This window comes from Variovorax gracilis, assembly GCF_030317115.1.
Classification (GTDB): domain Bacteria; phylum Pseudomonadota; class Gammaproteobacteria; order Burkholderiales; family Burkholderiaceae_C; genus Variovorax; species Variovorax gracilis.
In genome coordinates, this window is record NZ_JASZYF010000001.1 from 55,659 (window position 1) to 112,012 (window position 56,354).

Annotated in this window: 53 protein-coding genes, 1 other RNA gene and 1 pseudogene (2 of these 55 cut by a window edge); 28 read left to right on the plus strand and 27 right to left on the minus strand. The window is 65.3% G+C overall.

Features of this window, described 5'->3' with window-relative positions:
* Positions 1-1,176: the 3' portion of a 4-hydroxybenzoate 3-monooxygenase gene (gene pobA, locus QTH97_RS00285; RefSeq protein ID WP_286565968.1), read on the plus strand. It extends 6 nt beyond the left edge of the window; 1,176 of the gene's 1,182 nt are visible here — the last part of the coding sequence; its start codon lies off the left edge, out of view; the stop codon is at positions 1,174-1,176.
* An 11-nt stretch (positions 1,177-1,187) separates the two neighbouring features.
* Here the strand turns inward: pobA and QTH97_RS00290 are convergent, their stop codons facing one another.
* Entirely contained in the window at positions 1,188-3,518 is a 2,331-nt protein-coding gene (locus QTH97_RS00290; protein WP_286565969.1) for a xanthine dehydrogenase family protein molybdopterin-binding subunit, read from the minus strand.
* A gap of 116 nt (positions 3,519-3,634) precedes the next feature.
* On the opposite strand from QTH97_RS00290, the gene aat reads away from it, so the two are divergent.
* The 3 genes from aat to QTH97_RS00305 are packed head-to-tail and all read left to right on the plus strand — an operon-like array spanning position 3,635 to position 5,957.
* Positions 3,635-4,387, plus strand: coding sequence for a leucyl/phenylalanyl-tRNA--protein transferase (gene aat / locus QTH97_RS00295; RefSeq protein ID WP_286565970.1), 753 nt, complete (start codon positions 3,635-3,637; stop codon positions 4,385-4,387).
* Positions 4,384-5,133 carry an arginyltransferase gene (locus QTH97_RS00300; RefSeq protein ID WP_286565971.1) on the plus strand — a complete coding sequence of 250 codons (750 nt, stop codon included), beginning with the start codon at positions 4,384-4,386 and terminating at the stop codon, positions 5,131-5,133. The genes aat and QTH97_RS00300 overlap by 4 nt, the downstream gene beginning before the upstream one ends.
* Before the next feature lie 29 nt (positions 5,134-5,162).
* Positions 5,163-5,957 (plus strand): IclR family transcriptional regulator, encoded by a 795-nt coding sequence (locus tag QTH97_RS00305; RefSeq protein ID WP_286565972.1) that lies wholly within the window; start codon positions 5,163-5,165, stop codon positions 5,955-5,957.
* A gap of 51 nt (positions 5,958-6,008) precedes the next feature.
* Here the strand turns inward: QTH97_RS00305 and QTH97_RS00310 are convergent, their stop codons facing one another.
* The 7 genes from QTH97_RS00310 to QTH97_RS00340 form a co-directional block, all read right to left on the minus strand.
* Complete coding sequence (locus QTH97_RS00310) at positions 6,009-7,169, minus strand: serine hydrolase (RefSeq protein WP_286567056.1); 1,161 nt, start codon at positions 7,167-7,169, stop codon at positions 6,009-6,011.
* Positions 7,170-7,285: 116 nt separating this feature from the next.
* Positions 7,286-8,827: a 2-isopropylmalate synthase gene (locus tag QTH97_RS00315; protein WP_286565973.1), complete on the minus strand. Its 1,542-nt coding sequence runs from the start codon at positions 8,825-8,827 to the stop codon at positions 7,286-7,288.
* A 60-nt stretch (positions 8,828-8,887) separates the two neighbouring features.
* Positions 8,888-10,591: a 2-isopropylmalate synthase gene (gene leuA, locus QTH97_RS00320; protein WP_286565974.1), complete on the minus strand. Its 1,704-nt coding sequence runs from the start codon at positions 10,589-10,591 to the stop codon at positions 8,888-8,890.
* 179 nt (positions 10,592-10,770) lie between these two features.
* A complete protein-coding gene (gene pssA, locus QTH97_RS00325; protein ID WP_286565975.1) occupies positions 10,771-11,595 on the minus strand; it encodes a CDP-diacylglycerol--serine O-phosphatidyltransferase in 825 nt (274 codons plus the stop codon).
* A gap of 164 nt (positions 11,596-11,759) precedes the next feature.
* On the minus strand, positions 11,760-12,776 hold the full coding sequence (gene ilvC, locus QTH97_RS00330) for a ketol-acid reductoisomerase (protein ID WP_286565976.1): 1,017 nt from the start codon (positions 12,774-12,776) through the stop codon (positions 11,760-11,762).
* Between the two features lie 41 nt (positions 12,777-12,817).
* Positions 12,818-13,309: an acetolactate synthase small subunit gene (gene ilvN, locus QTH97_RS00335; protein WP_068683703.1), complete on the minus strand. Its 492-nt coding sequence runs from the start codon at positions 13,307-13,309 to the stop codon at positions 12,818-12,820.
* Positions 13,310-13,438: 129 nt separating this feature from the next.
* The gene (locus QTH97_RS00340) at positions 13,439-15,223 is read right to left on the minus strand and encodes an acetolactate synthase 3 catalytic subunit (protein ID WP_286565977.1); all 1,785 of its coding nucleotides are present in this window, start codon (positions 15,221-15,223) and stop codon (positions 13,439-13,441) included.
* A gap of 286 nt (positions 15,224-15,509) precedes the next feature.
* On the opposite strand from QTH97_RS00340, the gene QTH97_RS00345 reads away from it, so the two are divergent.
* From QTH97_RS00345 to QTH97_RS00370, 6 genes are read left to right on the plus strand one after another with little or no spacing between them, the layout of a single operon-like run.
* Positions 15,510-16,076: an RNA polymerase sigma factor gene (locus tag QTH97_RS00345; RefSeq protein ID WP_286567057.1), complete on the plus strand. Its 567-nt coding sequence runs from the start codon at positions 15,510-15,512 to the stop codon at positions 16,074-16,076.
* Positions 16,073-16,501 carry a DUF3619 family protein gene (locus QTH97_RS00350; protein WP_286565979.1) on the plus strand — a complete coding sequence of 143 codons (429 nt, stop codon included), beginning with the start codon at positions 16,073-16,075 and terminating at the stop codon, positions 16,499-16,501. The genes QTH97_RS00345 and QTH97_RS00350 overlap by 4 nt, the downstream gene beginning before the upstream one ends.
* 14 nt (positions 16,502-16,515) lie before the next feature.
* The gene (locus QTH97_RS00355; protein WP_286565980.1) at positions 16,516-17,337 is read left to right on the plus strand and encodes a DUF3106 domain-containing protein; all 822 of its coding nucleotides are present in this window, start codon (positions 16,516-16,518) and stop codon (positions 17,335-17,337) included.
* Positions 17,338-17,356: 19 nt separating this feature from the next.
* The gene (locus tag QTH97_RS00360; RefSeq protein ID WP_286565981.1) at positions 17,357-17,923 is read left to right on the plus strand and encodes an RDD family protein; all 567 of its coding nucleotides are present in this window, start codon (positions 17,357-17,359) and stop codon (positions 17,921-17,923) included.
* Positions 17,920-18,312, plus strand: a complete 393-nt coding sequence (locus QTH97_RS00365; RefSeq protein ID WP_286565982.1) for a diacylglycerol kinase — start codon at positions 17,920-17,922, stop codon at positions 18,310-18,312. Before QTH97_RS00360 ends, QTH97_RS00365 begins: the two co-directional genes overlap by 4 nt.
* Positions 18,313-18,342: 30 nt before the next feature.
* Complete coding sequence (locus tag QTH97_RS00370; protein ID WP_286565983.1) at positions 18,343-18,933, plus strand: LOG family protein; 591 nt, start codon at positions 18,343-18,345, stop codon at positions 18,931-18,933.
* Positions 18,934-19,058: 125 nt separating this feature from the next.
* On the opposite strand, the gene QTH97_RS00375 is transcribed toward QTH97_RS00370, so the two are convergent.
* Positions 19,059-19,397 (minus strand): P-II family nitrogen regulator, encoded by a 339-nt coding sequence (locus QTH97_RS00375; protein ID WP_286565984.1) that lies wholly within the window; start codon positions 19,395-19,397, stop codon positions 19,059-19,061.
* A complete protein-coding gene (locus tag QTH97_RS00380) occupies positions 19,354-21,087 on the minus strand; it encodes an NAD+ synthase (RefSeq protein WP_286565985.1) in 1,734 nt (577 codons plus the stop codon). Before QTH97_RS00380 ends, QTH97_RS00375 begins: the two co-directional genes overlap by 44 nt.
* A 105-nt stretch (positions 21,088-21,192) precedes the next feature.
* Between QTH97_RS00380 and QTH97_RS00385 the strand changes: the two genes are divergently transcribed.
* Both QTH97_RS00385 and QTH97_RS00390 read left to right on the plus strand, forming a co-directional pair.
* A complete protein-coding gene (locus QTH97_RS00385) occupies positions 21,193-22,131 on the plus strand; it encodes a DMT family transporter (protein WP_286565986.1) in 939 nt (312 codons plus the stop codon).
* Between the two features lie 10 nt (positions 22,132-22,141).
* Positions 22,142-23,317 carry a GNAT family N-acetyltransferase gene (locus tag QTH97_RS00390; RefSeq protein WP_286565987.1) on the plus strand — a complete coding sequence of 392 codons (1,176 nt, stop codon included), beginning with the start codon at positions 22,142-22,144 and terminating at the stop codon, positions 23,315-23,317.
* A gap of 67 nt (positions 23,318-23,384) precedes the next feature.
* Here the strand turns inward: QTH97_RS00390 and ppa are convergent, their stop codons facing one another.
* Complete coding sequence (gene ppa / locus QTH97_RS00395; RefSeq protein ID WP_286565988.1) at positions 23,385-23,912, minus strand: inorganic diphosphatase; 528 nt, start codon at positions 23,910-23,912, stop codon at positions 23,385-23,387.
* 259 nt (positions 23,913-24,171) lie between these two features.
* Here ppa and QTH97_RS00400 point away from each other — a divergent pair, with 259 nt between their 5' ends.
* The 5 genes and pseudogenes from QTH97_RS00400 (at position 24,172) to QTH97_RS00420 (ending at position 28,430) form a co-directional block, all read left to right on the plus strand.
* Positions 24,172-26,712, plus strand: coding sequence for a sodium-translocating pyrophosphatase (locus tag QTH97_RS00400; protein WP_286565989.1), 2,541 nt, complete (start codon positions 24,172-24,174; stop codon positions 26,710-26,712).
* A 3-nt stretch (positions 26,713-26,715) separates the two neighbouring features.
* The gene (locus QTH97_RS00405; RefSeq protein ID WP_286565990.1) at positions 26,716-27,084 is read left to right on the plus strand and encodes a nuclear transport factor 2 family protein; all 369 of its coding nucleotides are present in this window, start codon (positions 26,716-26,718) and stop codon (positions 27,082-27,084) included.
* Positions 27,085-27,170: 86 nt separating this feature from the next.
* Positions 27,171-27,263: pseudogene (locus tag QTH97_RS00410) on the plus strand (leucine zipper domain-containing protein); the annotation flags it as partial.
* Positions 27,264-27,292: 29 nt separating this feature from the next.
* Positions 27,293-27,571 (plus strand): hypothetical protein, encoded by a 279-nt coding sequence (locus tag QTH97_RS00415; protein ID WP_444813351.1) that lies wholly within the window; start codon positions 27,293-27,295, stop codon positions 27,569-27,571.
* A gap of 16 nt (positions 27,572-27,587) precedes the next feature.
* Complete coding sequence (locus QTH97_RS00420) at positions 27,588-28,430, plus strand: metal-dependent hydrolase (protein WP_286565991.1); 843 nt, start codon at positions 27,588-27,590, stop codon at positions 28,428-28,430.
* On the opposite strand, the gene QTH97_RS00425 is transcribed toward QTH97_RS00420, so the two are convergent.
* From QTH97_RS00425 to QTH97_RS00440, 4 genes are all read right to left on the minus strand, one after another.
* Complete coding sequence (locus QTH97_RS00425) at positions 28,423-28,989, minus strand: hypothetical protein (protein WP_286565992.1); 567 nt, start codon at positions 28,987-28,989, stop codon at positions 28,423-28,425. The two genes, QTH97_RS00420 and QTH97_RS00425, sit on opposite strands and share 8 nt — an antisense overlap.
* A gap of 232 nt (positions 28,990-29,221) precedes the next feature.
* Complete coding sequence (locus QTH97_RS00430; protein ID WP_286565993.1) at positions 29,222-29,464, minus strand: hypothetical protein; 243 nt, start codon at positions 29,462-29,464, stop codon at positions 29,222-29,224.
* Positions 29,457-29,804, minus strand: a complete 348-nt coding sequence (locus QTH97_RS00435; RefSeq protein ID WP_286567058.1) for a hypothetical protein — start codon at positions 29,802-29,804, stop codon at positions 29,457-29,459. Before QTH97_RS00435 ends, QTH97_RS00430 begins: the two co-directional genes overlap by 8 nt.
* Before the next feature lie 64 nt (positions 29,805-29,868).
* Positions 29,869-31,446 carry a phospholipase D family protein gene (locus QTH97_RS00440; RefSeq protein ID WP_286565994.1) on the minus strand — a complete coding sequence of 526 codons (1,578 nt, stop codon included), beginning with the start codon at positions 31,444-31,446 and terminating at the stop codon, positions 29,869-29,871.
* Positions 31,447-31,563: 117 nt separating this feature from the next.
* Between QTH97_RS00440 and QTH97_RS00445 the strand changes: the two genes are divergently transcribed.
* From QTH97_RS00445 to QTH97_RS00475, 7 genes are all read left to right on the plus strand, one after another.
* Positions 31,564-32,115 carry a peroxiredoxin gene (locus tag QTH97_RS00445; protein WP_444813376.1) on the plus strand — a complete coding sequence of 184 codons (552 nt, stop codon included), beginning with the start codon at positions 31,564-31,566 and terminating at the stop codon, positions 32,113-32,115.
* A gap of 48 nt (positions 32,116-32,163) precedes the next feature.
* The gene (locus QTH97_RS00450; RefSeq protein WP_286565997.1) at positions 32,164-33,597 is read left to right on the plus strand and encodes an aldehyde dehydrogenase family protein; all 1,434 of its coding nucleotides are present in this window, start codon (positions 32,164-32,166) and stop codon (positions 33,595-33,597) included.
* A 35-nt stretch (positions 33,598-33,632) separates the two neighbouring features.
* Positions 33,633-34,394 (plus strand): SDR family oxidoreductase, encoded by a 762-nt coding sequence (locus QTH97_RS00455; protein WP_286565998.1) that lies wholly within the window; start codon positions 33,633-33,635, stop codon positions 34,392-34,394.
* A 70-nt stretch (positions 34,395-34,464) separates the two neighbouring features.
* Positions 34,465-35,583, plus strand: coding sequence for a GTP 3',8-cyclase MoaA (moaA, locus tag QTH97_RS00460; RefSeq protein ID WP_286565999.1), 1,119 nt, complete (start codon positions 34,465-34,467; stop codon positions 35,581-35,583).
* Positions 35,580-36,230, plus strand: coding sequence for a molybdenum cofactor guanylyltransferase MobA (gene mobA / locus QTH97_RS00465; RefSeq protein ID WP_286566000.1), 651 nt, complete (start codon positions 35,580-35,582; stop codon positions 36,228-36,230). The genes moaA and mobA overlap by 4 nt, the downstream gene beginning before the upstream one ends.
* 15 nt (positions 36,231-36,245) lie before the next feature.
* Positions 36,246-37,562, plus strand: a complete 1,317-nt coding sequence (gene moeA / locus QTH97_RS00470; RefSeq protein ID WP_286566001.1) for a molybdopterin molybdotransferase MoeA — start codon at positions 36,246-36,248, stop codon at positions 37,560-37,562.
* A 30-nt stretch (positions 37,563-37,592) separates the two neighbouring features.
* Positions 37,593-38,075 carry a Crp/Fnr family transcriptional regulator gene (locus QTH97_RS00475; protein ID WP_286566002.1) on the plus strand — a complete coding sequence of 161 codons (483 nt, stop codon included), beginning with the start codon at positions 37,593-37,595 and terminating at the stop codon, positions 38,073-38,075.
* A 19-nt stretch (positions 38,076-38,094) separates the two neighbouring features.
* Here QTH97_RS00475 and rnhA read toward each other — a convergent pair whose 3' ends face one another.
* Together rnhA and QTH97_RS00485 are read right to left on the minus strand one after the other, a co-directional pair.
* Complete coding sequence (gene rnhA / locus QTH97_RS00480; protein ID WP_286566004.1) at positions 38,095-38,544, minus strand: ribonuclease HI; 450 nt, start codon at positions 38,542-38,544, stop codon at positions 38,095-38,097.
* On the minus strand, positions 38,541-39,329 hold the full coding sequence (locus QTH97_RS00485; protein WP_286566005.1) for a class I SAM-dependent methyltransferase: 789 nt from the start codon (positions 39,327-39,329) through the stop codon (positions 38,541-38,543). Before QTH97_RS00485 ends, rnhA begins: the two co-directional genes overlap by 4 nt.
* On the opposite strand from QTH97_RS00485, the gene gloB reads away from it, so the two are divergent.
* On the plus strand, positions 39,328-40,125 hold the full coding sequence (gene gloB, locus QTH97_RS00490; RefSeq protein WP_286566006.1) for a hydroxyacylglutathione hydrolase: 798 nt from the start codon (positions 39,328-39,330) through the stop codon (positions 40,123-40,125). The genes QTH97_RS00485 and gloB overlap by 2 nt on opposite strands.
* Positions 40,122-41,696, plus strand: coding sequence for a transglycosylase SLT domain-containing protein (locus QTH97_RS00495; RefSeq protein WP_286566007.1), 1,575 nt, complete (start codon positions 40,122-40,124; stop codon positions 41,694-41,696). Before gloB ends, QTH97_RS00495 begins: the two co-directional genes overlap by 4 nt.
* A gap of 33 nt (positions 41,697-41,729) precedes the next feature.
* Here the strand turns inward: QTH97_RS00495 and QTH97_RS00500 are convergent, their stop codons facing one another.
* The 7 genes from QTH97_RS00500 to dnaX all read right to left on the minus strand — a co-directional run bounded on the left by QTH97_RS00500 (position 41,730) and on the right by dnaX (position 47,798).
* Complete coding sequence (locus QTH97_RS00500; RefSeq protein ID WP_286566008.1) at positions 41,730-42,563, minus strand: ABC transporter permease; 834 nt, start codon at positions 42,561-42,563, stop codon at positions 41,730-41,732.
* Position 42,564: 1 nt separating this feature from the next.
* Positions 42,565-43,380 (minus strand): ABC transporter ATP-binding protein, encoded by an 816-nt coding sequence (locus tag QTH97_RS00505; protein WP_286566009.1) that lies wholly within the window; start codon positions 43,378-43,380, stop codon positions 42,565-42,567.
* 50 nt (positions 43,381-43,430) lie between these two features.
* Positions 43,431-44,465 (minus strand): ABC transporter substrate-binding protein, encoded by a 1,035-nt coding sequence (locus QTH97_RS00510; RefSeq protein WP_286566010.1) that lies wholly within the window; start codon positions 44,463-44,465, stop codon positions 43,431-43,433.
* Positions 44,466-44,577: 112 nt separating this feature from the next.
* A complete protein-coding gene (locus QTH97_RS00515; protein ID WP_444813377.1) occupies positions 44,578-44,970 on the minus strand; it encodes an MAPEG family protein in 393 nt (130 codons plus the stop codon).
* A gap of 22 nt (positions 44,971-44,992) precedes the next feature.
* Positions 44,993-45,583: a recombination mediator RecR gene (gene recR / locus QTH97_RS00520; RefSeq protein ID WP_286566012.1), complete on the minus strand. Its 591-nt coding sequence runs from the start codon at positions 45,581-45,583 to the stop codon at positions 44,993-44,995.
* Between the two features lie 17 nt (positions 45,584-45,600).
* A complete protein-coding gene (locus QTH97_RS00525) occupies positions 45,601-45,933 on the minus strand; it encodes a YbaB/EbfC family nucleoid-associated protein (protein ID WP_012747441.1) in 333 nt (110 codons plus the stop codon).
* A 44-nt stretch (positions 45,934-45,977) separates the two neighbouring features.
* Positions 45,978-47,798, minus strand: coding sequence for a DNA polymerase III subunit gamma/tau (gene dnaX / locus QTH97_RS00530; RefSeq protein WP_286566013.1), 1,821 nt, complete (start codon positions 47,796-47,798; stop codon positions 45,978-45,980).
* A gap of 111 nt (positions 47,799-47,909) precedes the next feature.
* Here dnaX and QTH97_RS00535 point away from each other — a divergent pair, with 111 nt between their 5' ends.
* Both QTH97_RS00535 and ffs read left to right on the plus strand, forming a co-directional pair.
* Positions 47,910-49,034 carry a M12 family metallopeptidase gene (locus QTH97_RS00535; RefSeq protein WP_286566014.1) on the plus strand — a complete coding sequence of 375 codons (1,125 nt, stop codon included), beginning with the start codon at positions 47,910-47,912 and terminating at the stop codon, positions 49,032-49,034.
* 25 nt (positions 49,035-49,059) lie between these two features.
* Positions 49,060-49,156: signal recognition particle sRNA small type (gene ffs, locus QTH97_RS00540), an RNA gene on the plus strand.
* 394 nt (positions 49,157-49,550) lie between these two features.
* On the opposite strand, the gene QTH97_RS00545 is transcribed toward ffs, so the two are convergent.
* The 3 genes in view from QTH97_RS00545 to QTH97_RS00555 are tightly spaced (each overlapping or abutting the next) and all read right to left on the minus strand, a layout consistent with a single transcriptional unit that may run on beyond the window.
* Entirely contained in the window at positions 49,551-50,789 is a 1,239-nt protein-coding gene (locus QTH97_RS00545; RefSeq protein WP_286566016.1) for a TIGR03862 family flavoprotein, read from the minus strand.
* Positions 50,786-54,067 carry a UvrD-helicase domain-containing protein gene (locus QTH97_RS00550; RefSeq protein ID WP_444813352.1) on the minus strand — a complete coding sequence of 1,094 codons (3,282 nt, stop codon included), beginning with the start codon at positions 54,065-54,067 and terminating at the stop codon, positions 50,786-50,788. The genes QTH97_RS00545 and QTH97_RS00550 overlap by 4 nt, the downstream gene beginning before the upstream one ends.
* On the minus strand, positions 54,064-56,354 hold the 3' portion of the coding sequence (locus QTH97_RS00555) for a PD-(D/E)XK nuclease family protein (RefSeq protein ID WP_286566018.1). 262 nt of this gene lie beyond the right edge of the window; the window shows 2,291 of its 2,553 coding nt (coding positions 263-2,553); the start codon falls outside the window, past its right edge; its stop codon occupies positions 54,064-54,066. The genes QTH97_RS00550 and QTH97_RS00555 overlap by 4 nt, the downstream gene beginning before the upstream one ends.

Genomic DNA, 56,354 nt, shown 5'->3' on the forward strand with positions numbered 1-56,354 from the left:
ACTCAGGTTGCCATCATCGGCGCAGGCCCGGCCGGGCTTTTGCTGGGCCAATTGCTGCACAAGGCCGGCATCGACAACGTCATCGTCGAGCGCCAGACCGGCGAATACGTGCTGGGCCGCATCCGTGCCGGCGTCCTGGAACAGGTCACGATGGACCTGCTCGCCCGAGCCGGCGTCGATGCGCGCGCCAAGGCGGAGGGCCTGCCGCACGAAGGCATCGAACTCTTGTTCAAGGGAGCCCGGCATCGCATCGACATGAACGGCCTGACGGATGGCAAGCAGGTCACCGTCTACGGCCAGACCGAGGTGACTCGCGACCTCATGGAGGCGCGAGAAGCCGAAGGCCTCACGACCATCTACAGCGCCTCCCAGGTGAGCCTGCACGACTTCGATACGAAGTCGCCGCGGGTGCGCTACGAGAAAGACGGCGCCACGCACGAGATCGAATGCGACTTCATCGCCGGCTGCGACGGGTACCACGGCGTCAGCCGCGCCAGCGTCCCGGCGAAGTCGCTTCATCTGTACGAAAAGATCTATCCCTTCGGTTGGCTCGGCGTGCTGGCCGATGTTCCGCCGGTGTCGCACGAGTTGATCTACGCCAACACCTCGCGCGGCTTCGCCCTGTGCAGCATGCGCAGCGCGACGCGCAGCCGCTACTACGTGCAAGTGCCCACCGAGGAGCGTGTCGAGAACTGGAGCGACGAGGCTTTCTGGAACGAACTGCGGCTTCGCCTCGACCCGGAAGCCCGCGAACGGCTCGTCACGGGCCCGTCGCTCGAAAAGAGCATTGCACCGCTGCGCAGCTTCGTGGCCGAGCCGATGCGCTTCGGCAGCCTTTTCCTGGCAGGCGACGCGGCTCACATCGTCCCGCCAACCGGCGCCAAGGGCCTGAACCTCGCGACGGCCGACGTCGGCTACCTGTCGCGTGCGTTCGAGATCTTCTACGGTGAGAAGTCAGCCTCGGCGCTCGACCGCTATTCCGACCTTTGCTTGCGCCGCGTCTGGAAGGCCGAGCGCTTCTCGTGGTGGTTCACCTCGCTGATGCACCGCTTTCCGGAGACCGGTGAGTTCGGACAGAAGATCCAGGAAGCGGAGCTCGACTACCTGGTTCATTCACGCGCCGCCTCGACCTCACTCGCCGAAAACTACGTCGGCCTGCCGCTCGAGGACTTCTGAGCGCCGGCGGCTCATGCCGCCGAAGCCATCAATTGCCAGACGCGAGCCGGCGTCAACGGCATATCCAAGCGCGGCGTGCGGTCGGCGAGGCCGTTGCGTGCAAGTGCATCCGCCACCGCGTTGACGATCGCGGGCGTGGCGCCGATGGTGCCGAGTTCGCCCACGCCCTTGACGCCCAGCGGGTTGTTCTTGCATGGGGTCGACTCGTCCATTTCCATGCGGAACATCGAGGCGACGATGTCCGAGCGCGGCGCGGCGTAGTCCATCAGGCTGCCGGTCAGCGGCTGGCCGGTTTCCGGGTCGTACACCACCCGCTCGTAAAGCGCCTGCCCGATGCCCTGCACGGCACCGCCTTCGAGTTGGCCGCGCACGATCATCGGGTTGACCACCCGGCCCACGTCATTGACCGAGGCGTAGCTGACCACGCTGATGTCGCCCGTCGGCGGGTCGACTTCGACCTCGGTGATATGGCAACCGTTCGGCCAGGTCGGGCCCGCCACGGTGCTCGTCGAATCCACGAAGATCTGGCGTTCGGGCTGGTGTCCGGCCAGGGTGAACAGGTCGAGTTGCAGATCGGTTCCCGCCACCTTGAACACGCCCGCCGAGTATTCGACGTCGGCGGCCGACACCTCGAGTTCCTTGGCGGCGAGTTCCTTCGCCTTGTCGATGGTCCGCTCGGCACCTATCCGCACGGCGGAACCGCCGGTGAAGAGCGAGCGGGAACCTGCGCTGCCGAAACCGTCGCCGCGATCGGTGTCGCCCATCACGATGCGCACTTTCTCGATCGGCACGCCAAAGGCGTCCACCACCAGTTGGGCGAGGGTGGTCGCGATGCCCTGCCCCATGCCGTTGACGGCGGAGAACACTTCGATGATTCCGTCAGCCTGGACGGAAACGGTTACCCGCTCTTCGAACACGTTTCCCCCGGTCCATTCGAGGAAGGTCGCGATGCCGAGGCCGCGCATCCGCCCGTGGCGTTTGGATTCAGCCGCGCGTTTGTCGAATCCCTGCCAATCGGCCAAGGTCAGCGCCTGGTTCATCACCGACTCGAACTGGCCGGTGTCGTAGGTCTGCTGCATCGGGTTGGTATAGGGCATCTGCTCCGGCTGGATGAAGTTGCGCCGGCGCAGCTCGATGCGGTCGATGCCGGTCTGGCGCGCGGCCTCGTCCATCAGTCGCTCGATCGTGTAGATCGCCTCGGGCCGGCCGGCGCCGCGGTAGGCGCCGGTGGGGGCCGTGTTGGTCAACACCGCCAGGAAGTGGAAGTCGATGGTCTGGATGTCGTAGACGCTGGTCTGCACCCAGGGGCCGATGAGAAGCTGGATCGCGACGCCGGTGCCGGTGGCATAGGCGCCGACGTTGGCGTGGGTCTTGATGCGCAGGCCCAGGATCTTGCCTTTGGCGTCGAGCGCCAGTTCGGCGCGGGCCTCGATGTCCCGGCCGTGGCAGGTCGCGAGAAACTCCTCGCTGCGATCGGCCACCCATTTCACTGGTCGCCGGAGCGAGCGCGCGGCAAAGGCGACTGCAATGTCTTCTGGATAGGCGCCGGTCTTCATCCCGAAGCCGCCGCCGACGTCGCCAACGACCACGCGCACCTTGTCCTTGGCCAGGCCGATTGCGTCGCAGATCGAGTCGCGAACGCCCGAAGGCATCTGCGTGCTCATGCGGATCGTGATCCGATCCGTAGCGGTGTCGAAATCCGCCAGCACCGTGCGAGGCTCGATGGTGAGCGCGACGACCCGTTGGTTGACCACGTCGAGTGCCACCACGTGGCTGGCCTTGGCAAACGCCGCCGCCGTCGCGTCGCTGCTCCCGTGCCGCATCTCGGCAGCGATGTTGCCGGTGGCTTCATCGCAGATCAGAGGCGCACCGTCGGCGATCGCGCCGGCGAGGTCGACCACCATCGGCAGCTCTTCATAGTCCACCATCACAGCTTCGGCCGCGTCGCGCGCCTGCCGCGCGGTTTCCGCAACCACCACCGCGACTGGTTCGCCAACGAAGCGCACGCGCTCGAGTGCCAGCGCCCGCCGAGGCGGCGTCGCGCAGTCCGCGCCATCCGCCCGCCTGAACCCCGCCGCGCCGGGCATCGCCTTGACGCCGGCCTTTGCCAGGTCCGCGCCTGTGAAGACGCCCAGCACGCCGGGCATGGCCGCAGCCGAGGCGGTGTCGACCGACACCAGCCGCGCATGGGGATAGGGGGAACGAACGAAGCTCAACCAGGCCTGCCCCGGCAGCGTGACGTCATCGGTGTAACGGCCGGTTCCGTTGAGGAGGTTCTCGTCTTCCAGCCGCCTGACGGCCTGGCCGCTTCCGAAGCGCATGGGATTCGTTTCTGTGGTCACCGTGGTCCTCTTTGTCTGGAGCAGTTGTTGCGGGCGCAAGAACAACTATATGGGCTTCGGGAACATTCGGCGTGCGACGCCATCGCAGAAGCCGAAGCCGTGTATACATCCAAATCATGCAACTACCCTGGCTTGATCCTGGCGACCCCCTGCCCGACGCTGCCATGGCATGGGGAGATTCGGACCCGGTACCCGGCCTCCTCGCCGCAGGCGGCGGACTCGACGTCGCCAGTCTTCTACAGGCCTACAGCAACTGCATCTTCCCCTGGTTCAGCGACGGCCAGCCGATTCTCTGGTGGAGTCCGGATCCACGGATGGTCCTCGACGTGAGCCGGTTCAAGTTGCATCGGTCGCTGCGCAAGACGCTGGCCCGCTTCAGTTCCACCCAGGATTGCGAGATTCGCATCGATCACGGTTTTGAAGCCGTGATCTCCGCTTGCTCCCAGGCGCCCCGTGTCGGCCAGACCGGCACCTGGATCCTGCCGGAGATGGTGCGCGCCTACTCGGCCCTGCACCGCGCGGGGTACGCGCACAGCGTCGAGACCTGGATCGACGGAGAACTCGCGGGCGGCCTCTACTGCGTGTCGATCGGGCATGCGGTGTTCGGCGAGTCGATGTTCGCGCGCCGGCCGGATGCGTCCAAGATCGCGCTGGCGGCGCTGGTCTGCTTCTGCCGGCGGCACGGCATCACCATGATCGATTGCCAACAGAACACCGCCCATCTCGCGAGCCTCGGCGCACGGGAAACCTCACGGAAACAGCTTGTGTCGCACGTCGCCCACGCACGTCTGAAGACGAGCCCTGATTGGCGCTTCGACCCCGTATACTGGAACGAACTCCTGCCTGCGCGACCCTCTTCGACGACGTGACGCACCTCAAGGATCTCCCGCTCCATACGCTGCAGTTCTATGCGACAGCACCCTATCCGTGCAGCTACCTGCCGGACCGGCAAGCGCGCTCGCAGGTCGCCACGCCCAGTCACCTGATCCACAACGACGCCTATTCGGACCTCGTGCTGAGCGGATTCCGGCGCAGCGGCATGTTCACCTACCGGCCGTATTGCGACGGTTGCAGCGCCTGTGTCCCGCTGCGGGTGCTCGCCAATGACTTCCGGCCGAATCGCAGTCAGCGCCGTGCGCTGTCACGCCACTCCAATCTGCAAGCGCGGGTCCTGAAGCTCTGTTTCGTGCCCGAGCACTATCAGTTGTACCTGCGCTACCAGAACGGCAGGCATGCCGGCGGCGGCATGGACCACGACAGCATCGACCAGTACACCCAGTTCCTGCTCCAGAGCCGGGTCAATTCCCGCCTCGTGGAGTTCCGCGAAACGCAGCCGGACGGCAGTGCCGGTGCCTTAAAGATGGTGTCGATCCTGGACGTGCTGAACGACGGCCTCTCGGCGGTCTACACCTTCTACGAGCCCGAGGTCGGCGCCGGCTACGGCAACTACAGCGTGTTGTGGCAGATAGAGCAGGCCCGCAAGCTCCAGTTGCCCCATGTCTACCTCGGCTACTGGATCGAGGGCAGCGCCAAGATGAACTACAAGGCCCGGTACACCCCCCACGAGGTGCTGATCGACGGCCAATGGCAACCACCAGGCCATTTCACCAAGTAAAATCGCGACCGGTCCAAACCGCGTTGCACATGAGAAAACCCCAATCCGACGTTCCAGCCACGCCCGTGATCCAGGTCATCGAGCGGATGTTTTCGCTGATCGACGTCCTTGCGTCACGTGAAGAAGCGATTTCCCTCAAGGAGATCAGCGAGAAGACGGGATTGCATCCGTCCACCACCCATCGGATCCTGAACGACCTCGCCGTCGGCCGTTTCGTCGATCGCCCCGAGGCAGGCAGCTACCGGCTCGGCATGCGCCTGCTGGAATTGGGCAACCTGGTCAAAGGCCGGCTCAATGTGCGCGACGCCGCGATGACGCCGATGCGCGAGCTGCACAAGCTCACGCAGCAACCGGTGAACCTCAGCATGCGCCAGGGCGATGAAATCGTGTACATCGAGCGCGCCTACAGCGAGCGCTCCGGCATGCAGGTGGTGCGCGCCATCGGCGGACGAGCCCCTTTGCATCTCACATCGACAGGCAAGCTGTTCCTCGCCGTGGACGAGCCTCAGCGCGTCCGCAGCTATGCCACGCGAACCGGCCTGGCGGGCCATACGCGCAACAGCATCACGCAACTGCCGGCGTTGGAGCGTGAACTCTCCAAGGCGCGCCAGTACGGCATCGCGCGCGACAACGAGGAACTTGAACTCGGCGTGCGCTGCATGGCAGCCGGGATCTACGACGACCAGGGCAAGCTCGTTGCCGGTTTGTCGATCTCTGCACCGGCGGATCGCCTGGACGACGGTTGGCTGCCCAAGCTGCAAGCCACTGCCAATGAGATCTCCAGCGCCTTGGGCTACAAGGCGAGCACGCCAGCGGCAGCCTGATTGGAGTCAGGCCGTCGTTGGCGGGAATGAAAGAAGGAGAAGCCGGCTTCTTCAGCCAGCGATGTGCGCAGCGACGTTCTGTTGTGCAGCCGGGATCAGCATGTGATTGGCTTCGACCCAGCGCCGTACGCGCTCGGCGTCGCCAATGCGGCTGAGCTTGCCCGCCGAATCGAGGAACACCATGATCAGCTTGCGCCCGGCAATCCTGGCCTGCATCACCAGGCATTGACCCGCTTCCGAGATGTAGCCGGTCTTCTGGACGCCGATATCCCAGTCCGGGCTCTTGACGAGCCGGTTCGTGGTATTGAACTGCAGAACCCGGTTGCCGACTTCGACCTGGTATTCCGGCGACGTGGAAAGCTGGCGCACGGTGGCGTCGGCGTAGGCTGCATTCACCAGCAGCGCGAGATCCTGGGCGCTCGATTGATTGCGGCTGGACAGGCCCGTGGGCTCCACATAGCGGGTGTCCTTCATGCCGAGCATCTTGGCCTTGGCATTCATGACGCTCACGAACGTGGCAAGGCCACCCGGATAGGTCCGGCCCAAGGCATGCGCCGCACGGTTCTCGCTCGACATGAGTGCCAGGTGCAGGAGTTCACCGCGCGGCAAGGTCGAACCCACGGTCAGCCGCGAACGGCTTCCCTTCTCGGTATCGACGTCGTCCTGCGTGATGGTGATCAGTTCGTCAGAGGGCAACTTGGCCTCGCTGATCAGCAGACCGGTCATGAGCTTGGTCAGGGAAGCGATCGGCAGGACGGCGTGGTCGTTCTTGCTGAAGAGCACCTCGTGGGTGTCCTGGTCGATCACGAGCGCCACGCTTGACTTCAGGTCCAGGGCATCTTCGGTGCTGTGCAGACCGGCCAGTTGGCCGAAAGACTGGCGGGCAGGCATTTCTGCAACACGCACCACCGATCGACGTTGTACAGCAACAACAGTCTTGCCGTTCTTCTGGCGGATGGAAGCCACTACATTGCGACCGCCGCTCACCATGCGTTCACTCTTGTCCGCGACCTGCTTGGACGTGGCGCGAGCGGGTACGGCGGCCGTCTTGCGCTTGCTGTCGGCGCTGGCTGCCGTCTTCTTGGCAGGCTCTTTCTTTGCCGCGAAGGCCGATGGCAACAAAAACGCCGTGGCGCAGAGCGCGACGGCGATGATACGAAATGCGGGAAGGAACCGCTGGCTGGAAACTCGGTTGAAACGGGCTTCGGGCATTAAGAATTCTCCAGCGGCGACGTAAGAAAGCCGCAAGTTTATCGAAATCAAAAAAGACACGCAATATCAGTTACTTGCATCCTTTTCTTCAATCGAAAGCAAGGATCCCGCGAAACCTAACCTTGTGCCGCTACTCTCTCAGCTTGGCTCTGTAACTTGTTGAGGGCACTCAAATAAGCCTTGGCCGATGCAACCACGATGTCGGGGTCCGCACCCACGCCGTTCACGACGCGCCCGGCATTCTGCAAACGCACAGTCACTTCCCCCTGGCTCTCGGTCGATCCGCTGATCGCGTTCACCGAATACAGCACCATTTCAGCGCCGCTTTTCACGTGAGACTCGATCGCCTTCAGCGACGCGTCGACCGGCCCATTCCCATCCGACTCACCGGTTACCTCTTTGCCCTGCACTGTAAACACGACGCGCGCCTGAGGCCGCTCACCTGTTTCACTATGTTGCGACAAGGATACAAATCCAAACTGCTCTCCAACGTGCGAGAGCTCCTCGTCGCTGACCAAAGCGAGGATATCTTCGTCAAATATTTCACTTTTTCGATCCGCGAGCTCCTTGAAGCGGGCAAACGCGGCGTTGATGTCGGACTCGCTCTCCATCGTCACGCCCAAGTCCTGCAGGCGCTGCTTGAAGGCGTTCCGCCCGCTCAACTTGCCAAGCACGATCTTGTTGGCGGTCCAGCCGACGTCCTCGGCACGCATGATTTCGTAGGTGTCGCGCGCCTTGAGAACGCCATCCTGGTGGATGCCTGATGCATGTGCGAAGGCGTTGGCCCCGACCACAGCCTTGTTCGGCTGGACCACGAAGCCCGTGGTCTGGCTGACCATGCGGCTGGCGGCCACGATGTGCCGCGTGTCGATGCCCAGTTCCAGGCCGAAGTAATCCTTTCGGGTCTTCACGGCCATGACGATTTCCTCCAGCGAGCAGTTGCCGGCGCGCTCTCCGAGGCCGTTGATGGTGCACTCGACCTGGCGCGCTCCGCCGATCTTCACGCCGGCCAGGGAGTTGGCCACCGCCATGCCGAGGTCGTTGTGGCAATGCACGGACCAGACGGCCTTGTCGCTGTTCGGGATGCGCTCGCGCAGCGTCCTGATGAAGTTGCCGTAGAGCTCGGGAATGGCGTAACCGACGGTGTCCGGCACGTTGATCGTGGTGGCCCCTTCGTTGATGACCGCTTCGAGCACCCTGCACAGATAGTCGGGATCGCTCCGGTAGCCGTCCTCCGGGCTGAACTCGACGTCGGCGACCAGATTGCGCGCAAAGCGGACCGCCAGCTTCGCCTGTTCGAACACCTCGTCCGGCGTCATCCGCAGCTTCTTCTCCATGTGCAGCGGAGAGGTCGCGATGAAGGTGTGGATGCGGCCGTTGGCCGCGCCCTTGAGCGCCTCGGCGGCGCGCGAGATGTCTCTGTCATTGGCGCGCGACAGGCCGCAAACGATTGAATCCTTGATCGCCTTGGCGATGGCCGACACGGCGTCGAAGTCGCCGTTCGAGCTGGCCGGGAAACCGGCTTCGATCACGTCTACCCGGAGGCGCTCAAGCTGTCGGGCGATGCGCAGCTTTTCGTCCTTGGTCATGGAAGCGCCAGGCGACTGTTCGCCGTCGCGCAAGGTCGTGTCGAAAATGATCAGTTTGTCGTCGGCCATCGTGGATCTCCTTGGATTCTGTTTGCCCCGCGCAGGCGGGGCAATGTGGGCGTCAGCGCGTCACGCTGGCTCAGCCACCGATTGTGCGCTGCGCGCGCCCTGCGCCCGCGCCCGAGTCAACCCTGAAACGATGGCCTTGAGCGACGCCGAAATGATGTTCGCATCCATGCCGACGCCGAACAGGGTCGTCGCGTCGTCCACGCGCAATTCGAGGTAGGCCACGGCTTGCGCATCGGCGCCGGCACCGATGGCATGCTGGTGGTAGTCGATCACGCGGATCGAATGACCCGTCGCACCGGCCAGGGCGTGGATGAAAGCGTCGATCGGCCCGTTGCCGCGGCCCTCGATAGCGCGAATTTCACCTTCCCACGGCAGGTCTGCACGCAGCACCACCGAGGCAGTGGCGCCCTCCCCCTGCTCTTCCAGCACACGGTGCTGCGGGCCGGTTTCGTCGCGAACGCGATACTCGCGCTCGAACAACGCCCACAGGTCGGCGGCAGTGAGCTCCTTGCCGGCGACATCCATGACGCGTTGCACGGTCTGGCTGAATTCCATCTGGAGACGACGCGGCAACTCGAGTCCGTATTCGCTTTCGAGCAGGTACGCGATGCCGCCCTTGCCGGACTGGCTGTTGACGCGAATCACGGCCTCGTAGCTGCGTCCCACGTCCTTCGGGTCGATCGGCAGGTACGGCATGTCCCAGATGTCGCCGTCCTTGCGCGCACCGAAGGCTTTCCTGATCGCGTCCTGGTGCGATCCAGAGAACGACGTGTAGACCAGGTCTCCGACGTACGGGTGGCGCGGATGAACCGGCAACTGGTTGCAGTGCTCGACCGTGGCGCGGATCTCGTCGATGTTCGAGAAGTCGAGCCCAGGCGAAACGCCCTGGGTGTACAGATTGAGCGCAACGTTCACGAGGTCGAGGTTGCCGGTCCGCTCGCCGTTTCCGAACAGGCAGCCTTCGATTCGATCGGCGCCCGCCATCAACGCAAACTCGCCCGCAGCCGTGCCAGTCCCGCGATCGTTGTGGGGATGCACGGACAGGACGATCGCATCGCGGCGCGCCAGGTTGCGATGCATCCACTCGATCATGTCGGCAAAGATGTTGGGCGTCGAATGCTCGACGGTCGACGGCAGATTGACGATGCACTTGTTCGTCGGCGTCGGCGCCCAGACTTCCGTCACGGCATCCACCACGCGCTTCGAGAATGCGAGGTCGGTGCCCGAGAACATCTCCGGCGAATACTGGAAGGTCCAGCGCGTGTTCGGCTGCTTCGCCGCGAGTTCGTTGAACATGCGTGCGTGCGTGGTCGCCAGTTCGACGATCTGATCCTCGTCCATGCCGAGGACCACGCGCCGCATGACGGGCGCGACGGCGTTGTACAGATGCACGATGGCGCGTGGCGCACCTTGCAGCGACTCGAAAGTGCGCTCGATCAGGTGGTCGCGCGCCTGGGTGAGCACCTGAATCGTCACGTCATCGGGAATGCGGTCTTCCTCGATCAGCTTGCGCACGAAATCGAACTCGACCTGCGAGGCAGAAGGAAACCCCACCTCGATTTCCTTGAATCCGATCGCCACCAGCGTTTCGAACATCCGCATCTTGCGAGTGATGTCCATCGGCTCCACCAACGCCTGGTTACCGTCGCGCAGGTCGGTCGACAGCCAGATCGGAGCCTGGGTCAGCACGGCATCGGGCCAGGTGCGGTCCTTGAGGCCGACCGGTGCGAAGGGACGGTACTTGAGGTTGGGTTGCTTCAACATCTGATATTTCTCGCTGTGGTTGGATCAACCAGCAACCCCAAAACAAAACGGCCCGTTGCTGGTGCGAACGGGCCGTGGTGCAGGATTTGCGCGCGCGCTACCGACTCCGCCCGTAGGGGATCAGTAGTAGGGCCAGCGAAATCTTGTTCATGAGAGCCGTGAATGTAGCACAGCCAGGATCAGTTGTGCAGCCCGCGCTCGTCAGGCTCGTCGGTCGAGATGCTGATCACGCTCACCTGCTGGCCCTTGGCCTTGCGCCAGGCATAGACCACATAGCCGCTGAGCCCGTAGGCGACGAACATGCCGAACAGTACCGTCGGCGGATGGATATTGACCACAGCGATGCCGAGCGCGATCAGCACGATCGCGGCGAAGGGCACGCTGCGCTTCATCTGGATGTCCTTGAAGCTGTAGAACGGCGCATTGGTCACCATCGACAGGCCCGCGTACAGCGTGAAGCCGAAGGTAATCCACGTGATCTGCTGCCATGAGAGATACAGCACCTCCCCGCCGCGCCGGCCCCACTCGGTCATGAGCCAGATGAAGCCCGCGACGAGCGCCGCAGCGGCTGGCGACGGCAAGCCCTGGAACCAGCGCTTGTCGACCACGCCCGTGTTGACGTTGAAGCGCGCGAGGCGCAGGGCCGCGCAGGCGCAATAGACAAACGCCGCGATCCATCCCCAACGCCCCAATCCCTTCAGGGACCATTCGTAGGCAATGAGCGCAGGCGCAGCGCCGAAGGACACCATGTCCGACAGCGAATCCATCTGTTCGCCGAAGGCACTCTGCGTGTTCGTCATGCGCGCCACGCGTCCGTCGAGGCTGTCGAGGATCATGGCGGCGAAGACGCCAAGGGCCGCGAGGTCGAAGCGCGCGTTCATCGCCATCACGATCGCGTAGAAGCCACCGAACAATGCCGCCAGCGTGAACAGGTTCGGCAGGATGTAGATGCCCTTGCGGCGCTTGCGCGCCGGGACGTCGTCGGGAATGGTGTCGTCATGCATTCGATCGACCTCCGGCGCTCGACTTCGCGGCGCATGGGGCTGTCAGATTCATGGCAAAAGAGGGTATCGAACGCATCGGCTCGCAGTGTAGTTCAGGCGCTCTCGCGCCCTGAAAGAAAAGGGCCACCGCAATGGGTGGCCCTTGTCATGTCGGACAGGTCCGATCAGTTGCGGGTCTGGTCGACCAGCTTGTTCTTCTTGATCCAGGGCATCATCGCGCGCAGCTTCTCGCCGACCACTTCGATCTGGTGCTCGGCATTCAGACGGCGGCGGCTGATCAGCGTGGGCGCGCCGCCCGCGTTTTCCAGCACGAAGCTCTTGGCGTATTCGCCGGTCTGGATGTCCTTCAGGACCTGCTTCATGACCTTCTTGGTCTCGTCGGTCACGATGCGCGGACCCGTGACGTACTCGCCGTACTCGGCGTTGTTCGAGATCGAGTAGTTCATGTTGGCGATGCCGCCTTCATAAATCAGGTCGACGATCAGCTTCAGTTCGTGCAGGCATTCGAAGTACGCCATCTCGGGCGCGTACCCAGCTTCCACCAGTGTCTCGAAGCCGGCCTTGATCAGTTCGACGGTACCGCCGCACAGCACGGCCTGTTCGCCGAAGAGGTCGGTCTCGGTTTCTTCGCGGAAGTTGGTCTCGATGATGCCGGCCTTGCCGCCACCATTGGCCGTGGCGTACGACAGCGCCAGGTCACGCGCCTTGCCGCTCTTGTCGGCGTGGACCGCGATCAGGTGCGGCACGCCGCCACCTTGCGTGTAGGTGTTGCGCACGGTGTGGCCGGGCGCCTTGGGAGCCACCATCCACACGTCGAGGTCGGCGCGCGGCTGCACGAAACCGTAGTGCACGTTGAAGCCGTGCGCGAAGACGAGCGAAGCGCCCTCCTTGATGTTCGGAGCGACGTCGTTCTTGTAGACGTTGGCGATCTGCTCGTCGGGCAACAGGATCATGACCACATCGGCTGCCTTCACGGCGTCAGCCACTTCGGCGACCTTGAGGCCGGCCTTCTCGACCTTGGGCCAGGAAGCGCCGCCCTTGCGCAGGCCGACGACGACCTTCACGCCACTGTCGTTCAGGTTCTGGGCGTGTGCATGGCCTTGGCTGCCATAGCCGATGATTGCAACCGTCTTGCCCTTGATGAGGCTCAGATCAGCGTCCTTGTCGTAGTAGACCTTCATGATTTCTCCTTCGTAGATTCTGTGGATGTGGGACAGGTGATTCAAACGCGCAGGATGCGCTCGCCGCGGCCGATGCCGCTGGCGCCGGTACGGACGGTCTCGAGGATCGCGCCGCGATCGATGGCTTCGAGAAACGCGTCGTTCTTGCCGTGGTCGCCAGTGAGCTCGATGGTGTAGCTCTTGTCGGTCACGTCGATGATGCGGCCCCGGAAGATCTCGGCCATGCGCATCATCTCCTCGCGCTCCTTGCCGACCGCACGCACCTTCACCATCATGAGCTCACGCTCGGTGTAGGCGCCTTCGGTCAGGTCGACGACCTTGACGACCTCGATCAGGCGGTTGAGATGCTTGGTGATCTGCTCGATCACATCGTCGGAACCCGCGGTGACGATGGTCATGCGCGACAGGCTGGCATCCTCGGTGGGAGCGACGGTCAGCGATTCGATGTTGTAGCCGCGGGCGGAGAACAGGCCCACGACGCGGGAGAGTGCACCGGGCTCGTTTTCGAGCAACACGGCAATGATGTGTTTCATGGCAAGCAGACTCCTCTTTTCGCCGCCCTCCCCCGTGCACGGTAATGCGCGGGCTTGGCGGGCAATAGATTCGTCGGAAGTAGGTTGAACAAGGCGCCGGTCCGCTGGACGGGCCGGCTTTTCGTCTGATTAAAGGTCCTCGGAGCCCAGCAGCATTTCGGTGATGCCCATGCCGGCCTTGACCATCGGGAACACGTTCTCGGTGGGGTCGGTACGGAAATCCATGAACACGGTGCGGTCCTTGAGCTTGCGCGCCTCGCGCAGCGCCGGTTCCACATCCTGCGGGCGCTCGATCAGCATGCCTACGTGGCCATAGGCCTCGGCGAGCTTCACGAAGTTCGGCAGCGCGTCCATGTAACTGTGGCTGTAGCGGCCCGAATACTCGATCTCCTGCCACTGACGAACCATGCCGAGATAGCGGTTGTTCAACGAGCAGATCTTGATCGGCGTGTTGTATTGCAGGCAGGTCGACAGCTCCTGGATGCACATCTGAACCGACCCTTCGCCGGTGATGCAGAACACTTCCGACTCGGGCTTCGCGAGCTTGATGCCCATCGCATAGGGAATGCCGACGCCCATGGTGCCCAGGCCGCCCGAATTGATCCAGCGACGCGGCTCGTCGAAGCGGTAGTACTGTGCGGCCCACATCTGGTGCTGCCCGACGTCCGACGTGATGTAGGTGTCGGCGTCCTTGGTCATGTTCCAGAGGGTCTCGACCACGTACTGCGGCTTGATCACATCCTTGTTGCCGCGGTCGTACTTGAGGCAGTCCTTGCTGCGCCAGCCTTCGATGGTGTCCCACCAGCTGGCAAGCGCGCCCGCGTCGGGACGCGTGGAGCTTTCCCTGATCATCGAGATCAGTTCGGCCAGCACCTCCTTCACGTCGCCCACGATCGGGATGTCGACCTTGACCCGCTTGGAGATGCTGGAGGGGTCGATGTCGACGTGGATGATCTTGCGTTCGTTCTGCGCGAAGTGCTTGGGGTTGCCGATCACGCGATCGTCGAACCGAGCGCCCACCGCCAGCAGCACGTCGCAGTTCTGCATGGCGTTGTTGGCCTCGATGGTGCCGTGCATGCCGAGCATGCCGAGGAACTTGCGGTCGCTTGCCGGGTAGGCGCCCAACCCCATCAGGGTGTTGGTGACCGGATAGCCGAGCATGTCGACCAGCGTGCGCAACTCGTTCGTCGCGTTGCCGAGCAGCACGCCGCCGCCCGTGTAGATGTAGGGACGCTTGGCCGCCAGCAGGAGCTGCAGCGCCTTGCGGATCTGCCCGCCGTGCCCCTTGCGCACGGGGTTGTACGAGCGCATCTCGACCTTGTCGGGATAGCCGTTGTACGTGACCTTCTTGAAGGAGACGTCTTTCGGCACGTCCACGACCACCGGGCCCGGACGGCCGCTGCGTGCGATGTGGAAGGCCTTCTTCATCGTCATGGCGAGATCCTTCGGATCCTTGACGAGGAAGTTGTGCTTGACGATGGGGCGCGTGATGCCGACCGTGTCGCATTCCTGGAACGCATCGAGCCCGATCGCCGCCGTCGGAACCTGCCCCGAGATGATCACCATCGGGATGCTGTCCATGTAGGCGGTGGCAATGCCGGTGACCGCATTGGTCAGGCCGGGGCCGGAAGTGACCAGCGCCACGCCCACCTCGCCGGTGGCGCGTGCATAACCGTCGGCCGCATGCACGGCCGCTTGCTCATGACGCACCAGAACGTGCTGGATGGTGTCCTGCTTGTAGAACGCGTCGTAGATGTAGAGAACCGCACCGCCCGGATAGCCCCAGACGTACTGGACGCCTTCGGCCTGCAGTGCCTTGACCAGCACTTCGGCGCCCATGAGTTCTTGCGCTTGATTGCCCATCGCAGAGGATGCGGCTGCTGCGGAAGCGAGTTCCGCCTTTGAGATTTCCATGATCAACCTTTGTGTTTTTTCGGGAACGAAAAACCTTGGGTGCCCCTTCGCCAGCTCTTTTGAAACCGCGTCAGGACTTGAGGCCACAACCATGGGCGGATTTGATATGCCGCCGGACCGTGACCCGTTTGCCTTTTGACTTGCAAGGCGGATTATGACACTGGATCGACCTTCGCCAACCCGCCAAGGGCCAAAGCATGCGCAAAGGCATAATCCGCGGCGGCGAAAACTCCAACGTCCCTCAGAGACATATCCCCACGCGGCGCCTTCCCGGCGCCAGACTCGCTTGGCCACTGAACAAGAACTTTCCGACTTCCTGAAGAGCGTTGAACGGCGCGCTTTCAAGCGCTCCGTCTACCACGTGCGGGACGAAGAGGCGGCGCTCGACATCGTGCAGGACAGCATGATGAAGCTGGCCGAGCACTACGCCGACAAGCCGGCCAGCGAATTGCCGCTCCTGTTCCAGCGAATCCTCTCGAATTCGACCCTCGACTGGTTCCGGCGCCAGAAAACTCGAAGGGCCCTCTTCTCGAACCTGAGCGACTTCGAGTCAGTGGACGATGACGGTGATTTCGACCTGCTCGAGCACGTCCAGCTACCCATGGACCAGCGGGAAACCGAAAGCGCCGAGGACACGACGAGGCGCGCCCAGGTGTTTCACGAAATCGAGGAACAAATCGCCGCGTTGCCGGGGCGTCAACGCGAGGCCTTTCTGATGCGTTACTGGGAAGAAATGGACGTCGCCGAAACGGCCGCCGCAATGGGTTGCTCCGAAGGGAGCGTGAAGACCCATTGCTCGCGCGCCGTTCATGCCTTGAGCAAAGCGCTCAAGGCCAAGGGAATTTCGCTATGAATACAACGCTTTCTGCCTCCTCCGATGCGCTCGAAGAGCAATTCGGCCGCCGTGTCGCCAGCCGCCTCTCAGCCGGCAACCTCGACTTGTCGCACGAGGTCGGCGAGCGGCTGCGTGCCGCCCGGGTGCAGGCGGTGGCCCGCCGCAAGGTGGTTCCGCAGCTTCGCACAGCCCCTGCGGTGGTGTCGAACGGCCGCACGGCTGTGCTGGGTGCCGGCTGGTGGTGGACGCGCATCGGTTCGGTCGTTCCGCTGATCGCCCTCGTGGCCGGGCTGATGGCCATCAGCGTGCTGCAGGAGGACAACCGCGCCAACGAACTCGCCGAGGTCGACTCGGCGTTGTTGACCGACGATTTGCCGCCCGCGGCCTATACCGACCCGGGTTTTGCGCAGTTCCTGAAGACGGACGCCACGTCCGAACGTTGATCGCCCGCTACCGAATGTCGCCACGTCCCCTTCCTCGCGCCGAAGCGCTCGGCCTGGCGCGGTCGCGCCCCTGGACCACCGGCGCGTGGGTGATCGCGGGCCTGCTGTTTGCGGATGCGGGTTTCCTGGCGACCTCCGCGAAGGCGCAATCGGCCAAGCCCGCCACCTCCGCCGCCCAAACGACGGCGCCACCGGCCAAGCAGACAGTCTCCAAGCCCTTGTGGCGCGACCTGACGACTCGCCAGCAGCGGGCGCTCCAGCCTCTCGCTCCGGTTTGGGACGATCTCACCGAACCGCACAAGCGCAAGTGGCTTGCGATTTCGCGCGACTACGCCAAATTGCCCGACGCGGACCAGGAGATCCTTCATAGCCGGATGACCGAGTGGGCGAGCCTGAGCAACCAGCAGCGCGCACAGGCGCGGCTCAATTTCGCCGACGTCAAGCAGGTCCCGGTGGACGAGCGCAAGGCCAAGTGGGAGGCCTACCAGGCCCTCAGCGACGAGGAAAAGGGCAAGCTCGCCGCGCGCGCCACGACGTCGGCGACGCCGGGCGCAGCGCCCACCATTCGTCCTGTGCCGGCTCAAAAGCTCGCCCCCCTTCCAGCCATCAACCCCGATGGCCAGCACACGCCGCGAATTCAACTGGCACCTCCGCCGGCGCCCGTGGCATCCGCGCGGCCACCCGTTGCACCGCCGGCGCCCGCACCCGCTTTTCCGCCCGTGAGCGCGGAGGCGCAGGTGCCTTCGCCGCCCGCCGCCGCGCCCGCCGCCGAATTGCCGGCCGCCCCGGCCACGCCGCCCGTGCGCCTGACCGAGCAGCCCTCTTCCGCGCCGTGATCCAAGTCCCAAGGTGGTGATGACCCCCAGTTCCTCCGAGAGGCCCGCATCAGCGCGCCCGGTTTCCGACAACGCGACCCCACCAACACCCGCGCTGCTCACAGCGCCTGGCCTCTGGCGCCGCATGGCCTGCTGGCTCTACGAGGGCATGCTGCTTTTCGCCGTGGTGTTCGTCGCCGGCTGGCTGTTCAGCACCCTGGGCCAGATGCGCGACGCGATGGATTCGCGCCGGCACCTGCTGCAAGCCTTCCTGTTCGTCGTCTTCGGCGTGTACTTCGGCTGGTTCTGGTCCAAAGGGCAGACGCTGGCCATGAAGACCTGGGGCATCCGGGTGGTCGACCGTCTTGGCCGCCCGCTCACGCAGGGCCGGGCTCTTGCGCGCTATCTGCTGAGTTGGGTCTGGTTCCTGCCGCCCCTTGCCGCAATATCACCTTTCAAGCTGTCAGGCGGCGAGTCCACGGTGCTGATCGTCGGCTGGGTGATCGTCTGGGCCCTCCTTGCGCGATTCCACCCGGAGCGTCAGTTCTGGCACGACGCCTGGGCGGGCACACGGCTGATCGCCTCCAAGCCGCTCAGCAGACGATGAGTGACTCGAGTTCCGCCAACCCGCAGAAGTCGCGGCGGGGCTTGGCCCGGGTCTGGCATGCGACGCTCATTTCGGTCGATGGCTTTCGTGCCGCCTGGCATGAAGCCGCTTTCCGGCAAGAGGTAGTTTGCGCCATCGTGATGCTGCCTGCAGCCTTCTGGGTCGGCCGGAGTTGGGTCGAGATCGCGCTCCTCGTGTCGACGGTGGTCCTGGTGCTGATCGTCGAGTTGCTCAACAGCGGCATCGAAGCCGCCATCGACCGCATCGGCCCGGAGTGGCATTCGTTCTCCAAGACCGCCAAGGACCTCGGCAGCGCCGCCGTGCTGCTTTCCATCCTGCTGTGCAGCGGCATCTGGATCGCGGCGCTCTGGCAACGCTTCGCCACATAGACGACGCTCGGGCGCGGCATGATGGAGGGCATGACTCCCTCATTCTCAATTTGCGTGTACTGCGGCTCGCGGCCCGGCGAGCGGCCTGAATTCACGGAACTGGCCCAGGCCGTCGGCCGCTGGATCGGCGAACGCGGTGGCCAACTCGTCTACGGCGGCGGCCGCACCGGGCTGATGGGCACCGTCGCCCAGGCCACCGGTGCCGCGGGCGGCCGCGTCGTCGGCATCATCCCCAAGGCCCTCGTCGACAAGGAACTCGCCAACCGCCAAAGCGACGAATTGCATGTCGTCGACACCATGCATGAGCGCAAGGCCATGATGGGCGAGCGCGCGGACGCCTTCATCGCTCTTCCCGGCGGCATCGGCACGCTGGAAGAACTGTTCGAGATCTGGACCTGGCGGCAGCTCGGCTACCACGACAAGCCGGTCGGCATCTTGAACGTCGACGGCTACTACGATGCGCTCCTGGCCTTCCTCGCGCACAGCGTGCGCGAAGGCTTCATGGGCGAATGGCAAATGGACCTGGTGCGCACCGGCGACAACTCGACGGCCCTCCTCGAAGCTCTCCTTGAGGAAGCCCGCCTCCACCCCCGCGGCGACAAGCTGGCAGAAGTCCTGTAGCAGGACCAGGAAAATGGCGCAGCGCCCTTTGGAGCCCCGCCGCGCCCGCCCCCCGTAGTGGCCGGCCCGCACCAGGCAGGGGGCTGGCGCATCAACACACGGTGGGCGCAGCCTGGGGGCGAGCTCTATACCGCCGCTTCGTCCTCTTCGCCCGTGCGGATGCGCACGACGCGCTCCACATTGGTCACGAAGATCTTGCCGTCGCCGATCTTGCCCGTGCGCGCCGCGCTGACGATGGCATCGACGCAGCGATCGACGTCCGCCTCGTTCACGACCACCTCTACCTTCATTTTCGGCAGGAAGTCGACCACGTACTCCGCGCCCCGGTAGAGCTCGGTGTGCCCCTTCTGTCGGCCGAAGCCCTTGACCTCTGTCACGGTGAGCCCGGTGACGCCGACCTCGGCCAGGGCCTCGCGCACGTCATCGAGCTTGAACGGTTTGAGGATGGCGGTGATTTGCTTCATAGGTCTTTCTTCCGGCGGTTTCGTTGAACTTGCTGGTGATAGGGTAGCGCCAATCCTTGCCAAAGCTCCGATGGGTGACCCGGATTCCCACTGGAGCCTGGCGTCTTTTGTACTCGTTGATCTTGATCAGGCGGGCCACGCGCTCGACGACGGTGCGCTCATAGCCCGCCGCGATGATTTCATCGATGCCTTCGTCGTCTTCCATGTAGCGCGCGAGGATCCCATCGAGGACTTCGTAGGGCGGGAGGCTGTCCTGATCGGTCTGGTCCGGACGCAGTTCGGCGCTCGGCGGGCGCACGATGATCCGCTCGGGAATCGGCTCCGAGCCGGTGCCGTATGGGTCGTGGGCATTGCGCCAGCGCGCCAGCGCGAAAACGGTCGTCTTCAGCAGGTCCTTGATGACCGCGAACCCGCCCGCCATGTCACCGTACAACGTGCAATAGCCCGTGGCCATCTCGCTCTTGTTGCCGGTGGTCAGCACGATCGAGCCGAACTTGTTGGACAAGGCCATCAGGAGCGTGCCCCGAATGCGGGCCTGGAGGTTTTCCTCGGCTGTGTCGTCGGGCAGCCCCTTGAAGTCGTCGGACAGCGCGCCCAGAAAGGACTCGAAGGTGTGCTTGATCGAGATTTCGTCGTAGCGCACCCCGAGCCGCCGGGCCATCTCGCGCGCATCGATCCAGCTGATGTCGGCGGTGTAGGGGGACGGCATCATGACCGCGCGCACCTTGTCCTTGCCCAGTGCATCGACGGCAACTGCGAGCACCAGCGCGGAATCGATGCCGCCGGACAGGCCCAGGATCGCGCCGGGAAAGCCGTTCTTGCCGATGTAGTCGCGAACGCCCAGCACCAGTGCGTCCCAGAGCTGCGCTTCAGCTTGGCGCGGAGGCGCCAGCGCAATCTCGTCGCGCACGAAGCGAACACTGCCATCATTGCGTTCCATCTGCGCGAAGACCAGCTTCTCCGTGAAACTCTCCGCCTGCAGCGCAGTGCTGCCATCGGACTGCAGCGCGAACGAGGCACCGTCGAACACGACTTCGTCCTGTCCCCCCACCAGGTGCGCATAGACGAGCGGCAGGCCGACGGCCTTGGCACGGTCCGCCATGCGCGCCACGCGCTCGCCCTCCTTTCCGACGTGGAAAGGTGACGCATTGATGACCGCCAGCGCCTCGGCGCCGGCATCCTTGGCGAGCCGCGCCGGTTCGTCGAACCAGGCGTCCTCGCAGATCAACAGGCCGACGGACACTCCGCCGGCTTCGAACACGCAGACGCCGTCGCCGGGCGTGAAATAGCGGCGCTCGTCGAACACCTGGTAGTTGGGCAGTTCGCGCTTGGCGTAGGTGCCCAGAATCCGGCCTTCGCTGAGCACGCTGGCGGCGTTGTGCCGCAACTGCACGGCGACCGACTTGCCGCGAAGGCTTCCGCCCGTGGGATGGCCGACAACGACCACCATGCCGTCAAGATCCGCCAGTTCCACCGCGACAGCCGAAACCGCATCGTCGCAGGCCGACACGAAGGCCGGCCGCAGGAACATGTCCTCCGCCGCGTAGCCGCAGATCGAGAGTTCGGGCGTGAGCAGGAGGCGGGCACCTTGCGCATGGGCGGATCGCGCCGCATCGACGATCTTCCGCGCATTGCCGGTGAGGTCACCCACCACGAAATTGAGCTGCGCGATCGCGAGTTTCAGTGTCATATCGAAGCAAGAAAGGGGCTGATCGATTATGTCATCGGCCCTGCGAAGAGGCGTCGTGGCCCGCCTTGCACGCGACATCGCGGGGGCTGTTACTCTCGCCGGGCGATGCGCACAGGTTCTTCTCTCGCCAGCTTCTTCGACTCCTTCGTTCCGCGACCCCAGGGCCAGGCCTACGTGCTGCTCGTGTTCACCACGCTGACGTGGGGCGCCAACGCGGTGGCAGCCCGTCTCGCAGTGGGCGAAGTCTCGCCGATGATGCTGACCTTCTCGCGCTGGATCGTCTGCTGCGCGGCGCTCGGCCTCACTTCACGCCATGAGATCGCCACGCACTGGCGCGTGCTGCTGCCATCGTGGCGCTCCATCGCGCTCATGGGCGCGCTCGGCTTCACAGGCTTCAACGCCCTCTTCTACGCGGCAGCGCATCACACGACGGCGATCAACATCGCGATCATCCAGGGCACCATTCCGGTGCTCGTGCTGGTGGGCAGTTTTTTCTTCTTCCGCAGTCGAATCACGGGCCTGCAGATCGTGGGCGTGGCGCTGACGCTCGCCGGAATCGCGGTCGTTGCATCGCGCGGGCAACTCGCCATGCTGGCGCAACTGGACTTCAACATCGGCGACGTGTGGATGATCATCGCGTGCCTGTTATACGCGGGCTATGCACTCGGGCTGCGCAGACGCCCGGAGGTGCCGGCCATCGTTTTCTTTGCGGCCACTGCGGCGGTCGCATGCATCGTTTCGCTGCCGCTGGTGGCCGCCGAGATCGCCATGGGGCAGTTCTTCATGCCAACGGCAAAGGGCATTGCGCTGGTGCTGTTCATCGGCCTGTTGCCGTCGTTCATCTCGCAGGTCGCGTTCATCCACGCGGTGGGGCTGATCGGCCCTGCGCGGGCTGGCGTGTTCCTCAACCTGGTTCCGATCTTCGGACCCCTGCTGGCCGTGCTGATCCTTGCCGAGCCGCTGTCGGCCTACCACGCGGTAGCTTTGGCGCTGGTGCTGGGCGGCATCTACATCGCCGAGAGCCTCGGGGCCCCCAAGCGTTGACGAGGCGCCATTGATCGATCCTGTCATCCGCATTCACAACTCGCCGTCGGAGATCGACGCCGCCGCCTGGGACGAGTTGCTGGCCTTGCAGCCTGCGCCCTCCCCCTTCATGCGCCACGCGTACCTGAACGCGCTGGACGCCAGTCGCAGCGCGTCTACGGCCAGTGGCTGGACGCCGCAGTTCATCACGCTCTGGCAAGGCGATCAGCTCAACGCCGCCTGCCCGCTCTATGTCAAGGACCATTCGTACGGGGAGTATGTGTTCGACTGGGCCTGGGCCAATGCGTACGAGCAGCATGGACTGGCCTACTACCCGAAGGCCGTCGTCGCCGTGCCATTCACGCCCGTGCCCGGTGCGCGCCTGCTTGCGCGCGATGAGGCGAGCCGCACCCTTCTGGCGCAAGCGCTGGTCGCATGGTGCAAGGAGTCGGAAGTTTCGTCGCTGCACCTCCTCTTCGGCTCGGACGAGGACATCGCGGCATGCTCGGAGGCCGGCCTGATGTTGCGTCACACCGTTCAGTTCCATTGGACGAATGGTGCGTGGACCGACTTCGACGCCTTCCTCGCCACCCTCTCGCACGACAAGCGCAAGAAGATTCGCCAGGAGCGCCGCAAGGTTCGCGATGCCGGCGTGAGCTTTCGCTGGTCGCGCGGCACCGACATCGGCAACGCCGACTGGGACTTCTTCTATCGCTGCTACGCCCGCACCTATCGGGAGCACGGCAATCCGCCCTACCTGAACCGCGACTTCTTTCATCGCATGGCAGCCGGCATGCCCGAGTCGTGGCTGCTCTTCATCGCGGAACGCGGCGGCAAGCCGATCGCGGCGAGCCTGATCGCGCTCTCCGCGGGCCTGGGCGGTGACGATGCCTCCGAGCGCCCGCTCGTGTCCTACGGGCGCTACTGGGGCGCACTCGAGCGCGTCGATTGCCTTCACTTCGAGGCTTGCTACTACCAGCCGCTGCAGTGGTGCATCGAGCACGGCGTCGAGCGGTTCGAGGGCGGCGCGCAAGGCGAACACAAGATGGCGCGGGCCCTGATGCCCGTCATGACCACGAGCGCGCACTGGCTGGCGCATCCCGCGTTCGCCGATGCCGTCGAGCGATTTCTCGAACGCGAAGGCGCCGGCATCGAGAACTACATGGACCACCTCGGCGAGCGCAGCCCGTTCCGCGCTCGGGATTGATCCCCCAAAAAAAGACGCCTCGCGACACATGCCGCGAGGCGCATTCCAAAATAACCGGGCCTGAAACTTACTTCTTGAAGTTCGCGATGCCGTCCATGATTTCCTTCTTGGCCGCGTCGATGCCTTCCCAGCCCAGCACCTTGACCCACTTGCCGGCTTCGAGATCCTTGTAGTGCTCGAAGAAGTGCGTGATGGCCTTCAGGCGCATCGGGTTCACGTCCTCGACCTTCTTCCAGTGGCTGTAGATGGGCAGCACCTTGTCGGTCGGCACGGCGAGCACCTTGCCGTCGATGCCGGCTTCGTCTTCCATCATCAGGATGCCGATGGGCCGGCATGGCACGACCACGCCCGGCACCAACGCCCAGGGCGTGATCACCAGCACATCGACCGGATCGCCGTCGCCCGACAGGGTCTGCGGCACGTAGCCGTAGTTGGTCGGGTAGTGCATGGCGGTGGTCATGAAGCGGTCGACGAAGATCGCGCCCGATTCCTTGTCGACTTCGTACTTGATCGGGTCAGCGTTCATCGGGATTTCGATGATGACGTTAAAGGCTTCGGGGGCGTCTTTGCCAGGAGAAACTTTGCCGAGGGACATGGTGCGTGTCTTTGGAGTAGTTGAAAGTGTTGTACGCCGGATGCGGACAAACCCGAAGTTTACTTTCCATGTCACGGCGCAGTCGCACAGAACGCGACTTTTGCCTGTAAATTGGCCGCGTTGGCCAATCGGCCCCATGCCTTTGCGGCATCGGGGCTTCGAGGAAGCAACGCGGCGGAAGCACTGGCCCGTACGCGTTGCGCACAGGTCAGGCTTACGTCTCCACAAGTTACGAAACGACTACTGGAGAAGCATCGGCATGACTGGCAACACCCCTCTCGTCCTCGCCATCGTCTGCGGCCTCGTGGCCGTGGCCTATGGTTTCTGGGCGCGCAGCTGGATTCTTTCGAAAGACCCGGGCAACCCTCGAATGCAGGAAATCGCGGCGGCCATCCAGACCGGCGCCGCGGCCTACCTCGCGAAGCAGTACCGCACGATCGCCGTAGTCGGCGTCGTGCTGGCGATCCTCATCGGCATCTTCCTGGACGTGACCACTGCGGTGGGCTTCATCATCGGCGCGGTGCTGTCGGGCGCCTGCGGGTTCATCGGCATGAACGTTTCGGTGCGGGCCAATGTGCGCACGGCGCAGGCCGCGACCCAGGGCATCGGCCCGGCACTGGACGTGGCTTTCCGCGGCGGCGCCATCACCGGCATGCTGGTGGTCGGGCTGGGCCTGCTGGGCGTGTCGGCCTTCTACTGGTTCCTCGTGGGCAACGGCAACCTGACGCCGGACAAGAGCCTGGCGACGCTGCTCAATCCGCTGATCGGCTTTGCCTTCGGCTCGTCGCTGATCTCCATCTTCGCGCGTCTGGGCGGTGGCATCTTCACCAAGGGTGCCGATGTCGGCGCGGACCTCGTGGGCAAGGTCGAAGCCGGCATCCCCGAGGACGATCCGCGCAACCCGGCCGTGATCGCCGACAACGTGGGTGACAACGTCGGCGACTGCGCCGGGATGGCGGCCGACCTCTTCGAGACCTATGCGGTGACGCTGATCGCCACCATGGTGCTCGGCGCCCTGATGGTCGCTGCGGCACCGGTGAATGCGGTGATGTATCCCCTGGCGCTCGGTGGCGTGTCGATCATCGCGTCGATCATCGGCTGCTTCTTCGTGAAGGCTTCGCCGGGCATGGTCAACGTGATGCCGGCGCTCTACAAGGGCCTTGCCGTGGCGGGCATCCTGTCGCTGATCGCATTCTGGTTCGTGACCAGCTGGCTGATTCCCGACAATGCCATTGCACCCACGGGCAGCCAGCTGAAGCTGTTCGGGGCCTGCTTCGTCGGCCTGGCGCTGACGGCGGCATTGGTGTGGATCACCGAGTTCTATACCGGCACGCAATATTCGCCGGTTCGTCACATCGCGCAGGCCTCGACCACGGGCCATGGCACGAATATCATTGCGGGCCTGGGCGTGTCGATGCGGTCTACCGCCTGGCCGGTGATCTTCGTGTGTATCGCGATCCTGGCCTCGTACATGCTCGGCGGCCTCTACGGCATCGCCGTGGCCGCAACGGCCATGTTGAGCATGGCAGGCATCGTGGTCGCGCTCGACGCCTACGGTCCGATCACCGACAACGCCGGCGGCATCGCCGAAATGTCGGAACTGCCGGCCAGCGTGCGCGACATCACCGACCCGCTCGACGCGGTCGGCAACACCACCAAGGCCGTCACCAAGGGCTATGCCATCGGCTCCGCTGGGCTTGCTGCGCTGGTGCTCTTTGCCGACTACACGCACAAGCTCGAAAGCTTCGGACTCAACATCAGCTTCAACCTGAGCGATCCGATGGTGATCGTGGGCCTCTTCATCGGCGGCCTGATCCCCTACCTCTTCGGCGCGATGGCGATGGAAGCGGTGGGCCGCGCAGCCGGCTCGGTGGTGGAGGAAGTTCGCCGCCAGTTCCGCGAGATCCCCGGGATCATGGAAGGCACCGGAAAGCCCGAATACGGCCGTGCCGTGAGCATGCTGACCGGCGCGGCGATCAAGGAAATGATGATCCCCTCGCTGCTGCCCGTGGTGGTCCCGATCGTGGTCGGACTCGTGCTCGGACCGAAGGCGCTCGGCGGTCTGCTCATGGGCACCATCGTCACCGGCCTGTTCGTCGCGATCTCCATGTGCACGGGCGGCGGCGCGTGGGATAACGCCAAGAAGTACATCGAGGACGGCCACCACGGCGGCAAGGGCTCCGAGGCGCACAAGGCGGCCGTCACCGGCGACACTGTGGGCGACCCCTACAAGGACACTGCCGGCCCCGCAGTGAACCCGCTGATCAAGATCATCAATATCGTGGCGCTGCTGATCGTCCCGCTGGTGGTCAAGTTCCACGCTGGCGATGCGGGCGCAACGGCACCGCACGCCCCACCTCCGCCCGTGACGGCGCCCGCCGCACCCGCAGCCCCGGCTGTCGCGCCCCCCGCACCCGCAGCGGCAGCACCTGTTGCCCCTCCCGCCGCTCCGCCCGTGGCCGCCGCCGATACCGGCCCCTCGATCAAGACCGAGGGCGGCGTGGTCAAGTTCTACTTCGCCACAAGCAGCGCCGAAGTGCCTGCAGGCTCCAGCGAGGCATTGATCGACATCGTGAAGGCCGTGCAAAGCGGCAATCGCGTGCTGGTGAGCGGCTTTCACGACGCGTCGGGTGACCCCGCGAAGAACGCCGAACTCGCCAAGCAGCGCGCGATGGCGGTGGGCGCGGCGCTCAAGCTGGCCGGTGTGCCGGACGACAAGGTCGAACTCGCCAAGCCCGCCCAGACGACGGCTGACGGGCCGCCCGCGGAGGCCCGCCGGGTGGAAGTGAAAGTGCAATAGCTCATGCCTTCGGCGGCCACGCTCGAAGCCTTTATCGCCGCCGTCGAAAGCGGCGATCACGCCAAGGCGATCGAGGAGTACTACACCGAAGGCGCCACGATGCGCGAGAACCAGTCGGAGCCGCGGCGCGGCCGCGACGTCCTGGTCGCGCACGAACGCGCGGTGCTTGCACGCACCGCCTCGGTCGACTCGCAATGCGTGCGGCCCGTGCTCGTGAACGGCGACCACGTCGTCATCCGGTGGATCTTCGACTTCACCGGCAAGGATGGCCGCCGCATGCACATCGAGGAACTCGCCTGGCAACGCTGGGAGGGCGACCGCATTGCGCAGGAGGAGTTTTTCTACGACCCCGCACAGATGAAGCCCGCCTAGCTGTGATGTCTCAATAGGTTGTTCATCCGTCCCGGAACTGGGAAGCTGTAGTTTCCAAGCTCCAGCAACTCAGGATAGGAGAACGGATGAACAGCCATAAGCATGCGCGCTTGACTCCCGCAGGTCGAGCCCTGCTGGTCAACAGGGTGTTGGACCGTGGCTGGACGGTGGCGGCTGCTGGGTACGGGATCGCGAACGCGCGCTCCAGGTGCTGCTGTTCACCGCGCTGCCGATGGCCTTCCTCTCGGGCTTTTCGTGGCCCGTGGAAGCGCTTCCGGGCCCGCTGCAGGCGCTGCGCTGGCTGGTGCCGAGCACGGCGGGGATTCAGGCCTCGCTGCGGCTCAACCAGATGGGCGCGCCGGTGTCCGCGGTAGTTCCGCTTCTCACCGTGCTGGGCGTGCTCGGCCTGAGTGCCATCGCCGCGCTGCTTTGCATTCGCCCCGGCGCACAGAACCCGCGGCACAATCCGGAAAATCTACGACCGTGACCATTTTTCAGTTCCCATGACCGACCTTGTCGTACGCCGCCTACTGATCGATCTTCAGCCTCCATTTGCGCGCGACTGGTGTGGCGGCGACGCCTTCGCCACCGCCTTCTTCAATGCGCTGTCGATGAGCTTTCCCTTTGGCGAGCAGTTCTTCATCGATGCCGTGCGCCGTGCGCTTCAGAATGCGCCCGCCGAAGTACGGCAGGCGCATCAGGCGGAAGTTCGCGGATTCATCGGGCAGGAAGCGACGCACCGCCGGATTCACGCCCTGTTCAACGCGCATCTGGACAAGCAAGGACTGCAAGACGGCTGGACGCCCCGCGCCATGCAGCGCATGCAGCCGCTGGCCGAGGCTGACCCGCGTCACGCCGTCGCCATTACCGCCGCCACCGAACATTTCACGGCCATGTTCGCCGAATGGCTGCTGTCGCATCCCCAGTTGCTGGACGGTGCCGAGCCGCGCCTGAGGACGATGTGGCTTTGGCACAGCGCCGAAGAGCTCGAGCACAAGAACACCGCCTTCGACGTTTATCAGGCCATCGGAGGCTCGCATGATTGGCGCGTCCGCTGGTTCCGCCGGGTCACCCTGATCTTCCTGGGCGATCTTTTCAGGCAGACGGCGGCCAACTTGCGCCGGGAGGGCGTGTTGTGGAAGCCCTCCACGTGGCGCAGCGGCGCCCGCTTGCTGCTGGGCCGCGGTGGTGTGCTGCGGGAAAGCTGGGGCACCTGGTGGCGTTACCTGCGGCGGGACTTTCACCCCTCGCAGCAGGACAGCGCAGTGTCCCGGCGCTGGCTGGCCGAGAACACATCGCAGTTCGTCCGGGTGGACGCGCCGGCCGCGAATGCCGCGCTCAGTTGAGGCTGATGCCGTGCGTCGGCAGCGCCCCTTGCTCGGTGCGCAGCGGCACACCCTGGAGCGTGTCGAAGTCCGACGGCGCCTCGGGGACGCGCATTTCTTCCAGCTCGTGAAGTGATGCGACCCAACGTCCTGCGGCCGATTCGGCAGGCTCGTCGTTGGTGAAGATCCCGTCGCGGATGTAGAAGGTCTCGCCGGCCGGCCGCTCCATGTGCAACTCGATCAGGCGAGAAATCGGGAAGGTGTAGGTCACCAGCTTTTCCTTCGTCTTGCGATCCTTGGCGCCGCAATTGAAGAAGCCTTCGGCCGCGATGACGATGCAGGACCCTTCGACCGAGCTGTCGATGTCGCCGCCACAACGCCAGACGGCAGTGGGCATGCGCACCCGCACCTTGTCGATGACGAGGTCCCGTTGCTTGTTGAGGGCGTTGAGCGGAGGCACCAGCGAACGGAGCTGCCGCAGACGTTCGGCGAAGTTGTCGTCCATGCAGAACTCGACGTGGTGCGTCGCGCCGCCCGAGCGCTTGACGACCTGCATGATGACGTGACGTTGCGGGCTCACAGGGACCGTCCTTTGGCGAGCGACGGACGGTGACCCAGGCCTTGAAGGGTTGACGAATGAATTCGGATCATTGAATCGACCGTGAATTAGAACTTTTGTATTGACGCAACTATTCGCATCAATTGTTTCTAACTGTAGATCGAATTCTTCCGGATGGGTAGGCGGTACGAAGTACTAATCCTGGTACTCCAGTGGTGCTTCGCACCGCCAATTCGGCATCGCCGAAAGGGGATCAGGCGCCCCCGGACTCCACCAATTCGTCGAGCGCCTTGCACGACGGCGCGCAGACCGTTTGCGACTTGCCCAGCAGCTGCCGCGTGCGCATCTGCGAACGCACGCGATGCTTGCCGCACATGAAACAGGACATCGTCGCGCCGCTGAACGACGCGGAGGCGCGGAACGGCGACCCCGGCGCCTTGGCCTTGTAGCGGAGGCCGTCCGCAACGACAGCCGTCTTGACCTCGGCCTTACTCATGCGAGGCTTCCGGTCCGGCGCCGTGCATCGCGCGCTCGATTGCGGACTTGGCGGCCATTTCAGCCGACAAAGACGAGTCCAGGGCCGAGCGGCAGAGCCCGGCATATTGGTAGTTCATGTTTTCGTACACCTCGGCGGCGGCAGGATAGGCGTCCAGCAATTGGCCGAGCTGGGCGCCGGGCTCCACATCGCGGAATTCATTGACCAGGTGCATCACGACGGACCGGTATTGCTCGGCGCCCACCGGCACGGCGCTGTGCTCGAGCCTCTCGAGGAGTTGGGCGAGCACATGCGTCACAGCCAGATCGGTCTTGTGCGCAGGAGTGTGGGTAGCGTTCATGGGCAGCATGTGGGGCGATAGAGGGAAATTGCAAGGGGAAGCTGGCAGCTGCACCAACCTGGGATTACAACAGCATTTCAGGAACGATCGGCGCAATCAGCTTGTTGTAGAAGCGCAAGAGGAAGCCTGATTCCGGTTCGACGGTCAAGATGATCTCCTTCTCGCCATCAGTGGTGAGCCATTCGACCGTGCCACTTTCCTTTGACAGGCGTAGGCGGTAAGAGTTCTGGAACTTGCTGATGTTGATCACCCGAAGCATCTCCCGCGCGAGCTGCGGGCTGTCGACCACCACCCCCATTTCAGTGTTTTGCGTCGCGGAGCGTGGGTCCAGGTTCATCGAGCCGATGAAGACACGCTGCCGGTCGATGGCCGCCGTCTTGGCATGCAGGCGCCCCAGCGAGGTGCCGAAGGAGCCGAATCGTTCGTTGGCCGTGGTCCGCGCCGGACTCAGTTCGTAGAGATCCGCGCCGCTGAGGAGCAGCCGCTGGCGATAGCGGACATAGCCCGTATGCACCAGCGGCTCGTCATTGGCGGCCAGCGAGTTGGTGAGCAAGGTCAGCTTGACCTTGCGCCGGGAAAGATCGTCGAAGGCAGCCATCCCCTTTTCGCCGGGCACGAGGTAGGGCGAAGTCAGGTCCACCTCGTTCTTCGCGTCGAGGAGCAGTTCCCAGACCTTCATGGTCACGCTGGTGGACAGCGCTTCGTCCGCAGTCATGTACTTGGGCTTGCTCGGCGGATCGGCGACGGCATGCGCCTCGCCCCACAGCAGGCCCATGCGCCCGGCATCCAGTTCTTCGCCAATGGGCCCATAACCGAGGATGTCGGAGGGCGGCAGCTCGATCCTGGGCGGCATCGAACTCATGCCGATCCAGTTGTCGAAATCATCCGGCGCGGGCTTCCGGCCGCCCTCGCCTTTCACGATTTCCTGGATCGGCCACACCTGCTCGGCATTCCAGTAGGCGTCGAAGATCAGCTCGAGTTCCGTCACGACCTTGCCGACCACCAGCGCATCCATGTCGATGAAGTTCTGCGCTTCGCTGAGAACGAAGTACTCGTCCGCAATGTTGCGGCCGCCCACCACCGCCATGACGCCATCAGCAATGAAAAGCTTGTTGTGCATGCGGTGGTTGAGCCGCACGATCTCGTGCGGCGACGCCGCGAAGCGCGACACGAAGCCATCGCGCCCGCAGCAGAACGGATTGAAGAGCCTCACCTCCACATTCGGCGTCTGCGCGAGCGCGAGCAGCGGCTGCTGGCTCTTGGCGGTATAGAGGTCGTCCACCAGCAGGCGCACCCTCACACCGCGCGCCGCGGCCTCCCGCAGGGCGCGCATCAGCAGCCGGCCAGTGGCGTCGTTCTCGAGCTGGTAATACTGGACGACAAGCGACACCTGTGCCCGCTTCGCGAGTTGAATGCGTGCATCGAGCGAATACACGCCCAGTGGCATCAGGCGAAAGCCGGAGTGCTCACCGGGCGGAGTGGAATCGGCCGCGATCTTCGCCAGCGCGGTCGCCGCATCGGGCCGTGTCGCGACTTCCACTGGCCGCTCGGGGGCCACCGGCAGCGAGCCGCAGGCGCCCAGCAACGCGATCGCAGCAAGCATCAGCCCCCATCGCAGCAGGCGAATCGCGCCTGGTTTCATGTCGTGTTCCCTCGTTGATCCGGTCCAGATGCGCGCTTGGCTACCCTCGGTTCAGCCTCGCGCAGTGCGACCTCCGGTCCTAGAATTCGAAGCGCCGTCACCCGGGGTTACATCATGATGCTATCGATCTTCGCTCGCGCGACCTTGCTTGCTGGGGCAGTGACCATGGCGACACCCGCCGCCGCCGCGCTCGACATCGGCGACCCGGTGCCGAAGTTCACCGCCACGGCGGCACTCGGCGGCAAGACCTTCCGCTACTCTCTCGCCGAGGCGCTCGTCAAGGGACCGGTGGTGGTGTATTTCTTCCCCGCGGCGGACTCCAGCGACTGCTCCATCGAAGCACACGCCTTTGCCGAAGCCATCGACCAGTTCACCGCCCTGGGTGCCACGGTCATCGGTGTATCCGCCGACGATATCGACACGCTCGCGAAGTTCTCGGTCAAGGCTTGCCAGAGCCGTTTCCCCGTAGCGTCCGACCAGTCCAAGACAGTCATCCAGGGTTTCGATGCGGTGATGCAGACGCGGCCCGATTTCGCCAACCGTCTCTCTTACGTGATCGCGCCCAACGGCAACGTCGCGTACTTCTACCAGAACCTGAATCCGGACAAGCACGTCGAGCGCATGCTGAATGCGCTGCGCGCCCTGCCAAAGGCGACGGCTGCGCGCTAGTCAACGATCGACCCGGTGAGGTCGCGGGAGGTCGCTAAGATTTCCCCCATGCAACTCAACTACATCGGCAACGAAAGCGTTGCTTCTTCGTCCGGCCGCACGCTGCCGGTGATCGACCCCTCCGACGGTCAGACCTTCGACGAACTGCAACGCAGCAATGCGGCCGACATCGATGCCGCGGTGCGGGCGGCGCGCCAGTGCTTCGAGACGACCTGGCACAAGCTCAGCGCGGCCGATCGCGGCAGGCTGCTCTACAGGCTCTCGCAGAAAATCGCCGAGCACGTGGACGAACTCGCCCTCATCGAGCAGCGCGACTGCGGCAAGCCGGTCAAGCAGGCACGTGCCGACGCGCTGGCGCTGGTGCGCTATTTCGAGTTCTACGCGGGCGCCTGCGACAAGCTGCACGGCGAGACCATCCCTTACCAGGACGGCTACAGCGTCTTCACCTGGCGCGAACCGCACGGCGTCACCGGCCACATCATTCCGTGGAACTACCCGATGCAGATCTTCGGGCGTAGCGTGGGCGGCGCGTTGGCCGCGGGCAACGTGTGCGTGGTGAAGCCGTCGGAAGACGCCTGCCTCTCGCTGATCCGCGTGGCCCAGTTAGCGGCCGAGGTCGGCTTCCCGGCCGGCGCGATCAACATCGTGACCGGCTACGGCCATGAAGTCGGCGACTCGCTCGCTCGTCACGAGGGCATCGACCACATCAGCTTCACCGGCAGTCCCAAGGTGGGCACGCTGATCCAGCAGGTCGCGGCCGAGCGGCATTGCCCCGTCACGCTGGAACTGGGCGGCAAGAGTCCGCAGATCATCTTCGCCGACGCCGAACTCAGCGCCGCCATTCCCGTGTTGATCAATGCGATCGTGCAGAACGCCGGCCAGACCTGCTCGGCAGGCTCGCGCGTGCTGATCGAGCAAAGCATCTACGAGCCGCTGCTCGAACGCCTCGGCCACGCCTTCGAGGCGCTGCGTGTCGGCCCCGCGGCGATGGACCTGGACGTCGGCCCGCTCATTCGCCAGACCCAGCAGCAGCGCGTCTGGGACTTCTTGTCCGACGCCCAGGTTGCGGGCATCCCGATGGTGGCGACCGGCGTGGTGGTCGACGAGGCGCCCGAAACCGGCTTCTACCAGGCGCCCACGCTGCTGCGCGACGTGCCGGTGAACCACCGCCTCGCACAGGAGGAAGTCTTCGGCCCGGTCCTGGCCGCGATGTCGTTCCGCGACGAGGACGAGGCGGTGGCGCTCGCCAACGCCACGCAGTTCGGCCTGGTCGCCGGCATCTGGACGAACAACGGCGCGCGCCAGTTTCGCCTGGCCAAGCGCGTCAAGAGCGGGCAGGTGTTCATCAACAACTACGGCGCGGGCGGCGGCGTGGAACTGCCCTTCGGCGGCGTCAAGTCCTCGGGCTATGGGCGCGAAAAGGGCTTCGAGGCCCTGTACGGCTTCACGACGCTCAAGACGGTCGCCATCAAGCACGGCTGACCCACATCACATTCATACCTTACGGAGACAAGATCATGCGAGTCAAGGACAAATCCATCATCGTGACAGGCGCCGGCGGGGGTATCGGCGAAGGCATCGCGAAGCGGCTGGCGGCCGAGGGTGCGCAAGTCGTCGTGAACGACATCAACACGGCGCTCGGAGAACAGGTGGTCGAGGCCATCCTGCGCGACGGCGGCCGCGCTTCCTTCTTCGCGGCGGACGTCACGAAGTCGACCGAGGTCAAGGCGCTGGTCGAGGCTGCGATCGAGCGCCACGGCAAGCTCGACGTGATGGTCAACAACGCCGGCTGGACACACCGCAACCGCCCCGCGCTCGAAGTGAGCGAGGACGAATTCGACCGCTGCTATTCGGTCAACGTGAAGAGCATCTACCTGTCGACCCTCCATGCGGTGCCGGCGTTCCGCGCCAATGGCGGCGGGTCGTTCATCAACATCGCATCGACCGCGGGCGTGCGTCCGCGCCCAGGCCTCACCTGGTACAACGGTTCGAAGGGCGCGGTGATCACCACCAGCAAGTCGCTCGCCGCCGAACTCGGCCCGGACAACATCCGCGTGAACTGCATCAACCCGGTCTTCAATCCCGACACCGGTCTGGCTGCCGAGTTCGCCGGCGGCCCCGTCACCGAGGAACGCAAGGCCAAGTTCCGCGCCACCATCCCGCTCGGACGCTTCTCGACCGCGCTCGACGTCGCCAATGCCGCGCTGTACCTCGCGAGCGACGAGGCATCGTTCATCAGCGGCGTCTGCATCGAGGTGGACGGTGCACGGTGCGTGTAGCTGACGCCGCCGTGGTCATGTAACCCCGAATGGCCGTCCGGCCGGGCGATAGGTTAAATTGCTCCACCCCATGAGCAAGCATGTCGTCCCTGTCTCCGAGATCGGTCGCGTCCGTCGCACGACGGATTCGGCCGGGCGCGTGGTTCCGGCCACGGGCGTATTGCTCGACCGGCTGGCCCGTCCGCTGACCGACCTGCGCATCAGCGTGACCGACCGCTGCAACTTCCGCTGCAGCTATTGCATGCCGAAGGAAGTTTTCGACAAGGACTATCAGTACCTGCCGCACAGCGCATTGCTGAGCTTCGAGGAAATCACGCGACTCGCGCGCATCTTTGCGTCGCACGGCGTGCACAAGGTCCGCCTCACCGGCGGCGAACCACTGCTGCGCAAGAACCTCGAAGTGCTGATCGAACAACTCGCTGCACTGCGAACACCGGACGGCCAACCGCTTGATCTCACGCTGACGACCAATGGATCTTTGCTCAAGCGCAAGGCTGCCGCACTCAAGGCCGCCGGCCTCCAGCGCGTGACCGTCAGCCTCGACGGCCTGGACGACACCGTGTTCCGCAGCATGAACGACGTCGACTTTCCGGTCGCCGAAGTGCTCGCGGGCATCGAGGCCGCGCAGGCTGCCGGGCTTGGCCCGATCAAGGTCAACATGGTCGTCAAGCGCGGTACGAACGAGCAGGAAATCATCCCGATGGCGCGGCACTTCCGCGGCACGGGCGTGGTGCTGCGCTTCATCGAATACATGGACGTGGGCGCGACCAACGGCTGGCGCATGGACGAAGTCCTGCCCTCGGCCGAGGTGATTCGTCGCATCGCCGAGGAATTCCCGCTCGCGCCCCTCGAAGCCAGCGCGCCGGGTGAAACGGCGCAGCGCTGGGCCTACGCGGACGGCGGCGGTGAGATCGGCGTGATCAGCAGCGTGACCCAGGCCTTTTGCCACGACTGCAGCAGGGCACGCCTGTCGACCGAGGGCAAACTCTACCTGTGCCTCTTCGCCAGCACCGGCTATGACCTGCGCCCCCTGCTGCGCGGCGGTGCCGACGATGCGCAGATCACGTCCGAGATCGGCCATATCTGGCAGGGCCGCACCGACCGCTACTCGGAGCTTCGCGCATCGCGCGAGCCCGACACCGATGCAGGCGCGCCGCGCCGCGTCGAAATGAGCTACATCGGCGGATGAGCGCACCGAACGCCATCGCAGCCAGCGATATCACCGGGCTCGTGCTCGCCGGGGGGCGTGGTTCGCGCATGGGCGGCGTCGACAAGGGCCTGCAGAATTTCAACGGAACGCCGCTCGCGCTGAATGCGGTGCTGCGACTCGGCATGCAGGTTGGAGAGATGATGGTCAACGCCAACCGCAACCTGTCGGCCTACGAATCCTTCGGCGTGCCGGTCTGGCCGGACGGCCTGGCGGACTATGCGGGCCCGCTCGCGGGCTTCCTGACCGGCCTGGAGCGCTGCGAAACCCCCTATCTGCTGACCGTGCCCTGCGACACGCCACTGTTCCCGCTCGATCTTGCCAGCCGTCTGGCCGATGCCCTGGCGGCCGACGACGCCGAGATCGCCATGGTCAATGCACAGGAAGCCGCCGACGAACCCGGCGGCGCGACCGAGTTGCGTCCTCAACCCGTGTTCTGCCTCCTACGCACCACCCTGCTTGAAAGCCTGGTGCGATTCACGCAAGGCGGTGGCCGCAAGATCGACAAGTGGACCGCGCAGCACCGAACGGTCCTGGTGCCCTTCGATCGGCCCGGCGACGCGCCAGACGCGTTCTTCAATGCGAACACCCTCGCTGAACTGCACGCCCTCGAAGGCCAGCGCCCCTGATTTCTTTCTCTCCACATGAGCCGCATTGCCGACATCGCCGCCGCATTGGCCGGCTACGACCCCAAGGCCCTCGGCGTCGATGCCGTGCAAGCCTTCCTGGCCCGCCTGGCCGAGCCCGCCATCGTCAAGCAAGGCGAACGCATCGCGCTGCGCGACGCGCTGGGCCGCGTGCTGGCGGAGGACATCATCTCTCCGGTGAGTGTGCCGCCGCACGACAACTCGGCCATGGACGGATTCGCATTCGACGGCGCATTGCTCGATGCCGCCCCTGCCGGCAGCGACGCGTCGATCAGCCTGCGCGTGGTGGGCACGGCGCTTGCCGGCGCCGCCTGGCGCGGCGAGCTGGCCGTCGGTGACGCCGTGAAGATCATGACCGGCGCGATGATGCCGGCCGGACTCGACACGGTCATTCCGCAGGAGTTTTGCCAGGTCGAAGGCGATACCGTGCGCTTTCCGGCCGGCGCATTGCGCCGCGGCGACAACCGCCGCTTTGCCGGCGAAGACCTGATGCAAGGCACGCCCGCCCTGGAGCGCGGCGAAATCGTCTCACCCGCCGCGTTGGGCATGGTCGCCAGCCTCGGGCTGCCGATGGTGCCGGTGATGCGCCGCCTGCGCGTCGCCTACTTTTCCACCGGCGACGAGATCCTGAGCCTGGGCGAGGTGCCGCGCGAAGGTGCGGTGTTCGACAGCAACCGCTACACCGTCTTCGGCTTGCTCACGCGACTGAGTTGCGAAGTGATCGATCTCGGGCTGGTTCGAGACGACCCGGCATCGCTCGAAGCCGCATTGCGCCGCGCCGCCAGCGAGGCCGACGCCATCATCACCAGCGGTGGCGTGAGCGTCGGTGAAGCCGACCACACCCGCGCCGTGATGCAGCGGCTCGGCGACATGGCATTCTGGCGAGTCGCCATGCGGCCCGGCCGGCCCATGGCCGTCGGCCTGATTCCGACGGAAAGCGATGCACGCGGACCTGCGGTGCTCTTTGGCCTTCCCGGCAATCCGGTCGCGGTGATGGTCACCTTCCTCGCCTTCGTGCGCCCCGCCCTCCTGCGCATGATGGGCTGCAACGCCACATGCTCCGCGGCGCCGCCCCTGCTGCGCGCCACGAGCGTCGATGCGATCCGCAAGAAGCCCGGTCGCACCGAATACCAGCGCGGCCGAGTACAGGCCGTGCCGGGGGCGCTACCCCAAGTACGCATCGCCGGCAACCAGGGCTCCGGTGTGCTGAGTTCCATGGTCGAGGCCAATGGCCTGGTCGTGCTGCACCACGATCAAGGCAGCGTCGCCGCGGGCGACCCGGTCGACGTGATGATGTTCGACGGCGTGGTGTAAGGTCCGTCGACCCCGACCCCAGGAGTTGCGATGCTCGCAGCCAGAATCGAGTTGATGCAGCAGATGCCCATCTTCGGCGCCATCGGCGCGGAGACCATCGAGTTCCTGCTGGCACCGGCACCGGTAGTCAAGGTTCCGGCCGGTGGCTTCTTCTTTCACGAAAACGATCCGGCCAGCGGGATGTATGTGCTCGAGAATGGGCGCGTCACCGTATGCAAGAGCTGGCGAGGCCACGATCTGCTGCTGCGACGGCTCGGCCGGGGAGACTGTTTCGGCGAAATGGCCCTGCTGGATCTTTTCCCGCGCAGCGCCTCGGTCCGTGCCGAGGAAGATTGCAGCGCCATCGAACTCTCGTCGGCCAACCTCTACCGGCTGTTCGAGCGCGATGTCGAGCAGTTTGCGCTGATCCAGATGAACATCGGCCGAGAAATGAGCCGGCGCCTCCGAATCACGGACGACCTGCTGTTCCGCGCCAGCATGGGCGAGACGCTGGAGACGCCCGAGCGGATCTGACACGCCCCTTCGGACGGACTCAGATCCGGCCCAACGCCTTCTCCACGCCCTTGTTGGCCAGCGCATCCGCCCGCTCGTTGCCCGGATCGCCCGAGTGACCCTTGACCCAGCGCCATTCGATCTGGTGGCCACCTTCAGCCACCAGCTTGTCGAGTTGCTGCCACAACTCCACGTTCTTGACCGGCTGCTTGGTCGAGGTGCGCCAACCCTTGGCCTTCCAGCCTCGGATCCATTCCGTGATGCCCATCCGCACGTACTGGCTGTCAAGGTAGAGCGTGACCTTGCACGGGCGCTTGAGCGCACCCAGTCCTTCGATGACCGCCTGCAGTTCCATGCGGTTGTTGGTGGTGTTGAGTTCGCCGCCGAAAAGCTCCTTCTCGGTGGCGCCCGACTTGAGCCATGCGCCCCAGCCTCCCGGACCGGGGTTTCCCTTGCATGCGCCGTCGGTGTAGATCTGTACTTCGTTCAAAAACCGTTTCCTTCTTGCTGTCGATGAGTGGTGTCGCGGTGCATCTTGCCCGCGATCGGGACGGGGGCGCTGGCGCGCGAGGCGGCTCGACGCCAGTCGGCGCTCAGTAGCCGCAGCCCGCGCACCCGCTTGACCGCCACCAGAAAATAAACGGCGCCGAAAATGGGCCACCAGCGCTCGCCGGCGTTGTCGAACCAGCGGCAGCGGTCCAACCACGCCTCGCTGCGCACCGCCGGGCGATAGACGCCGAAGCGTCCCGATTCAACCTCGAAGCTCAGCAGCCGCAGCCAGTCGCGCATGCGCCGGTAGCCGATGAAGTCGCCGGCCTCCGGCAGGAAGAGTTCGCCGAAGCCGAGCCTACGGTACAGGTGCGCCCGGCGCTGTCGCATGCCCCACAGGCTCGCCGGGTTCAGGCCGCATATGACGACCCGGCCTTCGGGCAGCAGCACCCGCTCGACCTCGCGCAGCGTCGCATGCGGATCGGGGCTCAGCTCGAGCGTGTGCGGCAGCACGACCAGGTCGAGGCTGTTGGCGGGGAAAGGCAAGGCCGAGAAGTCGGTCACCAGCGCGCTCCGCACCGGCATCGCGGGGTCGGACAAGGCCAGCCAGCGATGCGGCATGCGGTTGGTCCGAAGCCCCTCGATCTCGGCCAGGCCCAGCTGCAGCGCGTGGTAGCCGAACACATCGGCCACCGCCTGGTCGAACTGCGCCTGCTCCCAAGCCAGCAGATAGCGGCCTGGGGGGGTCTCGAACCAATCATGCAAACCTATAATTTGACCGCTCATGACCCTCGTTCCGCTGCCCGCTTTTGCCGACAACTACATCTGGATGCTGCAGGACGGGCGCAACGCGATCGTGGTCGACCCAGGGGACGCCCAGCCGGTGTTTGATGCACTGGAGCGTGGCAATCTGCAACTGGCCGCGATTCTAGTCACGCACCATCATGCCGATCACACGGGTGGCGTGGCAGCGTTGCACGAAGCCACCGGTGCGCCGGTCTTCGGCCCTGCCCGCGAGCGCATTCCGGAGCCGTACGCACGCCTGGCGCACGGGGACCATGCCGAGGTCCTCGGACTGCGCTTCGAAGTGATCGACGTCCCTGGCCATACGGCCGGCCATATCGCGTACTTTCTGCCGGCCGATCCCCGCAATGCCGCAGCGGGCGATCTTGTTCCCCTGATCTTTTGCGGTGACACGCTGTTTTCGGGCGGCTGTGGCCGCCTTTTCGAAGGTACGCCCGCGCAAATGCTGGCCTCGCTCGACGCGCTCGCCGCGCTGCCGGGCAATACCCGCGTATGCTGCACCCACGAATACACACTTGCCAACCTGAGATTCGCGCGCGCGGTGGAACCGGGCAACGCCGATCTCGCTCAGTACATGATGCAGTGCGAAGCACTGCGCGCGCGCGGCGAACCGACCCTGCCTTCGCAGCTATCGACCGAGCGCCTCATCAATCCCTTTCTTCGCAGCCGCGAAGCCACTGTCAGTCGAGCGGTCCACGCTCACGCCGGCCTTTCTGCCCAGGCCGCGGAGACCGAGGTGTTCGCCGCGCTGCGTCAATGGAAAAACGACTTTCGATGAAATTTATCGTTGCCGCCTGCCTTGCGGGCTCCCTCTTTCTCGCAGGCTGCGCCACCGGTACGGGCCCCTCGCCCGCCAACGAGGCGTCGAGCGCCGCGTCCGGCAGCGCCACGCCCGTCTATCCGCGTGGAGCGCTCAAGCCGATCACTTCCGGTGACGCGAACGGCGAGGCCAAATCACGCGCCGTCGTCACCCTGGCGCCCCCCGCCGACATGTGGGACCGGATCCGCCGCGGCTTCAAGATGCCCGACCTGGACAACGACCTCGTGCGCGACCGCGAGCAGTGGTATGCAAGCCGGCCCGACTACATGCAGCGCATGACCGAGCGCTCGAGCCGCTACATCTTCCACATCGTCGAGGAACTCGAGCGCCGCAACATGCCGACCGAGATCGCCCTGCTGCCCTACATCGAGAGCGCCTTCAATCCACAGGCCGTTTCCAGCGCGCGCGCGGCGGGCATGTGGCAGTTCATGCCGGCCACCGGCACCGACTTCGATCTCAAGCAGAACATCTTCCGCGACGACCGGCGCGACGTGGTGGCCTCCACGCGCGCAGCGCTCGACTACCTTCAGAAGCTGTACGGCATGTTCGGCGATTGGCAACTCGCCCTCGCCGCCTACAACTGGGGCGAAGGCAACGTGGGCCGCGCCATCGCCAAGAACCAGCGCGCCGGCCTGCCCACGGGTTACAGCGACCTCACGATGCCCGCCGAAACGCGGATGTACGTGCCCAAGCTGCAAGCGGTCAAGAACATCGTGGCGAATCCGGAGCGCTACCACGCCGATCTGCCGCTGATCGCCAATCACCCCTACTTCCAGACCGTCGCGCTCAAGCGCGACCTCGACGTGGCGCTGGCCGCCAAGCTGGCGGACGTGAAGATCGAGGATTTCCGCGCACTCAACCCGTCTGCGCACAAGCCGGTGCTGCTGGCCGCAGGCACGCCGGAAATCCTGCTGCCCTGGGACAACGCCGCGGTCTTCCAACGCAACTTCGAGGCCTACACGCAGGGCCAGTATGCGAGTTGGACCGCATGGACCGTGCCCTCGACCATGACCGTGGCCGATGCGGCCCAGCGCTCCGGCATGAGCGAAACCGATCTTCGCGCGATCAACAACGTGCCGCCCCGGATGCTCATCAAGGCGGGCTCGACGCTCATCGTGCCGCGCGGCGCGCGCGTGCAGGAGGACGTCGCGGCGCTGGTCGCCGACACCGGACAGCTCAGCTTCCAACCCGAGATCGTCACGAGGCGCACGGTGGTCAAGGCCGGCCGTACGGACAGTGTCGCAAGCATCGCCCGCCGCTACAAGCTGAGCCCTGCGAGCGTCGCCGAATGGAATGACGTCAAGCCGAACCACTCCTTCCAGAAGGGGTTCAGCGTGGTGGTGTACCTGCCCGTCAAGGCTGCGCGCGCGGTGAACGTCGGCACCGGAGCGACGCGCGCGCACGGCGCGCCGGTGCTCAAGGCCACGAGCGTTGTTTCGAAGAGCACGCCCACCAAGGTGGCGAAGAGCCCGCCCACCAAGGTGGCACGCGAGCAACGCGGCGGTACGCCGGCAAAGAAGAAGCGCTGAAGGCAAGGCCGCGGCCTGCGTCAGGCGGCGGCCTCAGAGCTTTTCGGTCTCGCCGCTGCGCGGCTGCCACTTCATGAGGCGTTTTTCGACGACACCGACGATACCGTCGAGCACCAGCGCGAACGCCGTGAGCACCACGATGCCCGCGAACACCGTGTTGACGTCGAAGGTGCCCTCCGCCTGCAGGATCAGGTAGCCGACGCCGCGCGCCGACCCCAGGTACTCACCGACCACCGCCCCGACGAAGGCCAGGCCGACCGAAGTGTGCAGGCTAGAGAACACCCAGCTGGTTGCACTCGGCAGGTACACCGTGCGCAGCAACTGCCGCTGGTTCGCGCCGAGCATGCGTGCGTTTGCCAACACCACCGGGCTCACCTCGCGCACGCCCTGGTATACGTTGAAGAACACGATGAAGAACACCAGCGTGACTGCGAGTGCCACCTTGCTCCAGATGCCCAGCCCGAACCACAGCGCGAAGATCGGCGCGAGGATCACGCGCGGCATCGAGTTGGCGGCCTTGATATAGGGGTCGAAGACCAGGCTCGCAGTCGGCGCCAATGCGAGCCAGAGGCCGCAAGCCAGTCCTAGCAACGTGCCGATCACGAAGGCCAGCACGGTTTCGAGCAGTGTCGTACCCAGGTGGCGGTAGATGTCGGCGTTGCCCGGCAGGCCGTCGGGAAACAGCGGGTTCGGCGGAATGGCGATCGGCATGAACCAGCTCCAGATCCGCCCCGCGACCTGGATCGGCTCGCCAAGGAAGAATGCGAACTGCTGGTTGCGCGACGCCACGTGCCAGGCCACCAGCAGCGCGATCAGCACCGTGATCTGCCAAAAGCGCGCATTGCTTTCACTCGGCCGAAGGTTCATCTCAGGCCGCCTTCCTGAGTTGCTGCGCGTACCCTTTCAACACCTCGTCGCGCAGGACGTTCCATATCTGCGTATGCAGTTCGACGAAGCGCGGGTGCGTGCGAACCTCCGCCACGTCGCGAGGCCGTGCGAGGTCGATGGCGAATTCGCCGATGGGATGGGTCGCCGGACCGGCGGAGAGAACCACGACACGGTCGCTCATGGCGATCGCCTCGTCGAGATCGTGCGTGATGAAGAGCACCGCCTTCTTCTTCGCGGCCCACAGATCCAGTACCTCGTTCTCCATCAGCTGCCGCGTCTGGATGTCGAGCGCGCTGAAGGGTTCGTCCATGAGGATGATGTCCGGGTCCAAGGCCAGCACCTGCGCGAGCGCCGTTCGCTTGCGCATGCCGCCCGACAACTGGTGCGGATAACGGTCGCCAAAACCGCTGAGCCCGACTCGGCCAAGCCATTCCTCCGCCTGCGCGCGCGCCTGGGCTTCGGGAATGCCGCGGTATTGCAGGCCCACCATCACGTTGTCGAGCGCGCTGCGCCACGGCATCAGCGCTTCCGACTGGAACATGTAGCCGGCGCGCGTGTTGATGCCGGCCAGCGTCTCGCCGAAGACCTTGACGCCACCCGACGACGGCTCCAGCAGCCCTGCCCCGACGTTGAGCAATGTCGACTTGCCGCAGCCCGTGGGTCCCACCACCGACACGAACTCGCCTTCGCGGATGCGCAGCGTGGTGCCGGCGACGGCGGTATAGCGTCGGCTGTGATCGTCCTTCGAGCGGAAAGTGCAACTGATATCGAGAAGTTCGAGCGCGTAGTCGGCCATGGAGTTCACAAGAAAAAACCCGGCCGGAGCCGGGTTGCGGGACGTCGAGGTCAGGCTTTGAACCTGTCCTTGGCGCGGCGCGCAAAATCGTTCGTGTAGAGCTTCGACAAGTCGATCTTGTCGGCCTTGACCGTAGGGTCGAAGCTTGCGATCGCGGCGAGCGCGGTCTTCGGGCCCTCGGCCGGCACCAGCCCGTCGGTCGCAATCGCTTCGCGCACCTTGTCGAAGGAAGCGAGGTACAGCGCACGGTCGCCCAGCAGGTAGGTCTCCGGCACGGTCTTGATGATGTCGCCCGGGCCGGCCGTCTGCAGCCACTTGAGGCCGTGCACGATGGCATTGGCCATGGCCTGGCAGGTGTTGGGATGCTTCTGGATGAACTCGGAGGACGCATAGAGGCACGCGGCCGGCATGAGGCCGCCAAACACCTCCTGCGTACCCTTGAGCGTGCGGGTGTCGCTGATGATCTTCACGTCGCCCTTCTGCTCGAGCATCGTCATCACGGGATCGGTGTTGCTGATGGCGTCGATCTGACCCGAGCGCAGCGCCGTCAGCGCGCCGGCGGCAACCCCGACGCCGATGTAGCTCACGTCGCTCGCCTTCAGGCCGCCGCGCGAGAGCACCAGATTGGCGACCATGTTGGTGGACGAACCAGGTGCCGACACACCGATCTTCTTGCCCTTCAGATCGGCGATGTTCATGTAGCCCGGCATGTTCTTCGTCGAGACGCCGATCGCGATCTGCGGTGCGCGGCCCTGGAGCACGAAGGCCTGGAAGTACTGGTTCTTCGCCTGGAGATTGATGGTGTGTTCGAACGCGCCCGAGCAGACGTCAGCCGAACCACCCACGACAGCCTGCAGTGCGCGTGCGCCGCCGGAGAAGTCGGATATCTCGATTTCAAGGCCTTCGTCCTTGAAATAACCAAGCTGCTCGGAGATGGTGAGCGGCAGGTAATAGAAAGCGGCCTTGCCGCCCACTGCAATCGATACCTTGGACTTTTCCAGCTTCGGCTGCCCGTAGACCAGTGGCGCCCCGATGGCGGCGGCTCCCAGCGCTGCAGCAACGGTGAAGGTACGGCGATTGAGCATGAGTAACGCCCGCAGGCCCTTTGTTCGAATAATTCGAATCGAGCTTAGGGGCGCACTTCTGCGCCTGCATCGGGAACATCCCGTGCGGGTTTTTACGTAAACATGAAGACCTCTATCGCCCAGCGAACAGCAGCGCGATATTCACGAGGAATGCGAGTGCCCAGACCGCACTTCGAGCGGCGCCGATGCCCGCGATGTAGAGCGCGATGTAGAAGACGCGCAGCACCACGAAGGCCGCGGCCAGCAAATCGATGTCGTGCTGCGCGGCGCCGAGTTGGTGCGCGATGATGACCGCCCCGATGAAGAATGGCAGTCCTTCAAAGCCGTTCGCCTGCGAGGCGTAGGCGCGCGCACGCCAGCCGGACTGGCGTCCACCCCACTCGCGCGGCCTCTCGTTGTCGTTCAGGCTGAAGGCCCCGGCTTTCGCGATGTACGACGACGCGTAAGGTAGCAGTGCTGCAATCAGGACGCACCAGTAGGCCCATGTCAGGGATGGCAGCATGATGGTTCCTCGCTGGAGGTGCGGATCAACGCCGATCGACCAGCGCGTGGGCGATGGTTCCGAGGTCGACGTATTCGAGTTCGCTGCCGGCCGGAACACCGCGCGCCAGCCGCGTCACCGTCAGGCCACGCTGCTTGAGCGCCTCGCCGATCACATGAGCAGTCGCCTCGCCTTCGGCCGTGAAGTTGGTGGCGAGGATGACTTCGCTGACGATGCCGTCGAGGACACGCTCGAACAGCTTCGCGAGGCCGATGTCCTTCGGCCCGATGCCGTCGAGCGGACTGAGCTTGCCCATGAGCACGAAGTAGTAGCCACGAAACGCACCCGTGCGTTCGAGCGCAGCCTGATCGGCCGGCGTCTCGACCACGCAGATCTTCGTGCCATCACGGCGAGCGTCCTGGCACACGCTGCAGATGGCCGCCTCGGTGAAGGTATTGCAACGCTCGCAATGCCGCACATTGTTCGCTGCCTGCTCCAACGCGCGCGCCAGCATCTGCGTGCCGGCGCGATCGTGTTGCAGCAAATGGAAGGCCATGCGCGAGGCGGATTTCGCGCCGACGCCAGGCAGGCGCCGCAATGCCTCGACCAGCGCATCGAGCGAGCTGGAATCTGCCATTCAGGCCAGACGGCACATCAGAACGGCAGCTTCATGCCGGGCGGAAGGCCCGGCATGCCGGCGGTGAGCTTGCCCATTTTCTGCTCGCTGGTTTCCTCGGCCTTGCGCACCGCAGCGTTGAAAGCCGCGGCCACGAGGTCCTCGAGCATGTCCTTGTCATCGGCCAGCAGGCTGGGGTCGATCGTGATGCGCTTGACGTCGTGCTTGCACGTCATCACGACCTTCACGAGGCCCGCACCCGATTCGCCTTCGACCTCGATGGTGGCCAGTTCTTCCTGCGCCTTCTTGAGGTTGTCCTGCATTGCCTGCGCCTGCTTCATGAGGCCGGCCAGTTGTCCTTTGTTGAACATCGTTGGTCCTGTCGATCGGTTAATTGAGAATGGATGAATAAAACTCAGGCGGGCCGCAGCGTACCCGGAACAATCCGCGCGTCCCAATCGCGCATCATCGATTGCACTTCGGGATCGTTGCGAATCGCCTCCTCGGCCAAGCGCTGGCGCTCGTCCGCCGCCTGCTTGTTGCGGCGCGCCGGGCTATCGACCACCGCACCGATCTCGATGGCGATTTTCACGCCATGGCCGAGGGTCGCAAGCGCAGCCTGCAACTTCTCCCGACTGCTGGTCTGGTTGAGCGATTCGCGCTCGACGCGCAGCAGCCACTGATCGACGTCGCGCGCGACCAGTTGGGATTGCAGAGCGAGTTCGCGTGACAGCGCCGCGATGGCCTCCGCCGCGACCAATTGCGTGACCGTCGCGTACCAGAAATCGCCCTCCTCGCTCGGCTGGATCGGCGCCGAGACCGCAACGGACTCGCCCTCGCGCGCGCCGGGTGGCGGTTGCACGCGGACCTGCATGGCGACCACTTTCGTGGCGACAGCCGCGACTTCGGCGGGAGCCGCCGGCCTGGGCGGAGCCGCAGCGCTCAGCGAAGGTGCATCCACGACCGGAAGGCGATGCCCCGGAGGCGCCGTCGAAGACGCGACGGGCGCCATCGAATCGGCTGGCGCAACGTACGACCGCGCAGCAATCTCCTCGGACACGGCGCGTGGCGCTTCCGCCACGGGCGGCCGAGCTTCATTCAGAGTTTTTTTTTCCACGCCGGCCGAGCCGGTGGGCTTGAACGCCAGCAGGCGCAACAGGACCATCGTGAGCGCGGCGTATTCGTCCGGGGCGAGCCCCAGTTCGCCGCGGCCGTGCAGGCACAGGCTGTACAGCAACTGCGTCTCGTCCGCCGGCATCAACGCCGCGAGGCGTGCCGTTTCGGCCGCGTCGGGGTCCGCACTGCCGCCCGCTTCCGTGCGCGAAGGCACCGCCTGCATCACCGCCATGCCTTGCAGCACGGTGGTCATTTCCTCGAGGGTGGACGCAGCCGACAAGCCATCCCGGCGCAACCCCTCGGAGGTATCCACCACCGTCTTGCCGTCGCCCTGCGCCAGCGCCTCGATGAGGCGATACACGTGCCCCCGATCGACGCTGCCCAGCATCTGCCGCACGCCGCTTTCCAGCAGTTCGCCGTTGCCGAAGGCGATCGCCTGGTCGGTCAGCGACAACGCATCGCGCATCGAGCCACGCGCCGCGCGCGCGATCAGGCGAAGCGCGAGCGGCTCGGCCGGCACGGTTTCGGTCTGCAGCACGCTCGTGAGGTGTTCAAGAACAGTTTCGGGCGCCATCGGCCGCAGGTTGAACTGCAGGCAACGCGAGAGCACCGTGACCGGCACCTTCTGCGGGTCGGTCGTGGCCAGCACGAACTTGAGGTATTCGGGCGGCTCCTCGAGCGTCTTCAGCATGGCGTTGAACGCATGGCCGGTGAGCATGTGCACTTCGTCGATCATGAAGACCTTGAAGCGGCCCTGTACCGGCTTGTAGACCGCCTGCTCAAGCAGCGCCTGCACCTCGTCGACACCTCGGTTCGATGCCGCGTCGAGCTCGGTGTAGTCAACGAAGCGGCCCGCATCGATGTCCCTGCACGCCTGGCATATGCCGCACGGCGTGGCGGTGATGCCGCCCTGTCCGTCGGGGCCCTGGCAGTTGAGCGACTTCGCCAGGATGCGCGAGACGGTGGTCTTGCCGACGCCGCGCGTTCCGGTGAAGAGATAGGCGTGGTGCAGCCGTTGCGAGGTAAGCGCGTTTTCGAGCGCCTGGACGACATGCTCCTGGCCCACCATCTCGCTGAAGGTTTTGGGACGGTGTTTGCGAGCGAGCACGAGATAGGCCATCGGCGCATTTTAGGGGGGCGCGGGACCCGCCCTCGCGCCAGCCTAGGCCATCTTGCAGATGGATTTAGCGCGTCCCGCGCCTAGCATGAAAACTCCATCGAGGAGACCGACATGCCCACCGCGCCACGAAAAAAAGCCGCCGGCACCGCCGCGGCCGGAAGTTCCAGGCCAGCCGGTGCTGCAGGCGCGCGCCGCTATTGCGTGCAGCCCGTGCAGACGGCGCGCCAGTTCGACCCCAGCGTGGCACCAGGCCGCGCCAGTGCCATCATGTCCGCCAGCAAGAAATGGGTGAACGGCACCCAACTCACCTACTACTGCTTCAAACGCGGCGATGCCGTGCCGGCAGCATGGCAAGGCAACACCGCCGACATCGGCGTCGTCGGCGACGCGTTCGAGGCCTGGGCCAAGCTGGGCATCGGCATCAGCTTTCGCAAGGTGGATGCGCCGGAAGACGCCATGGTGCGCATTGGGTTCGACCAGCAGGACGGCTCCTGGTCCTATGTGGGCCGCGATGTACTTGGAACCAGGTCGCCGCAGGAACGCACGATGAATTTCGGCTGGCCGCTCACGACCGACTACGGGCACGACACGGCACTGCACGAGATCGGCCACACCATCGGACTGGAGCACGAGCACCAGAACCCGAACGCCGGCATTACCTGGAACCGGGAGGCCGTGGTGGCCTATTTCTCCGGGCCGCCCAACAACTGGGAGCAGTCGCAGATCGAGTGGAACATCCTGCGCAAGATCCCGACCTCGCAAATCAAGGGCACGACGTGGGATCCGGATTCGGTCATGGAGTACCAGTTCGACGCTGGGCTCATCGAAGCCCCTGCAAAGTACACCGCCGGGCTCACCCCCAGGGGAGGACTCTCCTACGCCGACAAGGCCTGGGTCGTCGAGTCCTATCCCGGCGTCCGGGCGCCCAGTACCTCGACGCTGAAGGTGGGGCTCTCGCAACTGCTCAAGCTCAAAGCCGGCGAGACGCGCACCTTCGACTTCGTGCCGACACGCACCCGCACTTACAACATCGGGACTTTCGGGACTTCCGACACGGTGCTGGTCCTGTTCGAGGTCACGCCCACCGGCAACGTGCAGATCGCGGGTGCCGACGACAGCGGAACCGACCTCAACGCGAAGGTCAGCATGCGACTGCAGAAGGGGCGGCACTATCAAATCGGCGTGCGCCTGTACTACGCCGACGCGGCGCTTGAAACCTCGCTGATGGCTTGGTGAAGCGAGTCGCCTACAATCCTCGGTTGACGGGCCTCCCCGCATGGTGAAGTGGCCAACCGGGTCAGGTGGGGAACCAAGCAGCCCTAACTGCGTAGTCAGTGCCGGGGGTAAGGCTCGTCAACCTAACAATCCAGAAGCCGTGAGTCTTGATAGCTCACGCGCGTCCCAAGGGGCTAGGCGCCCCAAATTCGTCTCCATCGCTCTCGCAACCCGCCCGGGCTTTCGAGCGGCTCAAGATACTGTATGCACATACAGTATTTCAAGTAGAATTCGTCGTCCCCAAGAACAACATCGAGGCGACAGCATGACCCCTTCCATCCCTACCCTTGCCGCCGCGCGGGTGCTTCCGTTCACACCCCGGCCGCACATCGTCAGGCGTTCATCCTGGCCGTTTCCCGTCGCGCAGGAGAAAGGCGGGAGCGACGTTCTCAGGGGCCACGCGGCACGCATCATCGCCACCACGGCGCGACACTGGGAAGTACGGCGCTAAGGCCGTACGCAAGTCCCTTCAAGGATCTACCCGAAACGGTCGAGCACGCCTCGCGCAGCAGCGGCACCCGAGGCCATGGACGCGGTCAGGAGATAGCCGCCGGTCGGCGCTTCCCAATCCAACATCTCGCCAGCGAAGAAGACCCCGGGCAATGCGGTGCTCATCAGCTTGTCGTCCAGCGCATCGAAGCGAACGCCGCCTGCAGTGCTGATCGCCTCGTCGATGGGCCTCGGCGCGACCAGGCGAAGCGGCACGGCCTTGATGGTTGCGGCCAGCTTTTCGGGCACGTGCATTTCGTCGCGCGAAAGCACTTCGTGCAGTACGCCGGCCTTGATGCCCTCAAGGCCGAGCCGGCTCTTCAAGTGACTGGCGACGGAGCGCGAACCGCGCGGATGCAGCACCGCGGCACACACCTGCTCCGCGCTGCGATCGGGCAGCAGGTCGAGCAGCAAGGTGGCGCTTCCATTGGTGGCGATTTCATCGCGCAGCAACCCCGAGGCCGCGTAGATCAGGCTGCCTTCGATACCCGTCGCGGTCGCAACGAATTCGCCCTTGCGGACAAACCGATGGCCTCTGGCATCCGTGAAAGAGATCGCGACCGACTTGAAGGGCATGCCCGCAAAGCGCTCGGCAAAGAACGGCGTCCACTGCAGGTCGAAGCCGCAGTTGGCTGGTGCGAGAGGCGCAACTTGCACGCCGCGCTCCGACACCCACGGCACCCACGCGCCATCGGAGCCAAGGCGCGACCAGCTTGCCCCGCCGAGCGCGAAGACCACGGCATCGAAAGGCGCCACGACCTCACCGGCAGCGGTTGCAAAACGCAGCGCGGTCGCAGGTTGCGCAGGATCGGACCAGCCGAGCCACCGATGCCGCATATGGAACTGCACGCCGGCGTGCCGCAAGCGATGCAGCCACGCGCGCAACAGCGGCGCCGCCTTCATGTCCTTGGGAAACACGCGCCCGGAGGTGCCGACAAAGGTCTCGATGCCCAAGCCGTGCGCCCACTCGCACAACGCGTCGGGCCCCAGGCGGCGAAGCAGCGGTTCGATCTGAGCGCGGCGCTCGCCGAAACGGCCTGCGAAGGCATCGAAGGGTTCTGAATGCGTGAGGTTGAGGCCGCCGCGTCCTGCGAGCAGGAACTTGCGTCCGACGGAAGGCATAGCGTCGTACAGATGCACCTGCACGCCCTGCGTGCTGAGAACTTCGGCCGCCATCAATCCGGCGGGACCGCCGCCGACGACGGCGACGCGTTGATCTTGTTTCATTCGAGTGTGACCAGTTCGCCCTGCCCGGTCAGGAACGCAGCGCGAACCGTCTCGCCGGGATAGGCTTGTTGCACCGCATCGCGGTAGCGGTTGAGTTGAGCGATCAGGCTCGCGTCGCGTTCGGGTCGGGCAGCGGACTTGTAGTCGAGCACCCACCACGCACCGCTCTCGCGATGGCGAACCAGGCGATCGATGCGCAGCGTCTGGCCTTCATGGATCAGCGTGACCTCATTGCCGTGCCAGTCGAGGGAGTCGCCATCCCAAGCCCATGCGCCCTTGCCGGAGCGAATCCGCTGCGCCAGGGCCGCTGCGGCACGCGCCGCCTGCAGGTCGAGCGAGAACTCGCGCGCCGCGGCGCGCAAATGCTCGACGGGCAACGGAGCCCCGGGCTGCGCCCACTCGAGCAGCCGGTGCATGGCCTGCCCCATTGCGGAAGCCCGTGTGTCGACATCCGCAACGGTGAGGATCGCTGGTCGCGCCGTTGGAGCCGCCATCGGTTCCGGCAGGCGCAGCATCTGGAATGAGGCGGGGACATGGGCAGAAGCCACAGGCGCGGTGCCCGTCACGTCGTCAATCAGTTCGCAGCGCGCCTCCAACCGAGCCCACCAGCTCTGGGCGTTCGGCCGAGCTGCGGACACGGCAGAGACGACAAGTTCTCCCCGGGCTCGCGTCGTCGCCACATAAAGCGCGTTGATCTCCTCGCGATGTCTCGCAGCCTGCTCCTGCGCGAGGTCATCGACCGTGCAGGCCGGCGGATTCTTTTCGCTCGCCATGAACACGAAGCGCTCGGGCGCGGGCGCATGGCCCGGCCACTTCACGAGCACGCCCATGGTCTGGGCACGCTGTGCCGATGCATCGGTGTCCAGCAGCAGCACGAGTTCGGCTTCGAGGCCCTTGGCGCCGTGGACCGTCAGAAGCTGCACGGCATCGGCCACCGTGACCGAAGGCGCACGGACGCCGCCCGCGCGAAGCGCGCGCACGAAACCATAGGCCGTCGCAAAGCGCGCGCCGTCGAGTTCGAGCGATGCGGCCAGCAGGCCGCGCAGATTGGCCAGCACGCTGGTGCGCAGCGCGGCAGGCGCGGCGGCCGCGAACTTTTCAAGCACGTCCCCATCATGGAAGATCGCGCTCAACGCATCATGCGGCGGCAACGCGGCGAACCATTGCTGCCACTTCCGCAGACGCGGGCCGACGCCGGCGAGCGGCTCCGGCCAGCCCGGCGCCTGCAGGAGATCGAACCAGCTCGCGCGGTCCGCTCGCTGACGCAGCGCGAGTTGCACCAGCGCGTCGTCGTCGACGCCCCATAACGGCGACTTGAGTGCCCGTGCAAGCGACAGGTCATGGTCCGGAGAGACCAGCACGTCGATCAGCGCCACCAGGTCCTGCACCTCGGGAGCGTCGTTCAGTTCGTTCTTCTCGGGCTGCTGGACTGCGATGTGCAGCTTGCGCAGCTCATCCTGCAAGACCGCCAGCCGGCTGCGCCGGCGCGCCAGCACCATGATCCGGCTCGGCGCCAGGCCGCCGGCGATGCGCTCGGCAATCCAGCGCGCGGCCTGTTCGCACTCCCTCTGCAAGAGCTTCTCCTCCGGCAGCACGCGTGGCGTGGTGAGGCTGTCGCGCCACGGCAGCGCGCCATCGGCATCGACGAACGGCTCGCTGGCCGCTTCGGCAACCCCTATCGAATCGCGCGCGATCAGCGGCAGTTTGCGGATTCGCCCCGGCACGCGCGACTCGGTCGTATGGTTGCGGAATCCGCTGAATTCACCGGCCTGCTGGGCGTCCTGCATCGCCGCATTGACCAGCCCAACCACCTCCTGCGCATTGCGGTGCGTGTGGTCGCAATTCAGCAGATCGCCACCGAGGCCCTGCTGGACGAATTGCTTGGCCGCGATGAAAACCTGCGGCTCGGCGCGCCGGAAACGGTAGATGCTCTGCTTCGGATCGCCCACGATGAACACGCCCGGACGCCGCCCACCGGCGCCCGCGTAGCTGCCGAGCCAGCCATTGAGAGCCTGCCATTGCAGGGGGTTGGTGTCCTGGAACTCGTCGACCAGCAGGTGCCGCACCCGCGCATCGAGCCGCTCCTGTACCCAGCCCCAGAGTTCCGCGTTGCCCAGCAGAAGGTGCGCAGCCTGCTCGACGTCGTTCATGTCGACCCAGCCGTTGGCAGCCTTGACCTCCGCGAAGCAGACGTTCAGCAACCGCGCGAGCCGAGCCATGCGTTGCTGGTAGAGCCAGGCTTCGTGCTGCGCCTGGGCAGCACAGTATTGCAGCGCGCGCTCCTGCGCGGCCCGCACATCGTCGAGCCCCGCCAGCTTCTCGCTGAACTTGCGCGGTTCGCCCTTCTGGGTCAGCAACGCATCGAGCACGCCGGCCGCCTGGCCTTCGGTCACGGCCTGCTCGAGTTCGACGCCCCTGCGCGAAAAGGTCGGCGCGCTCGCGCGTCCCAGCGCGCGGGCCGCGGCCAGCATCGTGCTGCGCCATGCGGCGTCATGAAGGAGGACGACTTCCGGCGATTCGGCGCCCGCGAAGGCCGGATACATCTCGCCCATCGGCGTCACCGCCTCGTCGACCGCGTCGTGTGCGTCCGCCAGCGCGAACTCGACGCGGCGCGTCAGGGCATCGTCCAGCGCCTTGGCGACCTGCGAACGGCCATGGGTCGCGACCAGCGCGTGGTAGTCGGCCGATGCAGCTTCGTCGGAGGAGACCGCCGCAAAAAAGGGTCGCCAAACTCGCACCCGGGCCTCGGCATCGTCCTCCAGCAACTGGTAGTTGGCCGGCAACCGAAGTCGCTCCAGCACCGCGACCGGTGCGCTCCGAAGCAGGCCGGCGAACCACGCATGGAAGGTGCGGAACTGTACGGGGCGACCGCCCGCGAGCAGCTCGCGATAAAGCCCTTGAAGCCGCGGGGCGGCAGCTTCTGCGGCCGACGGGTTCATGCCCCGCATCACCAGTTCCGGCGCCAGTTCGGACACCGGTTGCTCGGCGAACTTCTCAAGCCATTGATCCAGGCGCTCGCGCATTTCGCCGGCCGCCTTCTTGGTGAAGGTGATCGCCAGGATCTCATGCGGCGCACAGGCGCCCTCGCCCTCCTCCAGCAATGCGCGGACGACACGCGACACCAGCATCCAGGTCTTGCCCGCGCCCGCGCAGGCTTCTACCGCCACCGAGCGGCGCGGATCGCAGGCAATGGCATAGAAGCGCTCGCGCGAGACGTGGACGCCGTTGTGTTCGTAGGCTGCGGCGGCGTTCATTTCGGCGTTCGTATCGGCGCTCATTCGGCCACTTCCCAGAAATCCTTGCGGCAGAGGCCGCGGGCTGAACAGTGCTCGCACACCTGCCCTTCGCCGAGGGCCGGCAGCGCCGCACCCCGGCCGATGCGGGCAAGATCGTCCATCACGCCGGCTACCAGCGCATCGCGCGCAGCCACGACATCCTCCTGCTCGAAGGTGCGCGTGCCCGATGCCTTTTCTCCGACGTTGACATAGGCCGCGCGCAAGCTGTCGTCGGGAAACAAGGCGGCGTAGAACGCAAGCTGCGTGTCCTCCGTCGGCTCCTTGACGCGTTCACGGGTCTTGTCGGCGGATTCGGTCTTGTAGTCGATCACGAAGGCCCTGCCGTCCGGCGTCGAGTCGACGCGGTCCAGGCGACCGATGAGCTTGACGCTGCCCAGCGGCACTTCCTTCCACGGCTCGGCCTCGACGAACACCGCGCCTTCACCCGCTTCGTGCCCGGCCAGCCAGGCCAGGTAGCCCTCGCGCACGGCCGGCCAGGCCGCGGCAAAGGGGAGGAATTCAGCCTTCGACAGGCCAAACTCGCGGGTCGCAAGGTCTTCCGCGACAGCCATCACGGCGCGTCGCGACTGGAGGTCGGAGGTCGGGCTGTCCTTCAAGGCTTCGTGGAAATGGCCGAGCACGGCGTGGAGCCAGTTGCCGAAGTCGCGCTTGTCGATCTCGGCATCGAGTTCATCGCTGCTGCGCAAGCCGAGTTGCCGCAATGCGAAGAAGCGGTACGGGCAGCGGCGCAAGTCCTCGTAGGCAGTCGACGACAAGGTGGCGGGCACGAGCGCTTCGCCGCGTGGTTGCGGATGCGCAGTCGGCCGCGCCTCCACTTGCATGGGCTTGCGCGGGTCTGCGGCAGCGGCCGCGGAATGGTCGAGGTGCAGCATCTGCACGAGCGGGCTGGGCCGCACGGGCTCGCCGCTGGCGTCGAACGCGCGCCAAAGCACGTCGCAGTGCGGCGCCCGCATCGCGATCGCCCACGCTGCGCGCTGCGCAGCCTCCAGGGCCTCGCGCGAAGGCAGTGAAAGCCCGGCGCGCTGTGCGGGATTCCAGTCTCCCGGCGGCTCGGGGGAAGCAGGCAGGCGCTGGTCGTCGCACCCCGGCACCACGACCGCCGCGAAGGCTCGGCCAAGCAACTGGTGCAGCGGCAGGACGACGACTTGCGGGATCTCGGTGCCCGCGGGCGCCAGCACGAAGCTCGCCGCTTCGAGCACGTCGCGCACCCAGGCCGTGAACTCGGCCAGCGTGCAGCGCGTGCCACGGATCTCGCCGTCATCGGCGTCGAGGTAGAGCGCGGAGATCACCTCGATGCCGGCCACGTCGCCGGCCAGGTCCGCCCATTGACCGCCGGCTTCGAGCAGCGTCCGGGTCGCCTTCAGCCAGTCGCCGAGCGGCCGGGCACGGGTGAACACGGCCCGCAGGGCTTCGACGGCTTCGGTGAAGGGCAGGAGCCTCGAATCCTGTGGCTTGTCGCTGGCAGCGGCCAGGGAGCACCAACTGCGCCAATCGCGCATGCCGCGATCGCGCAGGCGCGCTTCGAGCAACAGGACGGCGCGGCCATCGAAGGCGCCGGCGCACTTGAGCCAGTCGAGCACCTGGTCGCTGCTCGCATCGTGGGCACAGGCGCGCAGCGCGCTCATCAGGTTCGCGGCGGCACGCGTGGTCGAGAGCTTCCAGCCAGTCTCGTCGTGGGGCAGCACGCCATGCGCTGCGAGTTGCGCACTGATGCGGCGGGTCAGCGCGCGGTCGGTGGCGACGAGTGCCACAGGGGCCCGGTTTTCCGCCAGATGGCGCAGCACGCACGCCGCGGCGCGCTCCGCCTCGTCTTCAGGATCGGCCGCCGCGTGCAAATCGGCGACGCAGGCCGCCGCATCCAAGGTCGCGAGCGGCAGGTGCAAGGCGCGTTCGCCGAGCAGTGTGGCGAGCTTGCGGGTGAGCGAATCGACCTGAAGGCCATCCAGCACGATCAGTTGATCGACCTGCGAGAGCGCATTCCCCGTGAGCAGCACATCGGTCGCGTAGCTGGAGGTGGATGCCCACGCCAGCGCAATGCCGTTCAGGGCGCTCTCGATATCGAACCATTCAGACCCCTTGCCCGCCCCCACGATGGCGCCGATGCGCTCGGCCCATGCCGCGCGTTCGTCGGGATGCTCGGCAGCGGCCAGCGGCGCAAGCTGCAGCACGATCTCGACCAGGCGCCCCGCGAGCGCGTTGCGCGACGCCGAAAAACCGGTGCGCGCCAGCAACGACTGGGCGGTCAGCAGATCACGCGCCATGTCGAAGG

Bases quoted from the DNA above. Each gene is read 5' to 3' on its own strand.
- QTH97_RS00370 (WP_286565983.1), top strand. From the start codon at position 18,343: ATGACTCCCTCATTCTCAATTTGCGTGTACTGCGGCTCGCGGCCCGGC.
- QTH97_RS00440 (WP_286565994.1), bottom strand. From the start codon at position 31,446: ATGAAACCAGGCGCGATTCGCCTGCTGCGATGGGGGCTGATGCTTGCT.
- ilvC (WP_286565976.1), bottom strand. From the start codon at position 12,776: ATGAAGGTCTACTACGACAAGGACGCTGATCTGAGCCTCATCAAGGGC.
- QTH97_RS00340 (WP_286565977.1), bottom strand. From the start codon at position 15,223: ATGGAAATCTCAAAGGCGGAACTCGCTTCCGCAGCAGCCGCATCCTCT.
- QTH97_RS00525 (WP_012747441.1), bottom strand. From the start codon at position 45,933: ATGTTCAACAAAGGACAACTGGCCGGCCTCATGAAGCAGGCGCAGGCA.
- QTH97_RS00380 (WP_286565985.1), bottom strand. From the start codon at position 21,087: ATGACACTGAAACTCGCGATCGCGCAGCTCAATTTCGTGGTGGGTGAC.
- QTH97_RS00360 (WP_286565981.1), top strand. From the start codon at position 17,357: ATGACCCCCAGTTCCTCCGAGAGGCCCGCATCAGCGCGCCCGGTTTCC.
- ppa (WP_286565988.1), bottom strand. From the start codon at position 23,912: ATGTCCCTCGGCAAAGTTTCTCCTGGCAAAGACGCCCCCGAAGCCTTT.
- QTH97_RS00310 (WP_286567056.1), bottom strand. From the start codon at position 7,169: ATGCCCGAAGCCCGTTTCAACCGAGTTTCCAGCCAGCGGTTCCTTCCC.
- aat (WP_286565970.1), top strand. From the start codon at position 3,635: ATGCAACTACCCTGGCTTGATCCTGGCGACCCCCTGCCCGACGCTGCC.
- QTH97_RS00305 (WP_286565972.1), top strand. From the start codon at position 5,163: ATGAGAAAACCCCAATCCGACGTTCCAGCCACGCCCGTGATCCAGGTC.
- moaA (WP_286565999.1), top strand. From the start codon at position 34,465: ATGAGCAAGCATGTCGTCCCTGTCTCCGAGATCGGTCGCGTCCGTCGC.
- gloB (WP_286566006.1), top strand. From the start codon at position 39,328: ATGACCCTCGTTCCGCTGCCCGCTTTTGCCGACAACTACATCTGGATG.
- QTH97_RS00400 (WP_286565989.1), top strand. From the start codon at position 24,172: ATGACTGGCAACACCCCTCTCGTCCTCGCCATCGTCTGCGGCCTCGTG.
- mobA (WP_286566000.1), top strand. From the start codon at position 35,580: ATGAGCGCACCGAACGCCATCGCAGCCAGCGATATCACCGGGCTCGTG.
- leuA (WP_286565974.1), bottom strand. From the start codon at position 10,591: ATGTTGAAGCAACCCAACCTCAAGTACCGTCCCTTCGCACCGGTCGGC.
- QTH97_RS00475 (WP_286566002.1), top strand. From the start codon at position 37,593: ATGCTCGCAGCCAGAATCGAGTTGATGCAGCAGATGCCCATCTTCGGC.
- QTH97_RS00485 (WP_286566005.1), bottom strand. From the start codon at position 39,329: ATGAGCGGTCAAATTATAGGTTTGCATGATTGGTTCGAGACCCCCCCA.
- dnaX (WP_286566013.1), bottom strand. From the start codon at position 47,798: ATGGCCTATCTCGTGCTCGCTCGCAAACACCGTCCCAAAACCTTCAGC.
- QTH97_RS00315 (WP_286565973.1), bottom strand. From the start codon at position 8,827: ATGGCCGACGACAAACTGATCATTTTCGACACGACCTTGCGCGACGGC.
- QTH97_RS00535 (WP_286566014.1), top strand. From the start codon at position 47,910: ATGCCCACCGCGCCACGAAAAAAAGCCGCCGGCACCGCCGCGGCCGGA.
- QTH97_RS00350 (WP_286565979.1), top strand. From the start codon at position 16,073: ATGAATACAACGCTTTCTGCCTCCTCCGATGCGCTCGAAGAGCAATTC.
- QTH97_RS00550 (WP_444813352.1), bottom strand. From the start codon at position 54,067: ATGAGCGCCGATACGAACGCCGAAATGAACGCCGCCGCAGCCTACGAA.
- recR (WP_286566012.1), bottom strand. From the start codon at position 45,583: ATGGCAGATTCCAGCTCGCTCGATGCGCTGGTCGAGGCATTGCGGCGC.
- QTH97_RS00375 (WP_286565984.1), bottom strand. From the start codon at position 19,397: ATGAAGCAAATCACCGCCATCCTCAAACCGTTCAAGCTCGATGACGTG.
- QTH97_RS00500 (WP_286566008.1), bottom strand. From the start codon at position 42,563: ATGAACCTTCGGCCGAGTGAAAGCAATGCGCGCTTTTGGCAGATCACG.
- QTH97_RS00510 (WP_286566010.1), bottom strand. From the start codon at position 44,465: ATGCTCAATCGCCGTACCTTCACCGTTGCTGCAGCGCTGGGAGCCGCC.
- QTH97_RS00430 (WP_286565993.1), bottom strand. From the start codon at position 29,464: ATGAGTAAGGCCGAGGTCAAGACGGCTGTCGTTGCGGACGGCCTCCGC.
- QTH97_RS00420 (WP_286565991.1), top strand. From the start codon at position 27,588: ATGACCGACCTTGTCGTACGCCGCCTACTGATCGATCTTCAGCCTCCA.
- QTH97_RS00365 (WP_286565982.1), top strand. From the start codon at position 17,920: ATGAGTGACTCGAGTTCCGCCAACCCGCAGAAGTCGCGGCGGGGCTTG.
- moeA (WP_286566001.1), top strand. From the start codon at position 36,246: ATGAGCCGCATTGCCGACATCGCCGCCGCATTGGCCGGCTACGACCCC.
- ilvN (WP_068683703.1), bottom strand. From the start codon at position 13,309: ATGAAACACATCATTGCCGTGTTGCTCGAAAACGAGCCCGGTGCACTC.
- QTH97_RS00455 (WP_286565998.1), top strand. From the start codon at position 33,633: ATGCGAGTCAAGGACAAATCCATCATCGTGACAGGCGCCGGCGGGGGT.
- QTH97_RS00385 (WP_286565986.1), top strand. From the start codon at position 21,193: ATGCGCACAGGTTCTTCTCTCGCCAGCTTCTTCGACTCCTTCGTTCCG.
- QTH97_RS00495 (WP_286566007.1), top strand. From the start codon at position 40,122: ATGAAATTTATCGTTGCCGCCTGCCTTGCGGGCTCCCTCTTTCTCGCA.
- QTH97_RS00405 (WP_286565990.1), top strand. From the start codon at position 26,716: ATGCCTTCGGCGGCCACGCTCGAAGCCTTTATCGCCGCCGTCGAAAGC.
- QTH97_RS00445 (WP_444813376.1), top strand. From the start codon at position 31,564: ATGCTATCGATCTTCGCTCGCGCGACCTTGCTTGCTGGGGCAGTGACC.
- QTH97_RS00505 (WP_286566009.1), bottom strand. From the start codon at position 43,380: ATGGCCGACTACGCGCTCGAACTTCTCGATATCAGTTGCACTTTCCGC.
- QTH97_RS00435 (WP_286567058.1), bottom strand. From the start codon at position 29,804: ATGAACGCTACCCACACTCCTGCGCACAAGACCGATCTGGCTGTGACG.
- pssA (WP_286565975.1), bottom strand. From the start codon at position 11,595: ATGCATGACGACACCATTCCCGACGACGTCCCGGCGCGCAAGCGCCGC.
- QTH97_RS00355 (WP_286565980.1), top strand. From the start codon at position 16,516: ATGTCGCCACGTCCCCTTCCTCGCGCCGAAGCGCTCGGCCTGGCGCGG.
- QTH97_RS00545 (WP_286566016.1), bottom strand. From the start codon at position 50,789: ATGAAACAAGATCAACGCGTCGCCGTCGTCGGCGGCGGTCCCGCCGGA.
- QTH97_RS00450 (WP_286565997.1), top strand. From the start codon at position 32,164: ATGCAACTCAACTACATCGGCAACGAAAGCGTTGCTTCTTCGTCCGGC.